Below are 56,586 nucleotides of genomic sequence, written 5' to 3'. Positions count from 1 at the left end.
CGTTACCGGCCGGAGGACACGTTGTGGGAGGGACGCGACCGCTTCCTGCTGTCGATCGGACACTATGCGCTCGCGCTCTACGCGGCTCTGATCGAAGCGGGCGTGCTGCCGGAGGAAGAGCTCGAAACCTATGGCAGCGATGAAAGCCGTATGCCGATGTCCGGCATGGCGCCATACACGCCCGGCATGGAGATCACCGGCGGCTCGCTCGGTCACGGCCTTGGCATTGCCGTTGGCATGTGCATGGGGCTGACGCGCAAGCGAAGCGACAGTTTCGTCTACAATCTTTTGTCCGACGGCGAGCTCGGTGAGGGCTCGACCTGGGAAGCCGCGATGTCGGCCGCCCACCACAAGCTCGACAATCTCATTGCCATTGTCGACTTCAACAATCAGCAGGCCGATGGTCCGTCGACGGCCATGCTCTCCTCCGAACCGGTGACCGACAAGTTCGAGGCGTTCGGCTGGCATGCGCAGCGCGTCGACGGCAACGACATCGAGGCGGTCCGCAAGGCCTTCGACATGGCGCGCGGCCTGAAGGAACCTCGTCCGCGTGTGATCGTTTGCGATACGCGCATGGCCAAGGGTGTGCCATTCCTGGAAACCCGCGACATCACGCATTTCATCCGCGTCGAACCGCACGAATGGACGTTAGCGCTCGAAGCTTTGGAAAAGGGACGTCCGCGTTGAAGTTGTCAAAGTTCGCGCCGCGCCACGCCGCCAATGCCGGTGAGCGCAAGACCACATCGGCGATGATCGCGTCGATCGCGCCCGATGGCGTACCGACACGCAATGCGCCGTTCGGGCACACACTGGCCAGACTGGCGCACCAGCGGCCCGGGATAGTTGGCCTGACGGCGGACCTCGCGAAATACACCGATCTCCATGTCTTCGCACAGGAGCATCCGGACCGCTTCTATCAGATGGGCATGGCGGAGCAGGTGCTGATGAGCGCCGCCGCCGGCTTGGCGCGGGAGGGTTTTACGCCCTTCGCCAGCACCTACGCCGTCTTCGCATCGCGACGTGCCTACGATTTCATCTGCATGGCGATCGCCGAGGAGAAACTCAATGTGAAGATCGTCTGCGCCTTACCGGGGCTGACGACCGGCTACGGCCCCAGCCACCAGGCGACGGAGGACATCGCGATTTTCCGCGGGATGCCGAACCTGACGATCATCGACCCTTGCGACGCGCTCGACATCGAACAGGCCACGGAGGCGATCGCGGACTACAACGGGCCGGTCTACATGCGGCTTTCGCGCGGTAAGGTTCCTGTCGTGCTCGACGAAGACGACTATACATTTGAAATCGGCAAGGCGCGAATGCTGCGCGAGGGCGCGGACGTATTGTTCATTTCCAGCGGCCTGATGACCATGCGCGCGCTGGAGGCCGCGAAGGCGCTTGAAGCCGACAGGATCGGCTGCGCCGTTCTGCACGTTCCGACGATCAAACCTCTGGATACGGAGGCGATACTCGCTGCCGCGCGCCGTTCGGGACGGCTGGTGGTGGCGGCGGAGAACCACACCATCATTGGTGGCCTTGGCGAAGGCGTTGCCGCGCTGCTGATGCGCGAGAGAGTGACCCCAGTCTTTCGCCAGATCGCCCTGCCCGACGAGTTCCTCGACGCTGGCGCGCTGCCGACGCTTCACGATCGCTACGGGATCTCAACTTCCGAGCTCGTGCGCCGCGTCCGCATTTGGAGCGAATGAGAAGTAAGAGCTCTCCCCACACAACAGTTGAGTCATCGACCTTGACCTTGCCCCTCTTATCTAATCCGGTTTGAAGTTCGTTCTGGCCCATCGAGAGGACCAGGACATGAAACGTAGCCGCTTCTCTGAAGAGCAGATCATCGGAATTTTGAAGGAACATGAGGCCGGGTGACCTGCCACTGAATTTTCATCCGGCTGCAGTTAGAGCCTCGGCGGGTTTTACGCCGTATGGCGCGGGTTGAGCAACGGGTGATCGGCGGAGCTGGTCGGGGTTGCGCAGCCGATCGTCCGTTGCGATGAGATTGGCGGCATAAGCCGCAGGCGTGATGTATCCGAGCGCCGAATGTGGGCGCGATCGGTTGTAGTCGTCTGCCCATTCGGCGATGGTTGTTCGGGCATGGTCGAGGCCGAAGAACAGGGTTTCGTTCAGCAACTCGTCCCGCATCCGCCCGTTGAAGCTTTCGCAGAAGCCGTTCTGCATCGGCTTGCCCGGCGCGATGAAGTGCCATTCCACCTGATGATCCTTCGACCAGGCGAGGATCGCGTTCGAGGTGAACTCGGTGCCGTGGTCGGAGACGATCATGCCCGGCTTGCCGCGCCGGGCGATCAGTTCCGTCAGTTCACGCGCCACCCGGCGGCCGGAGATCGAGGTGTCCGGGATCGCAGCCAGGCATTCGCGCGTCACGTCGTCGACGATGTTGAGGACGCGGAAGCGCCGGCCGCAGGCGAACTGATCATGGACGAAATCCAGCGACCAGCGCGCGTTCGGCTTCGCCTGAACCAGGATCGGTGCCCGCGTTCCTACCGCTCGGCGCCTGGAGCGTCGCTTGCGCACGGCCAGTCCTTCTTCGCGGTATAGCCGGTAGATGCGGTTGATACCCGATGCCTCGTCTTCGCGCCTGAGCAGAATGAACAGCCGCCGATAGCCGAAGCGCCGGCGCTCGTTGGCCAGGTCGCGTAGCCGGCCGCGCAGTGCCGCCTCTGGCGCTCGGCGAGACTGGTAGCGGATCATCTTACGATCGGCGTCGACGAAGGAACAGGCCCGACGCTCCGACAGGCCCATCGTGGCCTGCAGATGCGCGACGGCTTCGCGCTTGGCGGCGGGCCCTACCATTTTTTTGACAGAAGCTCGCGCAGTGCCGAGGCTTCCAGCATCTGGTCGGCGAGCAGCTTCTTCAGCTTCGCGTTCTCGTCTTCCAAGGCCTTCAGCCGTTTGGCATCGGAGACGCCCATCCCGCCATACTTCGCCTTCCAGTTATACAGCGTCGCCTCGGAGATCCCATGCTTGCGCGCCACGTCGCCCGCCTTCGCCCCCGCTTCGTGCTCACGCAGAACCGCGATGATCTGCTCTTCCGTACACCGCTTTCTCTTCATCAGTCCGTCCTTCAATCGAGGCCGGACTCTAATCTCAGATGGAGGAAATTACCCGTGGCAGGTCACGGGGTATCGGTTGCCGATCTGTGCCGCAAGCACGGGGTCAGCGACGCCTCGATTTACAACTGGAAGGCCCGCTTCGGCGGGATGGATGTCTGCGGGGCTCGGCGACTGAAGGCTCTGGAGGACGAGAACACGCGGCTGAAGCGGCTTTTGGCCGACGCCATGCTCGACAATGCCGCGTTGAAGGATCTTGTGGGAAAGAAATGGTGACGCCCGCGGCCAAGCGGAAACCTTTCCAGCGACCAGATCGATCAACTTCAACGCCGACTGCAACGGACCAGGCGATCAAGGAAAGGTGCATCATGAAGCATTCGCGGAGCCGACAATAGCCGACGCCATTCTCGACCGGATCATCCACAACGCCCATCGCATCACCCTCGAAGGCGACAGCATGAGAAAGCAAAAAACACCGCCGCCCTTGACCGGCGCCGAAAACGGCGAAATCAATCGCAAATGAGTTCAACCAGGCAACCGGGGGTCGACCCCATCCTGCTGTCCGCGATTTAGTGAAACTGCTGTCCGCGATTTAGCGGAACGACTGTCCCGTTTTTGCGAAATACGCACGTCCGACGCAGCTTGCGTTGACAGAGGCGGTTTTACGCGCAGTTGCAATAGCACTTCCGCCGGCCTATTTTTGTGGAGTTCAATTGTGGTTCGGCCAAGGGCGCTTTGGGCGCCGGACCGGCCCCGTGTAAACCTCATTAAAGAGAGACGAACCCTGCCATGGAAGAATTCTTATCGCGCATCGCCACTGGTGCCGGCATCGGCCCGGCTCTCGCAGAGAAGGCCGTTGGGTTAATGCTGGGTTTCCTGCAACGCCACGCGGCCGACGGTCCCGTTGCGCGCATGATCGCGGCCATTCCCGGAGCTTCGGAATTAGTGGCGAAGTATCATGGCAACGACCCAGAGGGCGGAGGCGGCCTCATGGGGCTCGGCCAGCAATTGATGAGTGAGGGTCTCAGCATTCTAAAGATCGCCGCCATCGCCAACGAGACGATCGCCTTCGCCAAGGAACATGCCGGCGACGAACTCGTGGACGAGGTCCTCAATTCCGTTCCTGGCCTTCCCCAGTTCGTCTGATCAGCGGCAGCCGGGGGCGCATGACCTCGTGCGCCCGTGCTGGCCCGTCTGCGCAGGTAGGCATTCTCCGCCGAGCGCTCCGTACCGATCTCGCCAGACCACCAACCGCCGGGCACGCGAAGCGAGCGTTGGAGTACTTCATTCGTCTGTCCCAAAATCGACCGCAGGCGAACCGATGTGTATAACTTCCGGCGGTAAGGGTTTATCGTGAACGCTTTCGATGAAGCCCGCGAGATAAGCAAACGTATTGTATTTCTCAAGAACCAACCGCTTCGCCTCTTGTATTGCGCCGCGACGCTCCTTCCAGAGGTCCGAGTCGATGATTTCTTGAATTTTTTGGATTACGTTCTTGTCCTCTGGGTCAATCAGAACCATTGAGTCGGAAGGGAAGAACCTCGTGATTGCCGGGCTGCCGTAATAGATCGGCATTGTTTCAGCAACGAAGCAGTCCATAAGCTTCTCTGTAAAATAGTAATCAGCACGAGTATTCTCGAAAGCTATACTGTAACGGTACGGTGCGAGTGCGTCCCATTTATCTCCAATCAGCCGAAAACCTCGGCCGAACAGGTCAAAATCGAGCTCCTCTCTCAGCCGTTCCAGAAACGCCAGCCGATATCGATGCCCTTTAAGCAGGGCGATGTTACTGGTAATCCATGAGAGCCGAAGCGGCTTGTCCACGACTTCGCTGACCAGAAGTTGGTCATATGTCTTTGTTACAGACCAAGACCGAGTGATAGGTGGAGACAAAACGAATCGGCGCTCTGCATTCTGCCGAGCAGCCAGCTCTGCGTCAGACGTCAGGACGATGGTATTTTTCCCTTGCCCTTCATGAAATGCGCGATGAGCTTTCGTCGGCGGTTCGCCGATTGCAAAAATTGTCCTGTTTGGACTCGCCTCGATATCAACAGGGAGCCCAAAAATAGAAGCAGAGTTAAAGACAATATGCCAATCGGGCGCGAAGGATGTCCTGCGTACAAAAGCGACATTGTTCCAGATTCCACTGCCCTTTGGAGTGAGATGGTGGATTGCATCATCCAAAACGCCCCAAGAATCCAGACATGTAGCAACAATGGGCGCCGGACGTTCCGTCAACAATTTGGTCGACAAAGCAGTTCCACCCCATTCACTTCCGTTGGACCGGGAGCAACTCGTGCATCGGGCGCAAGACCTCTCTGCGCCTGAAATAGCTCGCGATCCTGATCGGTATCAAACACACGATTCTGTGCGACTTCGCGATTCTGTGCGACTTCGCGCCATTCGACAACTCATCTCTAAGACCGCGGGAATCCCTTCACTCGTGAAGGTACTCAATCGCCATTTCGGATTGCGGTAAGACTGGGCAGCATAAACCTTCCGGGACCCGCTGTCGAGGCAATTGTCGCTTTGCACCTAACCAGGTTCTTCCTCACTTTGTGTGGTGATCAGGCCGGTTGAGTGGCAGCATGCGTGCCCTCTAAAATATGGAAGTTGACTACATTCTTATTATTAATCGGGATATACGACCAGTTTAGAGGCGGCTCGCCTCTCACAGGCGACGTTTGCAGCGGCGACGGCAGATCGAGATATTGGCGGGTTGATGCCGGGGCTTTGTCCGAAATCTGTGGTCCGATTTCGGACGAAGTGACGGTCAAGATGTCCGAAACATGCTACGAATTTCGGACAAGCTTCACACACAAAGCGCCGCGGCTTTGCCCGACATCATCGATATCGTCATGCAGATGGGCGATGCCGACCTAGCCTCGTCCCCTCCCCTTCCAGCCATTGCCAATCCCAGCCTGCCTGCGCATCTTGAGGCGCTCGCCGGCCGCGCGCGCGATTATATCGAGGCGGCGAGTTCGGCCAACACGCGCCGCGCCTACGCAGCCGACTGGAAGCATTTTTCGAGCTGGTGCCGGCGCCAAGGCATCGAGATGTTCCCGCCCGATCCTGAGGTCGTCGGGCTCTATATCGCCGCCTGCGCGTCAGGTACGGCCACTGGCGACAAAAAGCCCAACACCGTTTCAACCATCGAGCGCCGGCTTTCGTCGCTCTCCTGGAATTTTGCCCAGCGCGGCCAGCCGCTGGACCGCAAGGACCGGCATATCGCCACGGTGATGGCTGGCGTTCGCAACACCCACGCCTCCCCTCCCCGGCAGAAGGAAGCGATCCTGCCCGAGGATCTGATCGCATGTTCGAGACCCTCGACCGCGGCACGCTGCGTGGTCTGCGCGACCGCGCCATGCTGCTTTTGGGTCTCGCCGGCAGCCTTCGCCGATCCGAAATCGTCGGCCTCGACGTCGGCAGGGATCAGACCGAGGACGGGCGCGGCTGGGTCGAGATTTTTGCCGATAAGGGTCTGCTTGTCACATTGCGCGGCAAAACCGGCTGGCGCGAGGTCGAAATCGGCCGCGGCTCCTCCGACGCCACCTGCCCTGTGGTCGCTCTGCAGACCTGGCTAAGACTGGCGCGCATTGCGCACGGACCGCTGTTTCGGCGCGTTGCTGGTCAAGGCAGAGCCGTCGGTGCCGATCGCTTGAACGACCAGGAGGTCGCACGCCTGGTCAAGCGCACGGCGCTCGCCGCCGGCGTGCGCGGCGATCTGTCGGAGGGCGAACGGGCCAAGAAATTCGCCGGCCACTCACTGCGCGCCGGCCTCGCCTCGTCGGCCGAGGTCGACGAACGCTATGTGCAAAAACAGCTCGGCCATGCCTCCGCGGAGATGACGCGAAATTATCAGCGCCGGCGCGATCGTTTCCGCGTAAATCTCACCAAGGCGTCCGGGCTCTGATGCCCCCGTTTTGTCCGCTGGGATGAGGCGGTCAGATCTCAGCCGATAACAATTACCTCATCGAGCACAGCGAGCGCTGTGTCCAGACTATCGGCGGCCGACGCTTCGTAGTCAGGCATGATCATCAACTGCGTTATGGCACGGCCCACAAATTCCGGGTTTAGCTTTTCCAACCGATCCTTGGTCCGGGAGACCTGTTCCGGGAATGCGCGCAGATTGAAGCGAACAAATGACGAGGTCTCTTATCCCCGACACGAATAGCTCGCGATCTCATCGGGATTTCCCTTACCGCCATAGGCAGCTTGAGTGGGATAAGCGCAGATCGGCTGGTGCTTGCCGGGGAATGCCTTGCTGCCAGCCGCGAGAGAATCCGGAGCCTTGTCTTGGTTTATCCAGCCCTCGATGGCGGCCAAAGGATCAAAGTCGTCGAAGGCTTGGCCATCGCCGCAGTGGGTCATCCCCGGGATTATGAACATGCGCACGAAACGGCGAGTCGCTTCCAAATCGCCGCCGCTTGTGACCTCGACGACTTGCTTGTACCAGCGCACCAGATCGTTGGCTGAGAAGACCGGATCGGAAAGTCCCTGAAACAAGAGCAGCTTTCCACCGTGGGCAGCGAAGCTGGCGAGATACGTGCCGGTCGCATCATTGAGCTTGGCCGTATCCGCAACGCGTGCCGGATCCTTGTCGAAGTCGAACTTCAGGGGGTCAAAATTCGGCGCCGGGGGCGTCATGAAGTAGTATTGAAGCGAGCGGGCTCCCAGAACGATGTTATTTGCATCCGACTGGGAAGTGGGGGAATTGCCCAGCTTCCACATTCTCCAGTCCGCGCCCGCAACGCCCGTATCATATGGCCAATCGCTGTAAAGCTTTTCGCCATCGGAGCTTTCCGGACCCGCGAACGCGCGGCTCATGGCCTGCACTTGACCAGCCGTGAGGCAGCTGTCCGTCTTATCGCCTTGGCAGGACAGGACCTTTGGGTCGAACCGGCACTGCTGCCAGGCGTTGATGACGCCATCCTCAATGCCATCGCGGGCATCACAGGCAGCGAGAACCGCCTTGGCGACGATGTTCAGATCCTGCTGGGAGAAGGCGCGGGACAGAATGGGATGGCCGGCCTCATCCTTGGGAGCGATGCTCATGTACTGGCGAGTATCCCAGGCTTCGGCAATGTTGGCGGCACTGAGACGAAAACCCGGGCTACCTGCAACAATGCCGTCGAACTCGAGCGGATATCGCTGAGCCGCTATCAACGCCTCACGACCGCCATTCGAGCATCCCATGAACACCGACTTTTTCGGAGCCGCCCCATAGAACTTTGCAATCACCTGCTTCGAGACCGAAGTGACTTTGCCAATGGAGGCGTACGCAAAATCAATGCGTGCGGCTTGATCGACCCCGAAAGCCGGATCGGGGCTTGGGTGCCCGCCATCCATGCTTACAACAGCGTAGCCGCGCAAGAGCCCGGGAGCCGCGGTCGAGTTCCGGCAAGGAATGGTCCCGACGGCCGGCGCCAGGAAGCCATCAACTGCGCCGCCGCCCTGGAAAAGGAACATGTCGTTCCAGGTCGTCGGAAGACGCACCTCAAACCGGGTGCCATATGATTGACCATCGACCCCCTGGCGTTTCCCGATAACACCTCGGACAAGGCAGTGCCCGCCCACTTTTACCGCCTGAGGCGAGGCGCCGGTGAATGCAGTGAAGGGATCTGCGGGGATCTCCTGCGGCTTTTGAAGGCTAGCCTCGGTAAAGATCACGCTTGGAATTTTGAGCTTGGCGATGGACCGGCACGCCTGATCCGACGCGTTTGCCGCCAGTGCAGGCGCACATACACATATAATCGCCAACATCAGTGCCAGCGTGCACCCGCGGTCCCGCAGCTTGAGCCCGTTAGCCAAGAACATACCCATCCTCCCTGGATGCGCCCGATAGCCCGAAAGCTGATCGCATTGGTAGCTAGTTGTGAGCTTTCAGTAGCTTGTCCATCCGGTCCGAACCGGGAAAGCTGAGATTGTCGAAGCTTCAGTGACTCCAGGGGGACCGGATGAACATCCATAAGAATACCGGTCTGACGCCGCTCGGTCGAGAGCGGATTTTTTGCGCCTGGGCGCGCCGGCAGCACCTCGGAGGTGTTGCCGCCTGATCCGCAGACCGTCGGCCTCTACATCACGGCCTGTGCATCCAGAAAGGTTACAGGAGACAAGAAACCAAACTCTGTGGCGACGATCGAGCGCCGTCTCTCCTCCCTGGCGTGGAATTATACGCAGCGTGGCGAGCCGCTCGATCGAAAGGACCGCCATATCGCCACCGTGCCCGCCGGCATCCGTAACAGCCACGCAAAACCGTCTGTGCAGAATGAGGCCATACTTCCCGAAGACCTGATCGCCATGCTGGAGACGGTGCTCCGCAAGACCCATCAGGTCGCCCCAGGCCAGAGCAACCGGCTCGTCCCCGGGGAGGACGAAACGGTCGACCACTCCGCTTGTTCGACTTGTGTTCGGGCGACTTATCCCGGCTTCTATGCATCGCGCTTCGGCGCGGCGAGCTTTGTCCAACGCGCCAAGCCTTTGAACCGAATCGCTGTAGACGGAAGTCGCGGCGAGCTTCGCGTTGTTGATCGGAGCATCGAACCAGGCGTCGTATCCGCGGTATCCACCCCATCGTCTGTCGCGCAATCTGTTGGCGAGCGCGTCCTCAGCCGTTCGATCGCGGCCGTCTTTGCCGCAAACTATTATATGGCGGCCGCCGATGCCATTCGGGCGCGCAATATCTCAGGGGTTGAAGGATCGTCGATCAGTTTTCCGATGTCTTGGCGGGCCGCGATGATCTGCACATGACCCTACAAAGATTGCGCGTAGTAGGAAATACTGGTGCAACTGGTCACCCCAGGCGTCAGGATAATCGTAGAACCAATCGAACGAATGCACGCATCGCGGTTTGCCTACAGCACTGCTCTCCTGTCCCGATAGCGCAAATTCGCGGTTACTCGGGCCACGAACAGTCGGACCAATTTTATTTGTAGGTTAGACCTTCGTCCTCGGCAAGATTGGCCAAGCGATGACTCGCTGCTGAATTGCCGGCCCGCGCGTGATGAGCGCGAAGGCGTCAGGTGCCCCCGCCGTCAAGACTCAAGCCGCAACGTAATCAGGCGGGAGTGCCTTCCGCTAGGTGGGGATGGACTGGCCGCCGAAGTCAGAAGCAGCAAGCCTGGAGCATAATGGAAGCCCTCGACCATGTGAAGCAGGCCGTGAAGGGCGACCTAGCCTATTTGCAGCCACCTGCTCAAAGCCGCGACATGAAGCCAGCCGCCAGCCTGCTAGTCGACAGCAACCGTTCAGCTTGCTGCCGCCGACCGCTTGAAAACGATGGTCACCTTCGTCCCTTTGTTGGCGCTCGACTCGACAGCTAACTGCGCCTTGGCGTTCTCGGTCAGCGATCGCGCGATCAGCGCTCCGAGCTTGCCTGGCTTGGGCCACATCTCGCCTTCCGGCAGGCCGATTCCGTCGTCCGCCACTATAACCCGGCAGCCGTCGCCATCGACGATGCTGTGCAGCGTTATCGTGCCGCCGTCGCGCCCCCGAAAGGCATGCTTGAGTGAATTGGTCAGCAATTCGTTCACGACCAGCCCCGCTGGCATGGCGACGTTTATTGACACCGGATATGTATCCACCTTCATATCCAGCCGGATCCCCTCGACTGCATGCGAGCTCATCACCGCGGACGCGATCTGGCTGAGATACACACCAAGGTCGACCTCCTCCTTCGGCTCGTCGGCAGTTAGCGTCTGGTAGAGGATCGCCAGAGCGTCGACGCGACCGGCGAGCCGCTCAAACCGTCTCCGGTCGGCCTCGGTCGCGTTGCGGCTTTCCAGCCGGATCAGCGCGGTGATCATCTGCAGGTTGTTCTTCACCCGGTGCTGCAGTTCGCGCAGCAGCGTGTCTTTCTCGCTAACACGCTCCTCCGCCGAGCGCTCATCTCCCGCCTCGCCATGGGCGGATACGTCGACCAGGGCCACCAGTCGGAAGCACACCTTGCCGTTGTCGTCTTCGATCACGTTCGAATAAACGTCGACGATCGCGGGTTTGTCCTCTCCGCGCTCCAGCTTGAAGGTGCCGACCAAATCGGTTCCCTCGACCACGGCCTCGGCTAGCGGCCTGTCCTTTTGCTGATGGAGGCCCGTGCCTAAAAGGGCCACCCAGTTTTCTTGGGTGAGCCTGGCGGCTGTCAGGCCTGACAGTTTCTCGAATTCCGGATTGGCGTAGACCACGCGCTCTTCACCGGCAAGGTCCGAAACGGCTATGGCGATCGGCACCTGGTCGAGGAATTTCTTGAACTGTTCGCTTTCCAGTGCGGTTGCAAGGTCAGGTGTATCAAGCAACTGCTCGACCGCCTCAGCCTTCTCTGAATCCGATGTCATTTGCGCGCCTGTTTTGTGCGGATATTATCAACAATGCGGCGAGCCTGCCATCGCCAAACTGGAGCTGCATCTCACATTTCGCATCACGCATCTGACAACAAGCTCTGCATCGCGTAACGGCCGCACGTCTAGCATTGCGACCGGCCGAAGGAGAGCGGCAAGGATCGGCTACAATCCAGGTGCCTGGAATGTCGAAGCGACCGGTCAAGTGGGTACGCTGCGGAAGATCGATAGAGCAGGCATTCAGGGAGAATGAGTTCGCGTGCTGGCCTCGGCGATACGTGCCGACACTGTCAACCTCATGACCGCATGCGGGCTGAAAGAGCAGCGCTTCGCTCCAGCGGTAATTCAGGCCGCTAGCTGCCTAACTGCGGCAAGCCCATCGATCGTGTATGTTGAGACGCTATTGCCGATGCCTAAATATCGAACCCGTCATGGCAATGGTTGTGACGGGAAGCGCTCGCTTATGGGCTGTGCTGGAATGCGCATGAAGTATGCGCCTGTGCGCCGCTTCGTTGATCTCTTGGCCTTCGAGGAAGTCGTCAATCTCATCGTATGTGAGACCGGGACGAGGTTCTCCAGGTCGGCGGTCGGAATCTTTTCAACAAGATCAGACGGAGCGCCCAGATACACTGCCAAGGCGCGAACTCTGCGCTTGGTCAGCCCGGAAAGAGGAAGAATGTCTGCGGCACCATCGCCGAACTTGGTGAAGAAGCCCATCAAGGCCTCGGCTGCTTCGAAGCGACTTCTGAAAAAGAAGTGTGGGTTTGCTCTCATACCCTTTGCTGAAAAATGTTGTGATAGAGCGCATGGAATGCCACGCGCTTCGAATCGGAGTAGCCATCCGGGAAGCCTGAAGCCCCTTTGAAGCGCATGTCCGGCAGCTATTCATAGCGTGGATGACTTTGATCGAAACAAACGATTTCATAACTCTTCGGAAATCTTGCATGGACAAAAGCACGTCCGCACCGGTCACCCATCCAAAGGAGAAAATCTTCCATGCGCCCTGACGTGCAGTGGAGGTCGTGCCGAGAAGTGAGTTGCAACTGGCCGATCATGCCGGCGGTTCGACGCTAGTCGTCCCCAATGTTCCTGAGCTGCGAAGTCTTGCAGGCGAGCCAGCTGCCCAGCGCGATTCTGCTTGTGGCGGGCTTTTTGCCGCAGGCAGTCCGCTCGTTTGGGCAGCGGATTGGAGACCCGGCCGGCAGCGCTACCATACAACATCAGCGCACTTTACATCTACGCGGTATTGCCGGGCTTCCAGTCGGTGCCATGTTTGGCCGACGAATGACGCGATGCGGCCTCCTGCACAAGCGAAGGCGTTATCGGATGTGCGACCGGGAAGCAGGCGGACAGTGCAGCACATGTCACTCGCCTGTGCGACGGTCTTTCGGGGAATGAAATCGGGCCAGTTCACGGCGCGGCATTATTCGTCAACAGCCGCCCCTTCGCAAGGATATAGGCAGCCCGCGTCACAAGTTCGTGCTGCAGATGAAAACGGCATCGCCGGCATGCAAGTCAGCAGCCGCTCAAGATTCGATGATCCAGCCAAGCTCTCGGCGTCATGGAACGGCAGGCGCCACGATCGAAGCATCTCATGTTGATTCAGGCGGACCCTTATGAGGCGTTCTTTGATGCCGGTGATGCCTGACAGGCGGTTGCAGCTGCAAGCGACAACGCGGCCTATTTAGTTGGAAACGGTCTGAGGCAGGCCAATTTGGCTTGCCCGTCACTATGTGGAGAAAGAAATGCTGTGTCTAGGAATTAGCGGCGGACTTGACCAAGTCCATGAAAACCGATTCGAGCTTCGGAACGCCTTTATGCACGATGGCGCCGCGGTGCTCGTCCGAGACGGACGGGTGATAGCAGCCGTCGAAGAGGAACGCCTCAATCGGATGAAACACTCCAACAAGCTCCCAATTCGTTCGATTCAATACTGTCTGTCAGCGGCGGGGGTTCAGCTCAACGACATTGATCGTGTCGCGCTCTACGCCAGCGAGCCCTATGCCAACGCCATGCTTGAAGGTATGTCCGCATCCCACCCGGACATTCTCTCCATTCCGTTGGATGCTAAAACGTTGGTGCAGGATCTGTTAACGCGTGAGTTCGGCACTAAGTTGGACAGTTCGCGTATTTCATTCGTAAGTCATCATCAGGCGCACGCCGTGAGCGCCTTTGCAATGTCGGGCTTCGAACAAAGTCTCATTCTAGCGATTGATGGCTCTGGTGATTTCCTATCGGGCCTCTTGGCGGTAGGGTCTGGCACAGAAATTACGCAACTCGAGGCTTTCCCCGAGAACAATTCTCTTGGGCTGTTTTATCTCGAGACGATCCGCTATCTCGGCTACGGCTTGTTCGACGAGTATAAGGTAATGGGACTCGCGCCCTACGGCGACCCCGCTCCCTATCGCGAGCTCTTCGAGCAGTTCTACGAGCTCTCCGCCAACGGCGGTGGCTACCGTGTTCACCTCGACCGCATCGGTCCGGCGTTGCTCCGCAATATCGAGGTCAGGCGAAAGGGAATGCCCTTCACCCAGCAGCATCGAGATGTGAGTGCGTCACTGCAGGAAGCGCTTGAGCGGATCGTGTTCCACATTCTCCGGCATCACCGTGAGGCCACCGGCATGAAGCGGTTGTGCCTGGCGGGGGGGGTGGCCCACAACTGCACGATGAACGGTAAGCTGCTGTATTCAGGGCTTTTCGAAGACATTTTCGTGCAACCCGCGTCTCACGACGCTGGCTGCGCATTGGGAGCTGCGCTGATAGTCTCTAACGAGATGGGCCGCCCCGCGCCGTGTGAGCGACTGCAGGAGGTCTATTGGGGTCCTGATCTCGGGAGCGAGCGCGCCGTGCAACAGGAACTGAATGCATGGGCCGGACATCTCGAGGTTGAACGCTCTGATGACGTGGCAAGCAGTGCAGCCGACTGGATCGCCAACGGCGCCGTGATCGGCTGGGTGCAGGGTCGTTCGGAGTTTGGGCCACGTGCGCTGGGCAACCGCAGCATTCTTGCCGACCCTCGGCCCGCCGCAAACAAGGACCGGATCAATGCGATGGTCAAGAAGCGCGAAGGCTATCGGCCCTTCGCGCCATCTGTGCTGGAGGAGGATGCGAGCGAATTTTTCGACCTCCCGGACGGCAAGCGCGAATTTCCATTCATGAATTTCGTCGTTCGCGTGCGTGACTCAAAGCGCGCCTTGCTCGGTGCCATCACGCACGTCGACGGTACCGCTCGCCTGCAAACAGTATCGCGCAACGCCAATCCCGCGTACTGGGAGGTCATCAATGCGTTCAAGAAGCGCACAGGCACTCCAATTCTGCTCAATACGTCCTTTAACAACAATGCCGAACCGATCGTGGATTCGGTTGCAGACGCGATTGCCACCTTTCTGACGACAGAGCTGGATGGACTTGTGGTCGGGCCCTTCCTGGTAAAAAAGCGGGCTGCAACGCTGCAGGATTGGACTGCGCTTGCGGTTTCGTTGCCGCCCTATGTGTCCCTCCATCAAACCCGCGCTTACAAAGCGCCAGATCGTCGGGAGACCCACTGCGAGATCAGCACGACCCACTTCAGCAGTGACAGCGTGCGAATTTCACACGACTTGTTTAATCTGCTGATGCGGATTGAGGGCGAAGCCATGTTGGGAGATCTCCTCAATACAATTGCGCCGGATCAGGCTAAGCGTGACGCTGTGATGGAGGGCCTGCGACGACTGTGGGAGCAGCGCCTCGTTCGGTTGCATCCCTCACAAGCTGCTCGCATGGATCAAGACTGCGATCAAACGCTGGACCAGCATAACAGGCTCTCAGCGTGATAGGGATGCCGCTATCCAAGCTCGGCGAATAAAGGTGTTCATCGACGCCGCATCCACGCTCACCGCTGTCAGGCGGTCGACTTCATCACAGGGTTGATTCGTCCACTTCATGTTGGACGACCCGGACGCGCAGAAAAAAGCGCCTGCGGCGGGTCCTTTGTAACCACCATGATGCGGGACCACAGCGACAGGGCGTGCAGGAGACGGTCAATCCGGCCGGCGATGTCGTCGCCGGCGGCGACGGTCTCATTCAGGATCAGCATCGACCAAAGAGCGAGGCCACTGCCGTTATGCTCGAGATCTGGGGACGGCGGCTTGGCGAACGCTGTCTACTCGGCGTTTCTCGAACTCACTGCATGCAAGACCGTGACGAAGCCCTTCACATTGCGGGTCGGGACATAGCTGGCTTCTTGGCGCGCTACCACCGCTAGAGATGCAGACTTCGCCCGACAGCTCCTGCTGGAGCGCGGCTTGGATCTGATGGCAGAATTCTTGCGGAGACGCGGACAAGTGGGGAGCACTCCAACCCTACACACGCGTCACTGGGCTATCAGTGTTGACCGTATAATCTTCGGAATGGCAATGGCATATTTTACAAAGCACGACCGCAATCAAATTATATACCGCAGCTGGGAAGAGCCGGAACAGTCAAGCGCAAGGATGAGAATTTTGGTCCTCAAGCTTGATCATGTCGGCGACTTTTGGATGTCTCTAGGGCCCCTAAAGGACCTTCGTCAGCGTTTTGCGCATGCCCACATTACGCTGGTGGTGGGAAGCTGGAACATGGCTACTGCAAAACAGTTCGACCTCGCCGACGATCACATTGCTTTTGACTTTTTTCCTCGCAACCCAAAAGTCAAAACGCGCAAAGCAGCCGCCGACATAAGGCCGCTGCTGACCGGCGAGTTTGATCTTGCCATTGATATGCGTGTTCCGGAAGAAACAAGGCCCATCTTGCTTGAAGTCCCCGCCAGGCACCGTGCGGCGATAGTTGATCCGTACAGCATGCATCAGATCGATATTGCGATAGCGCCATTCAATCTGAAACTGCGCAGAACCATTTTCTACAAGCTGGTCCAAAAAATAGGGCTTGCTAACAAAATCCCCCGTAGATGGCTTGATTGGTTCATTGACCGTAAGCAGGTGCGTCTCCAGCATGTGTCAGAAATCCTCCTCTTTCTGGTCGCAAAGGCAGCTGCCTATTTCGAAAGCGGAGCGGGTCACCCACAGAATTCGACTACAGGCAATGCCCCGATTGTCGTGGCTCCGTTCTCCAATTCCAGCCTGCGAGATTGGCCGATTGAAAGTTTTGGCAAAGTTGTCGCTGCTCTTTCGACCCGTGGTGAGGTGGTCCTCGTTGGCCGTGGCGAATGCCTGGAAGCGCTTGAGGAGGTTGCGAAGATAGCTAGGGAACGTGGAGCCGCGAACATTCGGACGGCTGTCGACTTGTCAGAATTGGAATTCAATTGTCTCGTGAATTCGGCAGCGCTCGTCGTTTCGAACAATTCAGGCACCGGCCATGTCGCTGCCCAGCTTGGCCGCCCTACTATCGGCATTTTCACGGCGTCACATCTACCGGAGATTTGGGGGTTTCGAGGTCCCTTGGTCAGCATGCTTATGAGTGTTATTGAATGTCGCGGATGTGGTCTGGACCAAGTGCGGCATTGTCCGGTCAAAGTCCGATGCAAGTTCGACATCACGCCGGATCTCGTGATTGCCGAGGTAAACGCCTTGATGAATCATTGTAAGGGTACGGCACAAGCTTAGTGGCTCGCGGTCACCACAACCGCGATTGCCCAGCCCTTGTCGCTGATTCAATCGCTACAATCATCTAAAGGCCGAAATTCAGAATCGAATCGACTTGTTCGAAGGACCGCAGTGGCGATGTCACATTGGCCGACAGGTGGCATAGAGCGGCGCCTGAGAATGAAAGTGCCGCCGCCCAGCCTTCATAGCCGTTCCTCCTTTGTGGCGTGACGGCCCGAAAGTCGCCATCGCGTCAGATGTTCATCAGGTTCGGGATAGCCGGGGCTCGTCCGGCGACAGTCATGGCAGCGACTTCGCTTCTGGACCCGCTCATCCGGCCGCCAAAAACAAATGCACTTCCTAAAGCCGTAATTGATCCGCCGGAGCTGACCAAAGCCACCTTGCTCTGGATTGCGGCAATGGCGACTGGGGCGAGAAGCCGAGAAGAACCGATCCGGCGAGAAATCCTGAGACCATCCGCCACGAAACGTCGCCAGGGAACGTAGTATTGCGTTCCGCGTTACACTAACGTATATACGTTCGCAGCACAGGAGCGCGCCATGGCCACCAGACCCACCAGGAAGGAAGCACCCGTCTCGATGCGGTTTCGCGACGATGATCTCACCATCATCGACCGCGGCGCGGAGCTGCTCGGCCTGTCGCGCACGGAGTTCATGCGGCGCGCCGCGCTGCACGAGGCGCAGGCGGCCATCCTCAACGAAACCGTCATCCGCGTGTCCCCGGAAGCCTATGACGCCTTCATGCAGGCGATCTCAGCCCCGGCCGCTGCGCCCCCGACGAAGGCGGCCGAGCGGCTGCGTCGGTCCCCGCCCTGGGACAGCTAGGTGGCGCTTTCAGGCATCGAGCTCCTCGACCACGCACACCGCCTCGACAGCTTCGATTGCGGCAAGCCGGCGCTCAATGCTTGGCTGGCCGGCTTCGCGCGAACGAACCAGGCCCGCGGGTTTACCCGCGTCCTGGTCGTTCACGACGAGGGAACAGTCGTCGGGTATTACGGCCTCGCGCCGGGCGTGATCCAGCCAAATAGCGCACCGCGCGCCATCCGCACCGGACGCCCGCCCGATCCGATCCCCTGCCTGCTGATCGGACAACTCGCCGTCGACCACCGCTATGCCGGACAAGGCGTCGGTAGCGGCTTGGTCAAGGACGCGCTGTATCGCTGCGTCGCCGGCGCCGACATCGTCGGCGGCCGCGCGGTGGTGGTGCGGGCGATCGACGCCGAGGCAGAGCGCTACTGGCAGAGCTGGGGCTTCATTCCCGCGCGGGACAATCCGTCGGTGCTCATGCGCTCGATCCAGGACGTGAGCCTCTGGCTGGCCGACAAAGGCCACTAGCTCCGCGCGCGTAGCGCCTCCGGAAGCGGCAGGTCTGCGCGCCGGCCTGCCGCCGACCGGGCTCTAGTTGCGGCGTCCCGCCGCTCCCCGAGCCGGCTTCGCCGTCTCGGCGTTCGGGTGACCCCTCACGCAGGGCCAGAGGGAGACGGCGGTCAGAGCGAGGGAGCCCTGGAGAGAAGGGATAGTCATGATGTCGATGATATTCATAGGGGGTTCACGCGAGATATTTGAGCTGCCGGAACCTGCCATCGCTCGGATCCGCCCAATCGTTGTTGCCGTGCACGGCGTGCTGATTGGCGACGCGTCTGGAGCCGATGCCGAGGCGCAGGGCCTGCTCGCGGGCTACGGCTACAAACATGTCGGGGTCTTCCATGCGGCCAAGGAACCCCGCAATGATCTGGGCGACTGGGCTGCCTACCGGGTCCCGTCTCCTGAAGGCGCTAGAGGATACTGGATCTACGCCGCCAAAGACCGGGAGATGGCGCGCGCCGATTTTGGGATGATAGTCTGGGACGGCGCATCACCCGGCACGGCCGTCAACGTGCTTCGGCTCGCCATGGCGAACAAGCCGAGGTCATCTACGATCTGGCCAGGGGCAGCATGGCGACTACGCACCATGTCGTAGACTGGTGCGCCATTGCTCCGCGATGCCGGTCCAGACATTCGGCGCGCCAAGCCGAAGCCCGCATGACGCCAGGCGAGCGCCTGGCGTTGCCGGGATGATGTACGCGCGGTCCCGGCGGGTCCAACGCGATAGGCTTGATCCGGCCCCGCGCCCCCAACTCCACTTGTATGAACGGCCGGGGCCGGCCCTTTTCGAAACCGGCTCACCGCCGCGTGGCGTTGTGCAGGATGATTGTCTTGACCCGTCTCGCATCTGAAGCGGGTGCAAGCCTGCCGCACATGCCGCTGCTTGGTCATCCAACCTGGCTGCGAGGCATCGCTACCGTGGGGCGTGGCGTTCGCTGCCAGTCGGCTCCGATCTCCAAACCGCTGTGCCGCCATACCGAACACGCAAGGCGGTTTAACCGCCAGGCTGCTGTTCAAGGTATTAACGACGCAGGCGGCATGACCGGAGAGGCTGGCGGGGTAAGCAGCTTCCATCGATCCGGCGGCATCGCGGATGTGGCTGGCGATGGCGGCCTGAGTTCTTGTCCATCTGCCGCATAGCGGGTGGTCAGATGCTGGTCGCGTTTCCGGCGAGCCGAAGCATTTGTCTCTCAAGGTCACCCGTTGGAAATCCAGCACCAGCGGCTTGTCGGGACAAGATAGTTGCTATTGGGATTTGGCCGCCGCAGCCGCGAGCATCGCTTCTGCCATCCCATTGACGCCTCGGGCATTCAGCATTTCACCAGCGTTCTGAATGTCGCGCACCTCTTTGTTCTGGCTGAGTTTTGATTTACCAATCAGGGTGGTGATCTCGATTTCCAGGGCGACGATCGCCTTCACCATCGTGTCAATGAAGTCCTTCGGCGCGTCGCCCATCTTCCACGGGGCAGGCTGCGAGGCTTCATGCATGTGAGTGAGCTTCGCCACGTTACGGCGCACACATAGCGCTCATCATCCCGGACAGTGATGCGTCCGTGGGCGTGGACGACGAGATAGTTCCACGTCGGCACCTGGTTATGGAATTCATGCTTGCTTGGATACCAGTTCGGCGAGATGTAAGCGTCAGACCGTCGAGCTCGTCCCGGACCGCATGGCGCTACGGCGTCACCTCCAGCCCGGCGAGAAAGTCGTCATTGTCCGTGAGGGTGACCGCCGCCTCTATGGTGAGAATATTGATCGCCGGCAACTTATGGCGCCTGCCGACCTCAAATTCGTTGAAGTCGTGCGCCGGCGTGATCTTGACCGCGCCGCTGCCTTTCTCCGGATCAGAATACTCGTCCGCCACCACCGCGATCCTGCGGCCGACGATCGGCAGAGGATGAGGTTCTTGCCGACAAGATGCCGGAAACGCTCGTCGTCGGGATGCACCGCCGACCGCCATATCGCCCAGCATCGTCTCCGGGCGGGTCGTCGCCACGGTGATGAAGGTTTTAGGATTTTCCGGATCCAAAACCTCGCCCTCGACGGGGTAGCGGAAATGCCAGAGGTTGCCGTTGACCTCCTGCTGTTCGACCTCAAGATCGGACTCGCGATCAAGAGCTTCGGGTCCCAGTTGACAAGCGCTTGTCCTTGTAGATCAGGCCTTTCCTTGTAGAGCGTGACGAACACTTCGAGCACCGCCTTGGATAGGCCCTCGTCCATGGTGAAACGTTCTCGGCTCCAGTCGGCCGAGGCCCCCAGCCGCTTCAACTGGTTGAAGATCGCGCCGCCGGATTCGGCTTTCCACTCCCAGACTTTCTCAATGAACTCGTCGCGCGTCAGGTCACGGCGGTGGATCTGCTTCTCCATAAGCTGGCGCTCGACCACCATCTGCGTGGCGATGCCGGCGTGATCCATGCCGGGCTGCCACAGCACGTTCTTGCCGCGCATGCGCTCGAAGCGCACCAGAATGTCCTGCAGCGTGTTGTTGAGCGCATGGCCATGTGCAGCGAGCCGGTGACGTTCGGTGGCGGGATGACGATGCTCAAGGCTTCCGCGCCCTCCTCGGCGCCTGCGCCGACACGAAACGTCTTTTACAAGCGTATTATGTTTTTTTGCGCATAGACCAACGAGTTGAACGGCGGCCCCATGAATCGCCGATGTGTAGGTCGGGCAAAGGCGCCCACCAGCTCGTACTTGTCAAGACGATGCCACCCTTGATCTTGCACCCGCCTCCGATACCAGCGATGCACTGCGTCGTATGCTCATGCCTGTCAGGATGGGATGGGCGCTGCTAGCACCGTGGCAGTTTGACAACCCGGCCATCGGGGCGGTAGCACCGTCCAAGGCCAAGAGTCGCAGGGCAGACCGCACCCCATCGGGCTGCGCGACCCAGACCAGCTGACGCCCAACTGGCACACTCATCGCGCATCAGCACCGTGGATGCGACATCTACTTTGTTGCGAGCGCGATATCGGAACTTGGTTGTGACGCAGCTGTGCGTAAGCGCACCGCTGTCAGCAAGTGAGTGAGTGAAAGAACTACGTGGTGGAGGTGAGAAGTCATGCGGCGTCAAGATTCCCCGCCCTTTGCGGCAAACACACTGATCCCTCTTCAGAATCCGGTCTTTCGTTCGATCTGGACAGCCACGCAGATATCCAGCCTTGGCTGGCTGGTGCAGAGCGTGGCTATAAGCTGGCTTATGGCAACGATTTCAGCCTCCGATCTGATGGTTGCGCTCGTGCAGGCTGCATCGACACTGCCCGCCTTCTTCTTGTCGATCCTTGCTGGAGCGATTGCAGACAGCTTCAGCCGCCGCGGCGTGATGCTTGCCGGACATTGCCTGATCGCACTGGCATCCACGGCGCTGGCTCTCTCTGTTGGACTGGGCTTTGTCAGTCCATGGCTGATCTTGGGACTGAGTTTCTTGGCGGGATGCGGCTTTGCCTTGAATGATCCAGCCTGGCACGCCTCGGTCGGCGACATCCTGGAAAAGCGCGACATACCCGCTGCAGTGACGCTGATGTCGGTGGGGTACAACGTGGTTCGGAGCATAGGACCGGCGCTGGGCGGTGTAATTTTGGCTTTGCTGGGCCCCCTTACGGCTTTCGCCTTCGCTGCGCTGACCGACCTGGTCCCGTTGAGCGCTGTGCTGCGCTCCAAGTGGCAAGTTCGCTCTTCGCCTCTTCCGCGCGAGCGGATGACGACGGCCATTCATGATGGCATGCGCTTCACGGCAATCTCCTCTGAGATCAGAGTGGCGATCGTGCGCGCAACCCTGTTCGGGCTGTCAAGCATCTCGATCCTTGCTCTGCTCCCCCTCGTGGTTCGCGACCAACTGGCGGGGGGGCCAATTGTTTACGGCGTCCTGTTAGCCGGCTTCGGCACAGGCGCCTTCATCGCGGGCATTGGCAATAGCTACTTGCGACGCATCACGTCCCAAAATCGATTGATCACGCTCGCATCCGTTGCTTGCGCAACGTGTTGCCTTTTACTGGCTCTCACATCATCGGTGGCTGTAGCAGCGATCGCGCTTGCAATCGCTGGCGCAGGCTGGGTTGTCACCTGGACCGGAACCGACGTGTGTGTGCAGTTGGCAAGCCCAAGGTGGGTCGTTGGTCGCACCCTGTCGATCTATTACGCCCTGACCTACGGCGGCATGGCAGCGGGCAGCTGGATCTGGGGTGCTGTCGCGCAGTACTATTCCCTGACGTGGGCTTTGGAAGGTGCTGCAGCGGCGCTGTTGCTGGTTGCAGCCGTGGGAAAGCTATTGCCGGTACGGCTATGGGAGGAATCGGATCAAGGGGCCTTCGACTTCAGGCCACCAGAACTGGCCCTCGATTTGAAGCCCAGGAGCGGCCCGATCGTGATCAAGGTGGAGTACTCGATACCCGAGGAGAATATCGAGGAATTTCTGAGCTGCATGCGCGAAAGGCGGCGCGTTCAGAGCCGTGCCGGTGCGCGGGACTGGACCCTCCAGCGCGATCTTCAGAACTCGACTCTTTGGACCGAGACATTCCGCACGCCGACATGGACGGACTATCTTCGTCTAAACCATCGGCTAACGGTGACTGACAGGGAGGTAGGCGAGCGCCTTGCCGCTCTGCAGGTCGGTGATTCTCCTCCTCGTCTCTCACTTTCGATCGAGCGGTCGACAAGCCCCGCCCCCGGCAGCCAAGTCCAGCCCGTGCCCTTTGTATCGCGCCCGTAAGGAAACCAGTAACTTTTCTGGGTTCGGACACGGGAATGGCCGAGACCTACTCCATCTTTCATCGGGACTACCCGGATTGCCATACGTTGCGGCCGGTTAGGCGAGCATGAGGATTTGTGTGGCAGGTACGTCCACCACGGGCCCATGTCCAGCCCCACCGCCTCTGACATCAGATCGGCTTGGGCACGGGTTCAGGTCGCCTGTCCCCCTGCATCGTGGCGAGCAGCGGGGAGCAAGGGGGGCGGAGGGGTCTCCCCGGTCCGCACGGAGCGAAGCGGGCAGACGGAGGAATCCGCCAGCGGCGGCTTGCAGGGAGAGGGCCGCTCCTCTTTCCCCTCCCTCACACAACGTGCCGCCAAGTACGTTCACGTCGGCGCAGCCTTGCCGCAGAGCCGGCCGCAACAAAGAAGCCCTACAAGGCGGAAGCATCGAAATGTCCGCCATCGGGACCAATTCAGTTCGGTGCTGGAGAAAGCGGTTCAACAGGGCGGCCGTAGGAGCACCAGCATAGCGCCGTCGCCAGGCGCGATGCGGACCGACAGCCCCGACGAAGGGCGCTGATTGATCGACTGAAATTGGATCGGGTCATTTTATCAGCTGACATAATCCATGAATTTTTCACGATGCTTCAGCGCGCGCCTGGATTTTCTGCATTTAGCTGCAGCGAAGGTCCCGGTGATGCGGTGGAAGCGCACCCGGGGCATCTTGGACCTATTTGATGCAGCCATCCAGGACTGCTGCATTGCCACAGCAGTGGTCACAAGATGCTAGGCGGGCTTCTGGAGATGAACGCGACGATCGGCCAGACGCTCTTTCATTGGCTGCGGTCGGCGCCAGACGGTCGCGGAGCTTCAAATCTGATCGGGCTCCCGAGCGAATTGCCGTCCTACGAGCATTCGGGACCGATCCCGGCCTACAGGCACGCCTTACTTCGGGCGGCGGATCAAGTGATCCGTGAGGGGAATGCCACGCCGGCATGGCTCGCCAATGACTTCAATGCCAACTGTCGGCAGTGACATCATAAATTAAGCATAGCTCCGCGACACATATCCAAGGTGGCGCACAATCCTGCGAACTGTCATCGCTGTGACAACAATCGCCAAACCAAGCAAAGTGGCGAACTCGATTCTGCTCGCGAGATCCCAAAGCTCTCCGAACGGTATTAGATCCATGAAGCGAAACACGGCACCCTGAAGCAGGTAAAGCAGCAGTGTGCTCTGACCAAGCTCCAGCGCGACAAAGCGAGCTACGCGAGTTGAATAGCCAACTCTCCAGCATAGGAATATAAGCTGCATCGCCACTGCAGAAGTTGCTACCGAGCCAGCGAACATCAGCAACACTTGTTTGGCCGATTGTGCATCGTAGATCAAAACAAGATTGTTGTAGACGTACGTTTCCTTTCCCCAAACAAGAAAGCACATGAACGCAGCCATCGAAAGTAACACCACAAAAATAGCCTTGTGGCGCCTGATGCTAGCTGCCTGCCATCCGATCGGCTGCGCAAACAAGAACCCCAAACAAAAGAATGGGTATGTGTATCGTACCAACGGGGTTATTGACCACGGGACGGGCGCGAATGCGATCGCAATTGCAGATGCGCCTATGATCCACACCGACGAGCCATTGAAAGTCGTGAGCAACTTTATCAGGACGAAGGACGCGAAAGCTGCCCAGATGAACCAGTATGTGCCAATGAACTCCCTAAAAAAATCCAACATTCCACTGGTTAAACTGTTCGCCGAAGACATTACGGCGGCCTTCGATATCCAAATCAACGCACACCAAAAAAGCATGGGCAATACTAGTTGCATTGCTCGATCACTGACGCCTTGAGGGAACGATTTGCGCAGAATCGCTCCCGAAGAAAGATATCCACTTATCGCCATAAACAGAGGCATGTGAAACATGTAGATCGACTTAAAATATGGCGACAGCCAAAAGTCGTCAGTGCCTCGATAGATAACATATTGTAACAATTATCACCAAGATAATGAGGACGCCTTTGGCGAAATCGAAGCTTAGGTCTCTGGCCTTTGTCCCTTCTGGGCACGGGTCGCGCCCCTTCGAACCGACTGTTTTGTGATTAAGCATCAGACCTCCAGCCGATATCCTGCCGTTACTGCTTCCACTTTGGTTCTAGAGTGGTTCACGCACGGCATCTTCGGATCCCATTCTGGATTGTCGCACCCCAATCCAGCCGGTAATGGAGAGATGAGGGCCGCAGCACGACAGAAGCCGAACAGGCCTGTTCTAGGCTAGAAGGCCGAAATATTTCCGTTGAACTTCGTCCTCATCGCCTCAATTGCGGCCGTGCCGCCGCCTGGAATGTAGATCAACCGGAACTCAGGGCTCGCGCCGGCCAACTTCGATTGGTTTCGAATGGTCAAGCGGCGCCGGTCGGTCCATAAGCCTTCCTCAAGAAACGGGCGGTATCCGCTATTCTCTTTGGCCGGTAAAATCGATTGTGTTTATGGAACGCATGCGCACGATGGATACGTGCGCATCAGGCGCACGTGAGTGCCCACGGATGGGACTTTGCTTCGGGGGTCACCGTCCTTTCGTGACTCTTGCAGTGCATGGATGAGGCGGCAATTCCCGCGGTGCAGCACCTTTCGAGCGCGTGCCACAAAATCGCTGGGTTCGACCTGCGCGGCGCTGGGTGGAGATCCGCCTGATCTAAAGCGTCACCATCCGACGGGCAACATCTCACGACGCGCCGGGCAGCTTGGCCAGCATCCGCACTGGCCGATCTTGCGCTGCGTGCGATCGCCTCCTGATCGCATAGAGCAAGACCTTCTTGAAATCGGCCTGTGCCGGCAATTTTGTCGTAAAGCTCATGGTGGCGACTCCCGCACGCGCGCAGGACAGCCGGCAGATCGCGCATCTTGGCGATCCACCCTGCCATTCGGCCCGTCGTTCTTCTTTATTCCAATGGAGATCGTAATTAGGTCCGGACGGTCACGCAGTGAAGTGTTCTCCCTTCGAGCAGCCACGTCGGCGCCGCTCAGAATCTTCGACGAGCGCGCCAGGACAGCATCGATCTGCGCAAATTCTTGCCAGCAGATCGTCCTCACATCATCATGCCCTTGGCTTCAACCGGGCTGGTGCCCTCCCCTTCCCGGCTTTTTGTCCCGACGCTCGGGTCGCGCCGCCCGGCCCGGTCAAGGCCAAAAAAATCGTCGCGGGTGAGCGCCCACTCCGGCTTCTGCCAAATATTCGTCGGCGGGTTCGCAGCACCGCGGGCGCACGGGTGAGCTCGTGGGTAGGAGTGCGGATGGAAGTAGGCGATGCACATCGTCATCAGCACCTCAGATTGTGTGAGGTCCACGGCCCGCTCGTTTCCGCCGACGGCGGCGCGGCGGGCGTCGGTATACGCAGGGCGGGTCCGTCGCCTTGGCCTCAGTTTCGGGGCAATGGCAGGCCCCGGTCAGCGCGGCGCCGAGTTGGGCGGAAAGATCGACGGCGCGCAACGCGGGGCTCCTACGCGACGAGCAGTTTTTCCCCCGGTCTGACCCGGCCTCGACTCCAGATGCCGCAATGACCGTCGCGGCCCGGCGCGGTTGATCGGGTCTCATGCCCAAAGCTGCCTCGGTGCCCAGTAGCGGCACCGCATTGCCCCTCCCAGGCGCTGCGCCAGTAAAGCGTCGGCGAGCCAGCATCTGACGGTGCGTTCGAAGCGATCTCATTCGGCGGCCATGATCGCGCCGGTCACCATGCCGCAGCGGAAAGCTGCCGAGCTCGTCTGGCCAGGTCGCTGACCGCCTCGTCGTCGCGGGCGACGACCGAAATCTTCCCTACCGCAGCGAGGTTTCTCCCGTTAGAAGATCCTCAGCGGGATGGGCAGCCAGTTCACGCCCGGCCAACAGCATCCGGCCCGCGGGGCCGACCTCGTCTCCCGGTCGTGTGAGCAGAAGAACATCGCGAAGTGCGGCTTCATCCTCGACGCCGCGAGCCTGCTCGCCGTACCGCGGCCGCCGAAAGCCCTAGGCGGTGTCACCAGGCGCCAGCCCACCTCTCTAGCTGGCGGACCATCGCATCGAGCGCGCCGATGGCCGCACCTGCAGTGATTGCAAGTCCTCATGCGCCGCAACTGTTCGGGTCGGGGGCAGCCCTGCGCAACCAGGCCGGCACCGCCGCCGTCGGCGGGGCTTCCGTGGCACCGGGAAGAGTGCCGTGGTGGCGCAGGAGGGTTTTGGCTCAGAACCATGGAATACGATGAATGATTGGGGCGCTTTTTGTAGAGCGAACGATAAGTCTTGCACGACCAGCCATTTATCCCTCGCGAGATCAATGCCGCGGGCAATTAGCAGGCGAACTCCGTCCGGACTGAGTACCCGTTTCAACGCGGGCAAAGAAGTTGTGTAGCCATGTCACGAAATGCTTGGTCCGCTTCTCTGCCGGCCGATGGTCCATGAAATCCCCTCCCCACCCATGACACCAGACACCTCCTTGCCAATATGCCGATCAAGCACCGGCCGCCATGGCACCAGCGTGAACTCGCGCGATTTCTCGATGACAGCGTATTTTCCGCCGGCGAGCTCGACGGAGCGGCGGAGCGTGCCTTCTATTCGACCTCCACTCTGGGCTTCAGAATAGGGCAGACCGAGTTCGTCAGACAGTTGACCGGCAACACGGTTCAGCTCACGTTGACGCAGGATCGAAAGCATGTTGGCGCGATAGACGATCCGGTCCTGCTCTTCCCGAGCAAGACCTTGCGCAATCAGCCACTGCCGCCGGCGGCCTTGCGCCTCTCGGACATCGCGGCCGAAACCAGAGCTGTGCAAGGCCTCCGGTGTGTCGGAAACCAGCTCTCGATCGAGCCAGGTGGCGCCGTCGAAGTTGACTTGCTGTTCCAGCAGCATTGATGAGAGCTTGTCAACCGTGACAGGCTCGGCCCCGGCCCGCTGACGCTCGTAGTCAGACACACGGTCGAGATGATCCGGTGCGACGATCCAGGTGCCGTCCGGCTCGCGCTCGACACGACCGGTCGCCCGGCGGATCGCCTCCAGTCGCCGCACGTGCGTTTCGGCAAAGCGTTCGGTGGCCGACGGGTCATGCTTGAGATGGATATCGATGCTGTAGCGCCCGTCATGGGCCGTGGCGATCTCGGCAATTGTGCGGTCGACTTGCCTTGGCCCGGTGTCCCTCGGCGTGACCCGCACTATGCAGCCCTCTGGCGTCGGTTGGGTGGCCTCGCCTTTGCCGATATCAACATAGTGGCTTTTGCCGTCCACGCCGTCGACGACGAGGTAATGGCGGTCAGTGATTTCGTCGGCCAGGCCGCGCGCAATGATGCGGCCGACGACAGGCTGCATCTGCTCTGCAGATCGATCATGGACAACATAGTCGGCGGCACTGCGGGCGAGCCCCTTGCCGGTCAGTTCGCGGTGCATGGTCTTGATGATGTCGCCCCGCTCACCGATGCGGCGCAGCGTCGCTTCAAGCTCGCCATCAAGGCGCCAGCGGCCCGAGCCGACTTCCTCAGCCAGACCCATCCGCTCGAGCTTGCGCAGGCGGCCCTGGTGCAGCGTCTGGCGAAACGTGTCTCGGCTGGCCGGTGAGACATGCCCCTCATGGTCGCGCATGCGGAGCAGCTGCCGATCGATGTTGGTGAAGCGTTCCCGCTCCATTTCCTGGCGCAGGCGTTGCTCGATCTCGCGGTCCGTTCTCGGGCCAAGGTCGAGGCTGACCAGCTCCGCCGCCCGTTCACGGATTCCAGACGAGATGTAGTCCCGCGCGATGACGAGGTTTTCGTCGCGGTCGTCCTTGCCGCGGACGATAATATGGGTATGCGGATGACCAGTGTTGAAATGATCGACGGCCACCCAGTCGAGCCTAGTGCCGAGGTCTTCTTCCATCTGCGCCATGAGGCGCCGCGTGAGCGGCTTCAAGTCATCATACTCGATGCCGTCTTCAGGGGCGACGATGAAGCGGAACTGATGCCGGTCGCCATCGGCACGATCGATGAAGGCCTTGCCATCAACGCGGTCGCTGTCGGCGCTATAGAGCTCGCCAGGCTCGCCTTCGCGGGTGACGCCGTCGCGCTGGAGGTAGCGAAGGTGTGCACGTGCCCCGTCAACACCCTTGCCGGCCAGCTTGACGATACGCGCCTTGACGACGGCGCGCCGCTGCCGAAACGCCGCGTGGGGGTCGCGCGCTCTGAGAACGGCGGCAGCAGCCCCGCCGCGCCCCGCCCGGCTTCCGATGAAGCGGCCACGGCGACCGCTGCCGCCGCCGGCTCGGTTGATCGCGGCGCGGATCTGGCCGGCGAAACGCTTGCCTGCCTTCGAGCCGCGCGATCCGATTTTGCCCAGGCTCGGCTTGAACTCTTCATCCTGCATTGAGCCTCCTAGTAATCTTAAGCAATATCAGAGGTTTGTCGGCAGCAGCTCTCCTGACGCTGAAGGCAGCCTCCGTGGAAAACGATGTGCAGACAAAGACTTCGCCGCCTCCAGGAGGCGATGCCTTTATCTTGCCTTCCGCGGACCTGCCTCCCTGCCTCCCTGCCCCGCCCGACCCACGGTACCCCTGCCCTCACCTGCGATCCGGCCGGCCTGACCTTGCTCGCTCCGATCCGAGCGGCACCACGATTTGGCCATTCGGATCGGTCACGGAAACACCGTTTCGCAGGAAAAACAGCGACTGCCCGGACGGGATTTCCGGCGCTTTTCCGGAACGGGATTTGCCGGTGAACGCGTCCATGTCGGCGGCCGAGATCCCCGCCGCCTTGAGCTCTTCCAGATACGAAACCGTCTCGCTGGGCAGCGGTCGCCCACGCTGCAAATGCTGTTCGTAGCGGTCCGGCCCAGCGTTATAGGCGGCAAACAGGCCGGGAAAGCCGAAGCGGTCATACATGGCGCGCAGATAGGCAGTGCTTGCCAGAATGTTGTCGCGAGGGTCGTGCGGATCGGCTCCCAGGCCAAGCTCTGCGCGCATCTCCTCGTAGGTGCCGGGCATCACCTGCATGAGGCCAATGGCGCCGGCGCTCGATGTGATCGGCCGTCCATTCAGCCTTGTCTGCCCCCGGCTTTCGGCATCCATGACCGCATAAATCCAGGGCTGTGGAATGCTGAAACGCCGGCTTGCTTCGGCTACGTAGTGCTGCCATCTTGCCAGCTGCGGACCACGGGAGATGGCGGCCGGCTGAGCGTCGGTCGCGGCGGAACAGGCGCATGGCGCTATCGCGACCATGCCGAGCATCAGGAGGGTTACTCGGTCCATAGCGGCACGAGCCTCCCGGCAATATTTTCGGCCGGCACCGGCCCGAAATAGCGGCTGTCGAAGGAGTGATTTCTATCGTTGCCGAGCAGGAAAAACTCGTCGGCGGCGAGCTTGCGGCAGGCATTCCACCAAGGCAGCGGACGGTGTTGCGTGTCGGTTGCCAGCCGGCGCGCGACGATCTCGCCGCCGATGATGATGGCGTCGCCGAAGGCGCAGACATGCTCGCCAGGCAGCGCGGCAAGGCGCTTGACCAGCGGCACATTGCTGGGCAGATAGAAGCGTTCGGCGGCGAGATCGGCGACCGGTTTTGGCGGGCGGACGAGCACCAGATCGCCACGAGCCGGTGATCCGGACGCGAGGCGATAGAGGCCGACCGGCGCACTGGCCGAGGCGTTCCAGACCAGCCAGGGCGATGGGTTGTCGAAAGCGGCGAAGCCGATCAGGCCGAGGCCTATTGTGGCCACGGCGATCGTCTTGCGCGCCCGAACGCGCCGCAGATGGCTGCCGATCAGACGGATAGTGGGACGCCGGCTCATGAGCGGCCTCCCGCACCGGCCGAGCCGGAATCGTGGCCGCCATCCTCGGGCCTGGTCTCCTGCGCGCGCCCTTTCGACCAGTCGTCGAGCTCGTCGATGTGATACCGAACATAGCGGCCGTGCTTGCGGAATTGCGGGCCACCGCCTTTGAGCCGCATCTTCTCCAGCGTGCGCTGGGACAGCCCGATATAGAAGGCGGCCTGCGCGGTGTTGAGAAACGGACTGCCCTTCTTGGCGCGGGCCGCGCGTTCGTTTTCGTCGTCCATGATGGTCCTCGTTCGTTACGGACAAGCGAAGGCGAGGATCGGCGAGCGAGATCGTTTTCGGGACGGGCGAAGAGTGGGGGGCGAGTTTTCGCCGCCCCTTCTTGAGAAGAGCCCCGCGCCCGTTGCGGCGCGGGGCTCGAGGCTGGCGGTTCAGTCGACGGGGTTCCAGATGATGGCGTATGTGTCGTCGTCATCCTGGCCGGCGGCGCGGCCGAGATTGGCGTAGAGCTTCCGCGGGCCGAACTCCGGGGCGGCAATCGACAGGCTCACATAGTCCTTGCCGGAGGTCTCGCCGGTGCGGATCCAGCCGGCCCCTACTTCGACCCCTTGCGTCAGCACCCGGAAGTCGGGATGGGTGTCGGCGCTCTTTGCCTGATTGGGCACGATGTCGATGTCGGCGCGCACGCTGAGCGTCCTGAGCTGGCCCTTGTAGCCGCCGTTTTCCTGTTTGGTGACGTATCCGATCGCGGTCATTTTCAGTCTCCTTTGGTGCTCGCCGGGGACCATTCCCCTGCGATGGCGGACCGTGATGGGCGCGTCCGGACCGCCGGAACCGGGACGGCCGCAGCGATAGCGGAGGACCCGAGCGGGCAGCTTTTTTGAAGCGAAGCGGCGCGAGGAAGCCGCCGCAGGCGGCGGGGAAAAAAGCTCGTGGCGAGGGTTTCGGGCGGGCCGGATCCGCCCATAGGTCGTCAAGCCAGCCGCAGGGGAATGGTTCCTGAGACACATGGAGACAGGTAGCGCGATCGGCGGCGCAACGAACAGGCGGCAACGCAGGGCGCCGGCTGCGCGGGCTCTGTCGGCAACCGGATCGGACAATTGGCCCCATGCGCCTGGCGCCTCAGCAAGCAACCCGGCGCGGTGCAGGGCTGCCGAAACGGGCGCGAATTGGCGTCGGGATTTCTCGCGCGCGGCACTGACTCGACAAGACGAGCAATCGGCAGCCGGCGCGGCCCGGAGCGGCGCGCGCGACCTGAGCGGCGGTACTCGAGAGAACCGCCGCTCGGGCCCTGATCGATTATTCGCGGACGAACAGCGGCTGCACTTGTGCCCACTGATCGGCGGTGCGGAAGCCGCCGCGGCTGGTGTAGCTTTCGGCCGGGAATTTCATCCAGCGCGGCAGCCAGGTCTCGACCTTCTGGCGGCCATTCTCGCCCGCCAGGAAGTCGCGGATGATCTTCTTTTGCGTCTTGACCTTCTCGGCGACATTGCCGTCCGCGACCAGCTTGCCGCCGACCTCGGCCAGCATCGAATTGGCGATTTCCTTGTCGCGCAAGAGGTCGAAAAAGGCATCGTCCGGTTGCCACCATGTGCCCATATTCGACGTTCAGATGGTTGCCGAGCGCCTCGATGACGGCGCTGCCGGCTGCAAGCGTCTCGGCCATGACAAGGGTGAGAACGCGCATGACATCGTCGTCGCACAGCGCCAAGAGGCGCGCGAACACGCCGGCGATAGCAAACGCGTCGCCATTGCCGCCGGCGACCACGCCATCCTCATCCAGTGATCCGAGCAGGGCCAACACTTCGCGCCGCTTTTTGCCGAATGCAGCTTCAGCCTTGCAGCCGGCAAGGCTGGCAGTCACCGTCTCGTTGACTGCGCGCTGTGGCTCACGGCGCACCTGCCACAGGCCGGAACCGGTGACGGCGTGCGCCACCACGAGGCGCAGCGCCACGGCGGGATGGTCGAGCATCGCCGCGCGCACGGCAGCATGGCGATGCAGATCGACATAGTTCTGCATCGGGCCGGTGAGTTCGGGGCGCGGCGGCTTGGCGGCTGTTTCTTCTTGCTCACCGCCCTCGCGGGCGTGGCGGGCTTGCTTGTGTGACAGCCAGCCCTCGTGACACTGGACCTCGCCGCGATGCGAGACAGTGATGACGACCTTGCCGCCCTTCTTCTTCGGGGTCTTCTCGTGGTCCCATGCGTGGAAATACTGGCCCGGCTCCAGCAGCACCACCTCGCTCCAGCCGTCGTTGAGATAGGTGTCGCGTCTGGCGGCAATCGCTTCGTTCTGCTTTTGCCAGAACAGGTCGGCATCGGCGAAATAGCTGTCCTCGCCGAACAGGTCCGAGGTGATCAGGCCGGGATATTCGTCGATGGCAAACAGCGCCACCTTGGTGGAAATCGACTGGCCGCCGAACAGCCATTGCTTCAATTGAAAGCCACGCGGCGCGTATTGATCGGGATCGGCACAGAGTGCCAGCCAGTCCTTCTGCTGCGCCTTGGACGCCATGGTGAGATGGCGCACCGTCTCGGCGTCGATCTCCTCGCGGCGATAGGCTTCGCGGATTTTGGGCAAGAGGTCGCCAAGCGCCAGAATGCGTTTGACCTTGAGGTCAGTGATGCCGAAGGTCGCAGCGATGTCGGGAACGGTGCGGCCTTGCCTGGCGAGCCGCGAAAACGTCTCCCATTGCGATACTTCGTCAGGATCGAGGCGGGCGAGGTTTTCGATCAGCGAAGCTTCCAGCGCATCGGCGTCATCACCGTCCTCCATGATGGCGCAGGGCAAGGGATCGCCTTCGCCGCGCTCGTCGGCAAGCGATTTCGCGGCGAAGTAGCGCCGCCTGCCGGCGACGATCTCGAAGGTTTCCGGCTGGCCGTTCGGCCGCACAAGGAGAGGCACCAGCACGCCGCGCGCACGCACGGAGGGCAGGATGTCGGATATGTCGGGCGCGCGTTTTCCATGGCGCATGTTGAGCGCGCAAATGTTGAGCTGATCCAAGGGAATGTGGGCAAGCTGCATGGTTACTCTCCTTTCGCTTTGGTTGAGGTTGTCCCCCGCCGCAGAGGCCGAAGGCCGGCGCGGCGGGACGGTTTTTGCGCCTATCGGCGCTGCTGTTCCGCCGTGTCGGACGGAAGCTCGGAATGGGGCTTTGAAAGGGCGTCTGCTGCCTGCCGCAGAAGTCGCTCGGCCTCGGTGATGTGGCCGCACATGCGGGCGGCTTCGGCATAGACGGAGAGCGTAAAGCGCGCCTGGAAATGCAGGTCGCGCTCGATGCCGAGGCCAAGCGGACCTTTTACGGATGCAAGCTCGGCCAGACTGACGCTGCCGAGTTCGGGGAAGCCGAAGCCGAGATCGCAAAGGCCGAACAGCGTGTCGCCATCGGCGTCGAGTTCGGTCAAAAGCCACGTGGCGGCACCTGAGGGATTAAACAGTTTCACAACGGGAAAATGGTCGATGTCGGCCTCGGCGGCGCCATTGGCGAGCAGTCGTGCGCGCAGTGGATCGGTGATCAGGATCATGGAAAGACTCCTTGTCAGAACAGGTCGAGTTGATTTCTGCTGGCTTCATCGAAGAGGCCGATATCGAGCGGCTTTTGCGCCGCGCGCGGACACATCGGCGCGTTCATCAGGAGGGTGAGCCGATCGCGCGTGGTGATCGGCCGGACACCGGGAATGAGCATCTGCTCGCCTTGCGGCGTCGGCTCGCTCGCGGTCAGTTGAGGATCGCGCATCGTCATGCCGCAATCCCTTCCTGCGCCTCGCCTTCGGCATCGGCCTGAAGGCCAAACAGGAAATCGGCGGCCTTGGAAGCAAGACTGGCGGCACGGAAGATGGCGCGATTGTCCTCGCGCAGCACCTTCAGCCATGAGCCGATGTAATCGGCATGACGCACGGTCGGCTCGATACCGAGATTGCTGCAGACGAAGGCGGCAGTGATTTCGGCGACCAATTCTTCACGCGCGTAAGCCTTGGAGCCGAACGAGCCGGAGAGGTCGCGAGCAAGCCGCGTCGGGTGGCCGGTCCAGTGGCCAAGCTCGTGAAAGCAGGTCCGGTAATAGTCGATCTGGTGATGGAACGCCGGCTGCGGCGGCACCTGAATGTGGTCGCTGCCCGGCATGTAGAAAGCGCGATCGCCGCCGACCCTGAAATCCGCACCGCTGGCGCGAATGAGCGTCTCGGCCTGCGGCACGATCTCGCACTGAGGCAGCGGCTCGGCGGCGGCATAGAGGTCTTCCGGAAGATTATCGCACTGCGCGACATTGAAGACGGTGAAGCGCTTCAAAAAAGGCACGGCCTGTGGTTCATCGCCCTCGTGGCGTGCGCGCTCCTTCTCGTCCTTGGGGACAAAGCGGTCGGCATGCACGATGGTCGTGCCGCGCTCGCCCTTCCTGACGTTGCCGCCAAGGACGAGCGCCTGCCGGAAGGTGAGCCAGTTCTGGCTGGGATAGCTGCGCTCGATGACCGCGCCCCACAGGATGAGGATATTGATGCCGGAATAGGTGCGCCCAGAGGATGCATTCCTCGGCAGGCCAAGGCCTGCCTTTGCGCTGCCCCATGGCTTGACCCATGGCACGGTGCCGCGCTCCAGCTCGGCAATGATGCGGTCGGTGATCTCCTGATAAAGGCTGGCGCCCGGGCGCCCGCCCTTGCCTGCGCCAGCCTCTGTGCTGGCACAACGCTTGCTGTTTGCATGCATCGTTTCATCCTCCGCTCGCCAATCGCCGCGCCTTTCCCCGGAAGCGGGGTGGGCGGCGAGTCACGACCGGAAAGGCCCGCCGTGGGAGGCGGACCGCATCCGAAGGACCGGAACGAAGAGGAGGACCCTGAGCGGGATGCGAAGGGTTGCGGGATGCCGCGGCGGGCCTAGAAGGGAGTGCCGCCCACCCCGCGCCACCGGGAAAGGCCAACAGACAAACCGCGCCGCCCGCAAGGGCGGCGGCCGTCTCAGCCCGAAGGGCTGCCCACGCCAAGGGGCGAAGCCGAATGGCCGAGACCGCCTGAGCTTGCCGAAGAAAAGCGGGCTCGGTTCACGAGCACCTGGTGCGCGTCGTCAGGCGCGCGGGCGCCCGCCAGGACGGCAGGCTGGACAGATTTTTCGAACGGATCGCGATAAATACTTCAAATGAATGCTGCACCGAAAACATGTGCGATGCAGCATTTTCGCAAGCATTTACCACGGACGCTCAGACCCGAGACTTCCGCCACCCAGCCTTGCGCGCGGCTTCCTCCGAACAAAACCAGCGCTCGCCTTTCAACAGGTTGATGCGCGTCTCCCAGTAATATTCCTGTCCGGGAACATGATAGATGCGCTCGCCCGTGTTGTAGCTGATATTGGCTTTGATGTTGCAGCCGAGAGCGGCAGGGCCGATTTCGAAGGCAAGAAAGCCAGCCAGGATTGTTCCACCAGCAACGATCTTTGCCCACAACGGAGCGTCCTTCGAACGATGGCGCTCGCCATACCTGCGACGGTTGTACCGATTGTCTTGATAGCGATGGTTGCCCACGCCCCTTCTCCCCGAAGAGAGAATGCGACGTTTGCAGCCTGGAGTCTATAAGTCTGGTCTAATTCACCGGTCCTGTTCCGAACCATTGAATGAACGGCGCATCCTTACCGGTGATATCCTTCACCGTCTTCAACAGCGCTTCATGGGTGCGTTGGAGAGCCCGGTAATGGTTGCTGGTAGGTGATAGAAGCGGCTGGACGATGCTCTGGTGCAGCCGTTCCGCCTCCGCGAGAAAGCGCTCGATTTCAGCCTGTGAAAGCTGCTTGGAAAGTTTGGTCCTAGCCATTGCGATCTCCGTTGAGGAATCGCCCCACCTAGGATTATTATCCTATATCGGCATGGCTTGGTAAAGACCCACCCGCAGCGGAATGGCAGCTTGCCGAAGAAAAGCGCGCTCGGTTCACGGCACCGGCGCGAGCCGTCAGACGCGCAGGCGCCCGTTAGCCCGCAGGCTGGACAGAATCTCGCACGGATCAGCGTCAAGCGCCGCAGTTAAGTCGAGAAACTCGATGACATCGAGACGCCGCTCTCCACCCTCGTACTTGGCCACGAAGGATTGGGGACGATCAAGCTTCTCGGCCACCTGCGCCTGAGTCAGGCCTTTGGCCTTGCGCAGGGAAACCAGCTGGGCCAGAAACCGCTGGTGGCGGGGCGAGCGAAGAGATTTGGGCATGTAGGCGAACCGGTCGGGTAAAGACCGGATCAGCGACTAATCCCGGTTTCGGATTATCCCATTTTGGGATATGCTGCGTTGCATCCAGCGCTCAACAGCCGAGGCTCGCAACAGGCATGAATCGATCAATGGGAACAGATGAGACTCGAAACTCAACTCTGTGCGACGAAGTCCCCTGGTCGGAGAACCTCACGAGCTACGACAGGCAGCATTTCACGATCTACCTGCGGATCCTGGATGCCTGCGCCGACAATGCCAGCGAAGAGGAGATGGCCGATCTCATTCTAGGCATCGACCCGGCCCTTGAACCGGTCCGCGCCCGCAAGGCTCTTCGCAGCCATATCGACCGGGCGAACTGGATGGTGACGACCGGCTACAAGGAACTGTTCGCCGGCTGACGCACAGCACGGACTGTCATGCTCTTCAAACAAGGAAGTTCAGATACCCGTCACTCATGAGCGCACGGCCGCGAGAGACGGCGCGGCGGGAGCGGTCACAACTGGTTCGCGTGCTGTTTGACTGCCATTTCCAGTGCTTGGCTCAGAGGCACAGCCTTGGAGAACAGGTAGCCTTGAGCGGTTCGGCAGCCAAGCTTGTGCAGGGTTTGCCGATCCGCCTCTGTTTCGACGCCCTCGGCCATGACCTCGATCCCGAGCATGTTACCGAGATCGATGACCGATTTGACAAGCAGTCGGTCCTCTCGGGACTTGGCCAAGCCGCGAATGAAGCCCTGGTCTATTTTGACCTTGCGTATCCGACTGTCCTTGAGCGATGCCAACGTAGAAAAGCCGGTGCCGAAGTCATCGAGCGCGATGGAAATGCCCGCATGTGAAAGCCGTCCGAGCTTTTCATCCACTCTGTCCGGGTCCACCGGGGATTCTTCGGTAATCTCGATTTCGAACATCGTTGCAGGGAGGCCTTTTGCCGCCAGACCATCCAAAACCATGTCGTCGATATCGCCGGCTTCCAGTTCGCGCGGCGAAACATTCATCGCCACACGGAAATCACGACAGTCAGCTTTCACCAAGCCGTCGATAAAAGCACAACAGTCGGCGAATACGGTTTGCGTCAGCAGCTGAAGCATTCCGGTTTCGCGTGCAGCTGTGATGATTTCGGGTGGAGAGATGGCACCATGAGTCGGATGGGACCACCTCAGCAAGGCTTCAAAACCGACCACGGCCTCGGTGTCGAGTTTCACGATCGGCTGGAACCAAGGTTGCAAGCTTCTCGTCTTTATCGCCGAATGAAGGTCCCGTTCGACGGACTGGCGGCGTTGCAGTTCCCTGTCGAGTTCGGCATCGAACAGGCAAAATTCGTTCCTGCCACGACGCTTGGCCGTGTAAAGGGCGATATCCGCCCGCAACAACATTTCGGTCAGGCCCGGGCTTTCCGCCAGGTATATTCCTATTGATGCCCCGACCCGGACGGACGCGACCTCCCGATAGGGGCGGGCAATTTTTGCTATGATATTGGAGGCGAGATCATTGGCAGAAAGCGAAACCCTCGTTGAGGGAAAAAACAGCACGAATTCATCGCCGCCGATACGAGCGAGCGTTGAGCCTTCCGGTGCTTCCTCCTCTATGCGGCGGGCGATCCTGACAAGCAGTTCATCACCGGTCCTGTGACCGTAGGTATCGTTGACGGATTTGAACCCGTCCAGGTCAACCAGCATTGCCACGAAGGGGCCATCCGCGGTCTCGAACCGTCCGATAGCGTCTTCGAGGCCACGCCTGTTGAGAAGGGCCGTCAGGTGGTCCTGCCTGGAACTGGCCTTCATCTCCGCCGCAAGCCGCTCGGCCTCATGCCTCAGGCGGCTCGCTTCGCGGAACCGTGCTTGCCCAACAAACGAAGCTCGAACCAAGCCGCCCATGAAGAGCAGAACGGTAAAAGCCAGAATGTAGTCTTCAAAATTGCCTTTCGCCAAAAGGCAATCCACCGTGATGAGGAGCGGAGGTGTGATGAAGTTGATCGCCGCCGCGGCATACGAACTGCCGTATGTAACCGCACCAGCTGAAATGCCCGCCAGAATGACCAGATGCAGCGGTGCTTGAGGTGTCGTGTATCCAACAGTCAGGACGGCCAGGAAGGACCAGGCAAACCCTGCCAGAAGAGCAAGGATGCCAAACCAGCGAAGCCGCGGCAAAACCCCCACTAATCCGTCATGGCGCCCCGTTTCCTTTAGCTGATAACGCGCGAGTGCAAGGCGGGCGGCATTTATCGCATTGACGACCAGGAACCAGATTGCAGCTGCAAAGCCGCTGCCAGAAAGGGCGTGCACCGCCCAAATCAGGCCTGACAGGATAGCGCTTATCGGCATCGACACGAAGAGGCCGGCCCTCAGGTCAGCAAGCTGATCCTGACGGATTTTGGCCTCCAGCGTGTCTTCATTCTTCGGGGCCATGGACGGACCAGCTTGCTCCCATCGTTGTTCGCGAGGACAAGCCTACGCAGGCCCACTGAAGGACGGGTTAACTATCCAGCGGGGATAACCAGTGTGCTCACCATGTCTTCGGGGCGCACGTCTGCCTCTTGGCCTTGCCGTCTGACCATCGAGCTCTTGCCCGCACGCGTGCCTTGATCCGAATCATCCCAGGATCGGCAACGTCACCATGGAAGCAGCCCTACCAACGGCATCAACGCGCCCGGCGAGACAAAAGGAAGCCGGGCCGAGATAGCGTTCCAGAGCGGCAGCGCTGCCTGCGATTCACCGCCTGAGCATGGCCGAAATGCCATGGCGGATAAAGGGAAGATATTGGGCAAAGCGAAGCCCTGCATGTCTTGCAAGCCGTGCCGCCGGGTGCTCGCCTGAGTAGAGAGCGACAAGTGCATTCGTAGCATGATAGAGCGGTGCCGCCGACAGACGCAGCCGGCTTTCGTATCTGCCGAGCATGTCGGGATCAGCAATGTCGCGGCGCTCGCGACATGCCGCCAGGATTCTATCGGCGAGTTGCTTCTGGCCACTGAGGCCGATGTTGAAGCCATGCGCGGTCACCGGGTGCATGCCGAGGGCAGCATCGCCGATCAGTGCCGCACTCGGAGCCCAGAACTTGTGCGCCCAGGTCGTGACCAGCGGATAGGCATGGCGGGTGCTTGCCAAGGTCATCTCTCCGAAGCGTCCTCGACACCGGCTCGTCGATTCCATGAGGAACAAATCGTCGTCGAGAGCAAGCAGTCTGTCGGCCTCGCTTGAGCGCAACGTGAGAAGCAGCGACGACACGCCTTCCATGAGCGGCAACATCGCTATCGTCTGATGGTGATCGAACCATTCGACCGCGATCTGGTGATGGGCGCGCTCGTGCCTCACTCGGCAAATCAGCATGGAGTTGCCAAGCCGATTGATGTCGGCGCCAATGCCGAGCAGGTCGCGCGTCGCGGACAAACGCGAATCCGCTGCAACGAGCAGCCGAGCGGCCAATTGCCTGCCATCAGAGAGCGTTATGACTGCTTCTTTGTGGCTGGTTGTTGCATTGACGACCGAGCGGCCGCACAGCAGCTGGGCATGATCCTGGAAGTGGACAAGCTTGAACAGGGCGTCGCGGATCCGACAATTTGGGACCAGAATTCCGAGTGGTTCCCCAGATCCGCTGGGAGAATCGAAGCTCAGGGCGAAAGGGCTCGATCCGTTGAGCACGCGCGCGCCTTGTAGCGGTGATTTGTCCGAAGCGGGGATGGCATCCCAGGCGCCGAGCTCGCGAAGGATTCCAACCGATGCGTGGGTCAGCGCGATCTCGCGACCGTCGAAAGCCGGATTCGCCAGGCTTTCGAGCGACTGCCGTTCAACCACTGCCACCTTGAGTCGGCTCTGGGCAAGCGACGCGGCGAAGGAAAGTCCGACCGGCCCGGCTCCGACCACAATAACGTCGAATCTATCGACAGAGCCGGCCATCAGCGTGCCGCCATTGCGTCGGCTATCTGCGACGAAGGGCACTGGAACGCATCGCAATCGATCCACGGTTTGCGGCTCATCTCCCCAAGCGTCTCCACGCGACCTAACCGTCCGTTAGACATCCGTTCTCCGTTCAAAAATGCTCAATGAAACCATGCCTATGAAGAGATAACCCTGATGTGGATCAACCAGGCTCGATAAACGCGGCAACGGCGCGTTCACGGTCGACTGGTCGACCGCCACGCCATGGTCTGGTCAGGTCATCATGGAATGGCCGGCTTCCCGTTCGGTGCGGCCCTTTCCTGGCCGAAAGTTCGGCAACGTATTCTGGCTGATCCGTTCGCACCCGTCGCGCGCCGAAATCGGCATGACGCGAAGCAACCGCGGAAAATATTCGAGCGAGTCCTCGCAGGGCAGGCTGGGTCAACTGCGTTGCTCGTCGCGGTCGATCAGGATCCGCTCGGCGGCGCCATCGAGATCTTCATATTGGCCGCTCCTCAAGGCCCACAGGAACCCCGCCAGCCCAAGCGCTCCGAGGAACAGGGCCACAGGTATGAGGTAGGCGAGCGTCGTCATGAGGATTGTGCCAGTGCGCCAATGTCCGAGCGCCTGTCATGTCGGGCATCTTGCACCGATGCATTTGACACGAAACCTTGCAGACGTAGCGCATTGCCGATGACCAGGAGGGACGAGGCGGACATCGCGACCGCCGCGATCAGTGGCGTAACGTGCCCCAGAATGGCGACCGGCACGGCGATGCCATTGTAAACGATCGCGATGGCGATGTTCTGCCGGATCAGCCGTCCGGCCTTCCGCGAAATGTCTAAAGCAAGTGGGACCGCCAGAAGACTTTTACGCAGGAACACGAAATCCGCGGCGTTGCGACCGATATCCGCCGCCGTGGCCGGAGCGATCGAAACGTGTGCGGCGCCCAATGCAGGCGTGTCGTTGAGCCCATCGCCGACCATCAGCACCTTGTGGCCAGTTCGCGTCAATGCTTCGATGTGTTCGACCTTCCCGGAGGGAAGCAACGAGGGAACGAAGCGCTCGACGCCCAGTGCTTCCGCGACTTCGCCGCAGGCAGCCTCTGTGTCGCCCGACAGCATCTCCACCGACACGCCGGCGCCGTTCAGTTGCTCGATGGCCGCCTTGGCATCGGCACGCAGCTCATCCTCGAAATCGAAAGTCGCGACAATGACCCCGTCCTTCGTCAGAACGGTTCCGCCATAGCCTTGTTTGCCTTCGCCGCCGATCCGAGCTTTCCACTCACGCCATCCGCGGCGACCCAGCCGCCAGGTACTGCCCTCGCCGATGGCTTCGATGCCGAAGCCCGGATGCTCGCTGACGGACGCGAGTTTCGGCTGGCCGGCAAAGGCTGCATTGCCAGCGATTGCCTTCGAAAAGGGATGGCGGGAATGCGCTGCCATCTCGGCCGCCATGGCGAGCATCGTCGGATCGATGGACGGCGCATTGATCAGCCTGGGCAGTCCGAGCGTAAGCGTGCCGGTTTTGTCGAACAATGCCGTGTCGATCCCCGCCAGGCGCTCAATGGCGGAGCCGTCCCTGACCATGACGCCGCTTTCAAACAGCCGCCGCGCAGCGACCACCTGCACGATCGGCACGGCGAGACCGAGCGCACACGGGCATGTAATGATCAAAACGGCGATTGCGATTGTTATTGCCCGGTGCCAGTCGCCGGTCGCCGCCATCCAGCCGAGGAACGTCACAAAGGCGGTGAGGTGGACCACGGGGGCATAGAGCGCGGAGACGCGATCGGCGATCCTGCGATGGCGGGCGCGGCCGCCCTCTGCCGCTTCCATCAGCCGAACGATTTCGGCCAGGAATGAATCCTTCGCGGCGGCCGTCGCCTCGATGGTCAGCGGACCGGTGAGATTGAGTGTACCGGCCTGGACCTGCGCCCCCGGGCCCACCGTTCTGGGCGTGCTTTCCCCGGAAACCAGGGAACAGTCGAGATCCGATGCCCCGCCAATGATCCTGCCGTCGATGGGCACCCTCTCGCCAGCCGCAATCAAGAGCTCCATTCCTGGTTCGATCTCGCCAACCGGCAAGTAGTCGCGCGAACCATCCTCGCGCAGCACCATGGCGCCGCGCGCCGCCAGCCGAGCCAGTCCGTTTACGGCCGTCCGTGCCCGTTCCCGCATCACGTGATCCAGCGTGCGGCCGATCAGCAGAAAGAACAGCAGCGACACCGACGCGTCGAAATAAGCATGGTCGCCATGGTTGATCGTCTCGTAGAGGCTCATGGCGTAAGCGAGCGATACCCCGACCGCGATCGGCACGTCCATGTTCATGCGGCTGTGGCGCAGCGCATTCCAGGCCGAGCGAAAATAGATGCCGCCGGCGAAAGCGAGCGCAGGAATGGCAATCAAGGCCGAGACCCAATGGAACAGGTCGCGGGTCGCGCCTTGCGCGCCGGACCAGACGGAGACTGATAGCAGCATGATGTTGCCCGCCGCAAAGCCGGCGACCGCGACGGCGCGGATCAGTTCCGAGAGCGTCCTGTCCTTCCCGTCAGCCTCGGGATCGAACAGGTGCGCGCCATAGCCCAGCCGTCCAAGTGTGGCGACGAATGGCGGAACCTCGTCGCCGCGCCACCGGACCGAAACACGTTTCGTTGAAAGATTGACACGAGCGCCTTCGACGCGATCCAGCTTACCGATCGCCGTCTCGATCGTCTGGATGCAGGCGGCACAATGCACGGCCGGCACCGAGAGGTCGGTCTGGCGAAGATTTTCGCCGATCGAGCGGCTCGCCAGTCTGATTTCCTGGCCAGAAGGCAGGACCAGTGTGACCTTTTCCAGGTCCAATGCCATTTCGGCGCCTGGCGCGCAGCAGCTCATTGCAGCGCCCCGTGGGAAATCATGATCCGGCGAACGTCGCGATAGGGTTCCGCAAGGCTCGCATCGGCGTCGATTTCGACGATCCAGACGCCATCCGTGGGCATGTGGTGCGCGGCGAATATCTGACCGGAGGCAGCGGCAAGAGTGACGGATTTGTCCTCGGCCTCGTAGGCGGGATGACGAAACAGCACCTTGACGCCATGCAAGGCAACCGGCTTGCCGACAGCATCGGTGAGGCTGTAGCGGACCTCACCGCCTGCGATGGTCAGTTTGCCAGTCCAGCCGAGGGCTGCCTGAGCTCGCCCCTCCTCGGCCTTCTTGTTGAACTGCTGGCTCGCCACATAGGTGTTTTCGACGACAAGGCCGGTCCAGCTCGTGTTGGCGAGCGTCGCCATCGTCAGATTGACCGCTATGACCACGCCGAAGAAGCCAAGGATGGTGAACAGCATATGCCTGCCGGTGAATTCGCGAGATTGTCGCGAGGTGTCGCTCATCTGGCGCTCTCCGGTGCGTTGAAAGTGGCCGTGTATTCGTCCGACTCGAACGGTGCCTTGTTTTCGACCCGGAACTTGAAGCTTTGCGCTGCACCCCGAACCTGATCTGCCGGCTGACGCACGAAAACCTTGAGCATCTTGAGCCGGTCGGGTTCGACCGGGATGGCGAAGGAGCGATCCGCCGGCAGGTCGATGCCGACAACGCTCATTTCGGCTCCATGCAGGCCCTGCATCGTGACAATGATCGTTCTTGGTTCGGGGATCATGTTGAGCAGCTTGACGGTGTAGCCGTTGCGGATCGAACCGTCGGACAGCGTCACGAACTGCGGGTTGCGATCGTGCAGGACATTCAATTCGAGCCGTTCGCGGGTCAGCAGCGAATAGAGCAGCGCGAGACCGACCGCCGACCAGGCGCCCATGTAGATGAAGGTGCGCGGGCGAAAGATCTTGCGGATATGGAAACGGGCCACATTGTCGGAGAACAGGCCGTCAGCGTTCCTGACCAGTGACGGGTTGACTGAACCGGCGCCGCCCGCGGTCGCCAGCATGATATTGGCGTTGTAGTCGGCCAGCGTCGCGTAGGAAATCAGTCCGCGCTCCCTGCCGAGCTTGTCCATGATACCGTCACAGGTATCGATGCAGAGCGCGCAGGTGATGCATTCAAGCTGCTGGCCATCACGAATGTCGATCCCCATCGGGCACACCGCGACACAGGCATTGCAGTCGACGCAGTCGCCGACGGGCTGCCCGGCGGAAAGGACCCTCTTGGCGTGACGCGAGCGCGGTTCGCCGCGCCAGTCATTATAGGTGACGGTGAGGGAATTCTCGTCGAGCATGGCCGCCTGGATGCGCGGCCATGGGCACATGTAGGTGCAGACCTGCTCGCGCATCAGCCCGCCGAACGTATAGGTCGTCGCCGTCAGCACGGACACGGTGATGTAGGCGACGGGGGCGGCGGTGCCGGTGAAGAGTTCCCCAAGCAGCGTCGGCGCATCGGCGAAATAGAAAATCCAGGCGCCGCCGGTCAGCACCCCTATGACCAGCCAAATGGCGTGTTTCGATGTTCGCAGCACGAGTTTGCGCGCAGTCCAGGGACCGGCATCGAGCTTGATGCGCGCGTTGCGGTCGCCCTCGATGGCTCGCTCGACGACCAGAAACAGATCGACCCACACGGTCTGCGGGCAGGTATAGCCGCACCAGGCCCGGCCGACGGTGGATGTGATCAGGAAAAGGCCGACACCGGCCATGACCAGCAGGCCGGCGACGTAGTAGAATTCCTGCGGCCATATCTCGATGAAGAAGAAGTAGAAGCGGCGGTTGGCAAGATCGACCAGCACGGCCTGGTCAGGGGCAAATGGCCCGCGATCCCACCGCAGCCAGGGGGTCAGGTAGTAGATCCCCAGCGTGATTGCCATCACCGACCACTTGAAGCGGCGGAAACTGCCAGAGGCCCGGTTCGGGAAGATCTTCTTGCGTCCGGCATAGAGCGGCTGACGGGTCTTGGCGGAGTTGACCGCATCGGCTTCGAGCCGTTCTATTTGCGTGTTATCGAGCACGAGAAGCTCCAGTCACCAGCGACGATTTCGCCGGAAGCCCGACCCATCGGTTTCTGGATGATGCCGAGGCCCGGCTCGCGCCGGGCCTCGTCGCTTGGCGGTGGGGGGAGGACGAGAATAGGCTGCGTACCTATTCTCCGCCACCAAGCGAATGGACATAGACCGCGAGTTCCTTGGCCTTGATCTCGCCGAGACGCCCGATCCAGGCCGGCATGACGCCGTGCTTCGGCGCGCGGACCTGCGCGGCGATGGCTGTTTCGCCAGACCCGTATAGCCAGATCGCGTCGGTCAGGTCGGGTGCGCCGAGCTCCCTGTTGCCCTTTGCATTCTCACCATGACAGGCCGCACAATTCTCGGCGAAAACATTGGCGCCGAGTTCGATCAGGCTTGTGTCCTGAACAGGGTCGGAGAGGCTTGCGACATAGGCGCCGACCTGCTTGATCTGATCCGTCGTGATGATGTCGCCAAAAGCAGGCATTTCCGACAGGCGCGTATCCGGGTCTGATGCGAAGCGGATGCCGTGCGCAATCGTCTGCTGGATCTGTTCGGCGTTGCCGCCCCACAGCCAATCGTCGTCGTTTAGGTTGGGAAAACCCTTGGACCCTTGAGCGCCCGAGCCATGGCACTGCACGCAATTGACCTTGAACGCGGCGCCACCTGCGGCGACCGCGAATTCGCGTAGTGTATCGTCGGCAGTAATCTCGGAGACGGTCTTCGCCTGAATGGCAGCGACATATTTGTCCTTGGCCACTTCGGCCGCCGCCAGTTCATTCTTGACATCTTTGCGGCTCGAATACCCCAGCACACCCCTGGTCGCGGAAGTCAGCATCGGCCATGCCGGATAGACGACGGTGTAGCCGATCGCCCAGGCAATGGTGATGTAGAAGGTGATGACCCACCAGCGCGGAAGCGGGTTGTTGAGTTCCTTGATGCCGTCCCACTCATGGCCGGTCGTCGAGATGCCCGAAACCTCGTCGATATGCTCGCTGCCCATGATCAGTCGTCCTTGAGAGGAATGTGAGCGGCTCTCTCGGCTTGCCTGCGGCTGCCGGGACGAAATGCAAAGGCAACGCATCCGAGGAAGAAAAGTGCCATGGCAAGCAGGCCCCAGCTGTCGGCAAACTCCCGCATGAAATTGTAGGTCATCGCCATTCTCCTCAGCGGTAACCGGCGGCTTCGTCATAGGTCCTGAAATCGACCAGCGTGCCGAGCATCTGGAGATAGGCGACCAGCGCATCCATTTCGGTGACCTGCTGCGGATCGCCGTCGAAGTCCCCAACCTTGACTTTCGGATAGCGTCTCTCCAGGCCCGATGTGTCGGCATTCGCATCGGCCTGCGCCATGAGATCGGCATTGGCATGAGCGATCATGTCGTCTGAATAGGGCACACCGACACGGCTGTTGGCGATCAGATGCGTCGAGAAATCCTTCACCTCGATTGGCATGTCCTTCAGGAACGCGTAGCTCGGCATGATCGATTCCGGCACCACCGAACGCGGCTCGGTGAGATGCTGGACGTGCCATCCGTTCGAGTAGCGGTCGCCGACCCGGGCGAGATCCGGCCCGGTGCGCTTCGAGCCCCACTGGAACGGGTGGTCGTACATCGACTCGGCCGCCAGGCTATAGTGGCCGTAGCGCTCGACCTCGTCGCGGAACGGCCTTATCATCTGGCTATGGCAGAGGTAACAGCCCTCGCGCGCATAGATGTTGCGCCCGGCGAGCTCGAGCGGCGAATAGGGCCGCATGCCTTCGACCTTCTCGATGGTGTTGTCGAGATAGAAGAGCGGCGCGATCTCGACGATACCGCCGATTGTTACGACCAGCAGGGACCCGAGGAGAAGAAGTGTGGCGTTCTTCTCGATGACCGCGTGTCTGTCCATCAAGCCCATTTTCTGGCTCCTGATCGCACAGGCTGGAGGGCGGGAATGGAGCGCGGCATCGGATCCTCCTCGCGCCGGTAGCCGAGGATGGTCATGGCGATGTTCCAGGCCATGATGAGGGCGCCCGACAGATACATCGCGCCGCCGATGGCACGCATGATGTAGTAGGGATGCATGGCGGCGACGGTTTCGGCGAAGGAGTAGACCAGGAAGCCCTGCTCGTTGTATTCGCGCCACATCAGGCCCTGCATGACGCCGGACACCCACATCACCGCGGCGTAAACGACGATCCCAAGCGTCGCCAGCCAGAAGTGCCAGTTGACGAGCCGCAGCGAATAAAGCCGGTCGCGATTCCATAACTTCGGGACCATGAAATAGATCGCGCCGAACGAGATCATGCCAACCCATCCGAGCGCGCCCGAATGGACGTGACCGATGGTCCAGTCGGTGTAGTGCGAGAGCGAGTTGACGGCCTTGATTGACATCATCGGGCCTTCGAAGGTCGACATGCCGTAGAAGGCGATGGCCATCACCATCATACGGATGATCGGGTCGGTGCGCAGCTTGTCCCAGGCGCCCGAGAGCGTCATCAGGCCGTTTATCATGCCGCCCCATGACGGCATCCAGAGCATGATCGAGAACACCATGCCGAGCGTCTGGGCCCAGTCCGGCAGGGCGGTGTAGTGTAGGTGGTGCGGACCGGCCCAGATGTAGAGAAAGATCAAAGCCCAGAAGTGGATGATCGACAGCCGGTAGGAATAGACCGGCCGGTTCGCCTGCTTGGGCACGAAGTAATACATCATGCCGAGGAAGCCGGCGGTGAGGAAAAATCCGACGGCGTTGTGGCCGTACCACCATTGCGTCAGGGCGTCCTGGACGCCGGAAAAGGCGGAGTAGCTCTTGGAACCCAGGAATGAGGCCGGCATCGACAGGTTGTTGACCACATGCAGCATCGCGATGGTCACGATGAAGGAGAGGTAAAACCAGTTGGCGACGTAGATGTGCGGCTCCTTGCGCTTCAGGATCGTGCCGAGGAACAGGATGAGATAGGCGACCCAGACGATGGTCAGCCAGATGTCCACATACCATTCGGGCTCGGCGTATTCGCGGCTCTCGGTGATGCCGAGCAGGTAGCCCGTCGCGGCCATGACGATGAAGAGCTGGTAGCCCCAGAATACGAACCAGCCGAGATCGCCGCCGAACAGCCGAGCGCGGCAGGTGCGCTGGACGACATACAGGGACGTGCAGAGCAGCGCATTGCCGCCGAAGGCGAAGACGACCCCCGACGTATGCAATGGCCGTAAACGGCCGAAGTTAAACCAGGGCTGAATGTTGAGATCGGGGTAGGCAAGTTGCAGGGCGATGACCACGCCGACCAGCATGCCGACGACGCCCCAGAATACGGTGGCGATCGCACCGTATCGGATCGGCCCATCCATGTAAGCGGCGGGGTCGATCGGAACTGCCGGCTTGAACTCCGTGTTGCGCAACAGAATCGCAGTGAAGCCAGCCACGGCGAAGAACAAAACCCACATATGCCGGCGAAAAGGTTCATCTACGCCGAAGCCGGCAGCCACCAGGGCCGCAAACGCAAACAGGCTTAGAAGGACGATCTCTGTGCCGAATTTCATCGCAAGCCCCGATTTCCAATTCCGGCGGGCGCCAACCGCAGTGCCTTATTGCGCAGCCGTGGCCTGCTCGCCCTGATCCATGTCAGAGCCGCACGATTTTGCTTCGAGCAGCATCGAGTTCGGTGCGATCAGACTGTGGCGATCGAATGTGGAAGCGCGGCACCGGCCGCCACGCTTACGGACAGGCCCCGCGTCCCCGGTCGGGCCGGGTATGGAGGCGATCGCGGGCGTGTGGGGAAGCGCGCCTTCTGTGACGCTGGAAAGTAGGCCGATGCCTTGCCGAACGTCGATCGTTTCAATGCCTTGGGACATCCAGCGCCAGCGTTGCGCTGCCTTCGTGACATTCATGGTTCGGGGAGACGGCGATTTTCCCCTGCGTATGAGGCGTATTGACTTCGGCCGAGTGCAATCCTGCCTGGAACAGCCGGTTGCACGTCGAGCACCTCGAGGATGGATGCTTCGCCGACGAGTTGGCCGAAACACACCTGGCTCAGGCGATCGGATGGAGAGCGGGCTGTCGCTATGCGGCTTCTTCTAAGCCCAACGCGAGCATGCCCTGCCCCGAACGAAATAAGTGACGTAGGCCATGCAGCTTCGGTGTCATTCAAACGGCGGTTGCGCCTCGGCCGCCGCAGCGCCGTTCCAGCCGGCTCATGCTGTCCACGGTGACACGGCGGTTGTTCTCGATCCGAATCACGCCGTCCATTCTCAGGCTGGTCAGCTGACGGCTCACGGTCTCGTTTGTAATTCCAAGGAAATCAGAGATGTCGGCACGCGTCATCGGCAGCTCGAAGCACGCCGACCTAGCCGCCGGGTCAACACTGGAATCGATGTTCCGGGCGATCATGAGGAGAAAGCTCGCCACCTTCTCCGGTGCGGTCTTGCGCCCCAGAGTCACCATCCATTCGCGTGCCTCGTCGAGTTCGTTCAGCGCCTGCTTGAACAGGCGATGCACAAATTCCGGTGATTCCTTCATCAACCGTTCGATCGCCGCTCTCGGAAACGAGCATAGCGAGACAGCTGTTGCCGCTTCCGCATTGATCGCGCTTTTCATCTTGAAGGGCCGTCCCAGAAAATCCGGCGCGAACTGGAGACCGACGATCTGCTGGCGGCCGTCCGAAAGGCTCTTCGTCAGCTTCACCACGCCTGAAAGCACGTTTGAATAACAGTCGACCGCCTCGGCGTCGCCGATCAGTTCGACCCCCGGCTCGATATTGTGCCGCGACGACGTCTTGGCGAGCTGAGCCAAATGGTCTGGTTCGAGCGCACCACAGACACCGCGGTGCCGTGCCTCGCAAGACAGGCAAAGAACGGGAATGCCGGAACTGTGAGTGTCCTGCCGTAATGTCATTCGATCGCTCTACCGGTCCAGTGCGGGCAGGATAGCAATCGACGGTAGAAAAATCCTTGCGGCAGTTTGTCCGTGCTGAACGCTGATCGAAATCAGGGCTTAGGCTCATCCAAGCATCCACAGTTCCGGCGACGCAAACACGGTGGACCACGACATGCGACTGGAGCTAGCTGCCAGACTTGGCGAGAACGTCCCGCGCTATACCAGTTATCCGACAGCGCCGCATTTCCATGCGGGGGTCGATGCCGTCGTTTACCGAGGCTGGTTGGAGGCGCTCAACGACGGCGATGAGATCTCGCTCTATCTGCACATCCCGTATTGCGACAAGCTTTGCTGGTTCTGCGCTTGCCATACCAAGCAGACACGCCACTACGAACCAGTGACCACATATCTGCGCTCACTGGATGCCGAGATCGCCACCGTCTCCAGTCTTGTCGCAGGCAAGGGCCGCGTGCGTGCCGTCCATTTCGGCGGCGGTTCGCCGACGATGCTCAAACCGGAAGATATCGTGGCGCTGGGAACCGTCCTGCGCAACAGCTTCACGTTTCTCCCCGGTGCAAAGATCAGCGTTGAGATCGAACCCAACGATATGGACGATGCCCGCCTCGATGCACTTGCCGAAATCGGCATGACAAGGGCGAGCCTCGGCGTCCAGGATTTCGACCCGAAGGTGCAGAAAGCGATCAACCGCGAGCAGGGCTTTCTGCAGACCAAGACGGTTGTTGATGGCGTTCGTTCGCGCGGCGTCGAATCGGTCAATCTCGATCTGCTCTACGGCCTGCCGCATCAGACCAGGGAGAGCGTCGCCTCCACGGTTGCACAGGCACTGACCCTGGAACCGGATCGGATCGCGCTTTTTGGCTACGCCCATGTGCCGTGGTTCAAGAAACATCAGACGATGATCGACGAGGCCTGGTTGCCGGGTCCGGCGGAGCGGTTTGCCCAATCGCAATTGGCAGCGCGGGCGATCATGGACCAGGGATACGAAGCAATCGGGCTCGATCATTTCGCCAAGCCCGGCGATGCGCTGGCGCTTGCGGCCCGCGCCGGGACTTTGCACCGGAACTTCCAAGGCTACACCGAGGACTGCTACGAGACATTGATCGGCCTCGGCCCATCGTCCATCAGCCAGTTTCGCCAGGGCTATGCACAGAATATGCCTTCGACCGCCGAGTATGGACGCATGGTTGCTGATGGCGGGCTGGCCGCTGTTCGGGGTATCGCGCTTTCCGACGACGACCGTGTTCGCGGCTGGATCATCGAGCGGCTGATGTGTGACTTCGGCTTCTCGGCGATCGTACTGGTGGAGCGCTTTGGCGAAGCCGGCCAAAGACTTCTCGTCCGAGCGAGTTCCACGGCCCTCCAAGATCCTGCGCGGTTGCTTGAACTTGATGGTGACCGCTTCGTCGTGCCTGCGGAAAGCCGGCCCTTTGTCAGGAGCATCGCGGCAAAGTTCGACAAATATTTCGAAAGTGGAACGGCCAGGCACTCAGCGGCAGTCTGAGCACCGCAGAGGAACGGTCATGGTTCTCAGTCGATCGTGAACCGATTGCGCTACATTTTTCACTGTTGATCGGCGACCGTCGTGTCGAGACAGGATTCGGAGCGGACCAGACGCGTCTTGGTATAGCGACGATATCGTCCGGTCGTGCCTTCCGGCGCCGTATTCCATTTCGCAGTCCCTGAAGCGCCACGTCGAGTCCGGCCTCTTTTCTGTATCGGAAGCAGTCGACAATCGTCCTGGCCAGATCATGGTTGTCGGCCGACAGCTCCCTTCGGCCTTGCAACAAGGGTGCGCAAGGACCGTGCCAGCTGCAGCAGGCGCCGCCGCATCGCACCACCACACTATCCACCCGTGGCTCGCGCTAACCTTTGATTGGTTCGCGCCAGGCCGACGCCCGTCGAAACCGAGCCTCGGCAACATTCCGAGTCGTAAGCGGCTGGCCACGCTCTTGGTGCCGGTGGCAGAAAGTCCGCAAGCACCCCGGCAGCGCCGTCAAGCGTGGGACAACCCGTCCACCCGAATATCCGCCGGCGCAGTTTCAGTGAAAAGCGGGCCTAGGCTAGACGGCTCTCTTGTTACCCCAGAGCATAACGTGCAGCTGCGGCAGCACACGGGCTTCGAACCACCTGTCGCGGGTCACGGCATCAACCAGCCACTCCATGCGCTTCAATATTCCGTCAAGGTCGACAGGAGCGTCTTCATTTGCGGGGCGTGGCGGCGTGTGATTGCCGGGTTGCAGATAGATCGGAAGTCGCGGAAATCTCGCAGCGGCGTCTTTCGCGTAGGCGTAGTCCCTTTCGTCGAAAACAATGAGCTTGAGCACGATTTGTGGCCTGCCTTGTGCCGCCTGGAGGCACGCCTCGAAAGCGGCCCAATCGGTCGTCATTTGGCTTGACGGCGGCTTTGGGCTGAGGACTAGCACGTCAAGGTCGGCAAACCAGTCCCTGGCCACCGAACCTTGGGTTTCCAGCGCAAAACGGTAACCTTCACCATGGCCTCGCTCGATGAGCGCGCCGAGCGGCTGGATGGCCGGATTGCCGCCTGACAGCGATACCATCAGCGGGCGGCCACCGGAAAGCGCAAGCACGTTTTGCCACACCGCGGCAATGGACATCATCTCCCATTCATGGCGGAATTGATTGTCCACCGCATGCAGGCTGTCGCACCAGGAACAGCGATAGTCACACCCGCCGGTTCTGACGAAGACCGTCGGCAAACCGATGAGCACGCCCTCGCCCTGGATCGTCGGCCCGAAAATCTCACTCACGCGGATTGCGGGATGCGTATCGGTCATGGCCGGTATTCCGCCCAGGTTTTCGGCGTTTCGCTCACCCGCACGGCCGAGGTTTCGGGCAGGCGTGCCTTGCACCATTCATAAAAATGTCTGGCCAGATATTCCGCCGTGACTTGCTCATGTCCCAGCACGTCGTTGAGATGTCGATGATCGAAGCTCTCGTCGATGTAGCGTTTGAATGGCGCCAAATCGTGATAGTCGCGCACGAAGCCGTTGTCGTTCAGTCCACTCGCTGAAAGCTCCACTTCAACGATGTAGTTATGCCCGTGCAGGCGCGCGCATTGGTGATCGGGTGGCAACGAGGTGAGCTGATGCGAGGCTGAGAAGTGGAATTCCTTGGTGATGCGGAACATTACGCGGTCCTCCTTCGCAGCGCATCGAGCCAGAAGTCGGAGTCCTCGTAGTCGGTGGGGTCCGGCTGCCCAGAGAGATGAAACGCCTCGCGCCGCTCGACGCAGGTCCCGCACCTCCCGCAGTGACGCTCCGCGCCCTTGTAGCAGGACCAGGTCTGCGCAAATGGCGTGCCGTATGCTGCTCCATTCCTAACAATGTCCGCCTTCGTGAGATTCACATAGGGTGCATAAATGCGAATTTTCGCGTAGCCGTCGAGCGCGTGGTCCTGCATCATCTGGAAAGCGTCGATGAAGGCCGGACGGCAGTCGGGATAAATGAAATGATCCCCACCATGCACGGCCGTCGCCACCGCGTCAGCGTCGTGCGCTGCGGCGAAGCCGAAGGCAATGGCCAACATGATGGCGTTCCGGTTCGGCACCACCGTGACCTTCATCGTGTCTTCGGCGTAGTGCCCGTCGGGCACGTCCACATTATCGGTCAGCGCGGAGCCGGAAAGGCCGCCGCCGATCTCGTGGATGTCGATGATGCGGTGCGGGACGCTCAGTCGCTCCGCACAAAGGGCGGCGAAGCCCAATTCCTTCCTATGCCGTTGGCCGTAATCGAAAGATAAGAGGCCGGCGAGTTCGTGCTCCGCTGCCACCTTGTGAGCAAGGGTGACGGAGTCCAATCCGCCGGAGCAGACGACGAGAGTCTTCATTGTTGGGTCCTTGTTTTAACCGGGTAGGCTGCGACCGGAGATTTCTCTGCGCTCCCAGTACTTCAGGAAATCCATTTTGTGAAGTGAACGGGGGACGAGTTTCATGCGCTGACGTGCAGCTGTGTGCAAGGCGCCCTCGCGGTGAGCCTGCAAGGAACACTGACTAGCGAAACGTCACGCTTCAGCGGAATGCTCAAAGGCGAGCGCACCAGAATAAGCTCTGCAGGAGGTCCGGACCTTCGTAAACAAAGTTCTCGACGATCAAGCGCCCGGCGGTCCCGAGCTTCGAGGGACGCTACCGCGAGGGTTTCAGGTACTAGACGGCCCAAGGATGGGCTTGCCGCAAACAACGGACTTACCAGTGGGATGTTCAGCGACGCCGATGCAGATGTCTGGAATGATCACGACATCAATTGTCGCGGCAACTTTGGCTGGCCTGCTCCTCGGGTTCCGTAGATCCAGCGCATTCCGCTTCAGGATCGGTTCGAACCGGAGCACTCCCTCGGTCAATGGACGTCCGGCAACAACCTGAATGATCGGTCGTGAGCCGACATCTGTGAACAAGCGGTGTGGTCGATTGCTATCACCCATGTGTTGCGCGCAGGTACCTTATGGCAGTGGATGAACTGGATTTGATGGTTTTACAGCTGGCGGTCGAAAGCGTCCGCTCGCTCTCCTTAAGCTTCGCTGAAAAGGCCGCCGAGGTAGCCACCAGGAGCCGCGGCATCCTGCTTTTCGACGTGCGGGTCGACGGTGATGCGGGGGTCCAGCGGGTCGCAGCCATCCGATATCAGGGCGACCAGATCGGCGTGCTGGCGTTGGACAGACAGGGCCTTGTTACCCACCATTGCATCGTCAACGGTACGTTCTCACATTTCATTGCGCCCTTGGAGAACTGGCACAGCATGCCCCTGTCGATGCAGGCCAAGATCGATGCCAACGGCCATGCCAGTCTCTTCCTAGGGGCCTTGCGAAATGCCGGACATTTGCTGGGCAGCTAGCATTTGGCCAGAATGCATCTGTGAATTTTTGCATGCGCATCGCTGCCGACAGCGCCGGCATGATTGTCGTGCTCGAAAACGGCTGCGGCGATCGCGGCAAAGCGATCGCCGCGATGATGGCGATCTACGCGTGGGCGTTGCATCGATGCGCGATCGTTTAGACAGAGGTCTCCGCCTGGCATCGAGCAACATGCACGGAGGTACGCAAAGCGCAAATGCATCAAGTATTTGAAGGGACGAGCCCCTCGCGCAAATGGAGCTTGCGCTGCCGTTGTGGTCCCATCGTGCCGCCGAACTCGGGGGCGTGACGATCGACCACGATGGCCTATTTTTTTGCAAAGCCGAATGTCCCGATTCCGAAGCCAAGGAAAAAACTCCGACCACAGCGAAGAATAGTAACAACACGGGCGACGCAAGCCGCCTTGCCCTCTAGCAGGGGAGGTGCTTGCGGTGCTCTCACCGACACAAGATCGCAAATGGCACGTGGGTGAGCACCAGAACTGGCGACACGCATGGTGATCGGCTTGACTCGCTGGAGGAAGCACAAGGCCTCAGTGGGCGGAGGCGCCAGCGACGGTCGAATACTGGCTGGCTGCTCGGGATCTGATCGTTGAAATGACGTAGGATTTGGTTGCTTAAGCCGATCCGAACCATTTCCCGGAGACCACACCCACCATGAACGATCTTGCGCTGCCGCTGAGCGGTTTGTCATCAGTCGGCGGCAAGTCCGTCGTCGCCCGTTTCGACGGCGGCATGCTGTCGTCCAACAGCGGCGTTCTGGCCTTGGCCGAGGTGGAAAAGCGGTTGCGGGTGGCCGAGCGTCTGGCGCGTTGCATCGACGATCCGCGCTGCCCGGACCAGGTCGTCCACAGCCTGGCGGACATGATCGGCTTTCGCATGAAGATGATCGCCGCCGGCTACGAGGACGGCAACGACGCCAACCGGCTGCGCCGCGATCCGGTCTTCAAGATGGCCCAGGATGCGCTGCCGTCGGGTCGGGATCTGGCGTCGCAATCGACGCTGTGCCGGCTGGAGAACCTACCCGGCGTGCGGGAGCTGGTCGCGATGGGACGGGCGATGGTCGATCTCTATTG

The 56,586-nt window shown here is 60.8% G+C and carries 51 protein-coding genes and 10 pseudogenes (1 of these 61 only partly in view); 21 read left to right on the top strand and 40 right to left on the bottom strand.

The window, feature by feature from the left end; translation table 11 throughout:
* Positions 1-687 carry the 3' portion of a transketolase gene (locus NKH78_RS29795; RefSeq protein WP_352884912.1) on the top strand. Its footprint begins 153 nt before the window's first position, so only the last 687 of its 840 coding nucleotides appear in the window; its start codon lies beyond the left edge, outside the window; its stop codon occupies positions 685-687.
* Positions 684-1,706 (top strand): transketolase family protein, encoded by a 1,023-nt coding sequence (locus tag NKH78_RS29790; protein WP_502899471.1) that lies wholly within the window; start codon positions 684-686, stop codon positions 1,704-1,706. Before NKH78_RS29795 ends, NKH78_RS29790 begins: the two co-directional genes overlap by 4 nt.
* A 187-nt stretch (positions 1,707-1,893) precedes the next feature.
* Here NKH78_RS29790 and NKH78_RS29785 read toward each other — a convergent pair.
* Positions 1,894-3,080 (bottom strand): IS3 family transposase gene (locus tag NKH78_RS29785; protein WP_352884911.1). Its coding sequence is split into 2 segments (ribosomal slippage): positions 1,894-2,828 and positions 2,828-3,080, totalling 1,188 coding nucleotides; the frame shifts between segments, so codons are not numbered across the junction.
* Positions 3,081-3,134: 54 nt separating this feature from the next.
* Between NKH78_RS29785 and NKH78_RS29780 the strand changes: the two are divergent.
* From NKH78_RS29780 to NKH78_RS29770, 3 genes and pseudogenes are all read left to right on the top strand, one after another.
* Positions 3,135-3,373, top strand: a pseudogene (locus NKH78_RS29780) (transposase); the annotation flags it as partial.
* Between the two features lie 71 nt (positions 3,374-3,444).
* A pseudogene (locus NKH78_RS29775) lies at positions 3,445-3,600 on the top strand (ATP-binding protein); the annotation flags it as partial.
* Between the two features lie 266 nt (positions 3,601-3,866).
* Complete coding sequence (locus NKH78_RS29770) at positions 3,867-4,223, top strand: hypothetical protein (RefSeq protein WP_352453730.1); 357 nt, start codon at positions 3,867-3,869, stop codon at positions 4,221-4,223.
* Between the two features lie 138 nt (positions 4,224-4,361).
* On the opposite strand, the gene NKH78_RS29765 is transcribed toward NKH78_RS29770, so the two are convergent.
* Positions 4,362-5,330: a glycosyltransferase family 10 domain-containing protein gene (locus tag NKH78_RS29765; protein WP_352453731.1), complete on the bottom strand. Its 969-nt coding sequence runs from the start codon at positions 5,328-5,330 to the stop codon at positions 4,362-4,364.
* A gap of 536 nt (positions 5,331-5,866) precedes the next feature.
* Here NKH78_RS29765 and NKH78_RS29760 point away from each other — a divergent pair.
* A pseudogene (locus NKH78_RS29760) lies at positions 5,867-6,990 on the top strand (site-specific integrase).
* A gap of 242 nt (positions 6,991-7,232) precedes the next feature.
* Here the strand turns inward: NKH78_RS29760 and NKH78_RS29755 are convergent.
* The gene (locus tag NKH78_RS29755) at positions 7,233-8,894 is read right to left on the bottom strand and encodes a tannase/feruloyl esterase family alpha/beta hydrolase (RefSeq protein WP_352493621.1); all 1,662 of its coding nucleotides are present in this window, start codon (positions 8,892-8,894) and stop codon (positions 7,233-7,235) included.
* A 191-nt stretch (positions 8,895-9,085) separates the two neighbouring features.
* Between NKH78_RS29755 and NKH78_RS29750 the strand changes: the two are divergent.
* A pseudogene (locus NKH78_RS29750) lies at positions 9,086-9,404 on the top strand (integrase); the annotation flags it as partial.
* Positions 9,405-9,599: 195 nt separating this feature from the next.
* Here NKH78_RS29750 and NKH78_RS29745 read toward each other — a convergent pair.
* Together NKH78_RS29745 and NKH78_RS29740 are read right to left on the bottom strand one after the other, a co-directional pair.
* A pseudogene (locus tag NKH78_RS29745) lies at positions 9,600-9,665 on the bottom strand (hypothetical protein); the annotation flags it as partial.
* Between the two features lie 659 nt (positions 9,666-10,324).
* A complete protein-coding gene (locus tag NKH78_RS29740) occupies positions 10,325-11,407 on the bottom strand; it encodes a sensor histidine kinase (protein ID WP_352884909.1) in 1,083 nt (360 codons plus the stop codon).
* Between NKH78_RS29740 and NKH78_RS29735 the strand changes: the two genes are divergently transcribed.
* Positions 11,289-11,663 (top strand): hypothetical protein, encoded by a 375-nt coding sequence (locus NKH78_RS29735; protein ID WP_352884920.1) that lies wholly within the window; start codon positions 11,289-11,291, stop codon positions 11,661-11,663. The genes NKH78_RS29740 and NKH78_RS29735 overlap by 119 nt on opposite strands.
* Positions 11,664-11,810: 147 nt before the next feature.
* Here the strand turns inward: NKH78_RS29735 and nadE are convergent.
* Positions 11,811-12,142, bottom strand: a pseudogene (gene nadE, locus NKH78_RS29730) (NAD(+) synthase); the annotation flags it as partial.
* 1,013 nt (positions 12,143-13,155) lie between these two features.
* Between nadE and NKH78_RS29725 the strand changes: the two are divergent.
* Complete coding sequence (locus NKH78_RS29725; RefSeq protein WP_352803912.1) at positions 13,156-15,222, top strand: carbamoyltransferase family protein; 2,067 nt, start codon at positions 13,156-13,158, stop codon at positions 15,220-15,222.
* Between the two features lie 107 nt (positions 15,223-15,329).
* Here the strand turns inward: NKH78_RS29725 and NKH78_RS29720 are convergent, their stop codons facing one another.
* Positions 15,330-15,485, bottom strand: coding sequence for a hypothetical protein (locus NKH78_RS29720; RefSeq protein ID WP_352808486.1), 156 nt, complete (start codon positions 15,483-15,485; stop codon positions 15,330-15,332).
* A 319-nt stretch (positions 15,486-15,804) separates the two neighbouring features.
* On the opposite strand from NKH78_RS29720, the gene NKH78_RS29715 reads away from it, so the two are divergent.
* From NKH78_RS29715 to NKH78_RS29700, 4 genes are all read left to right on the top strand, one after another.
* Entirely contained in the window at positions 15,805-16,989 is a 1,185-nt protein-coding gene (locus NKH78_RS29715; protein WP_352884908.1) for a glycosyltransferase family 9 protein, read from the top strand.
* 539 nt (positions 16,990-17,528) lie between these two features.
* Complete coding sequence (locus tag NKH78_RS29710; protein WP_352884906.1) at positions 17,529-17,813, top strand: type II toxin-antitoxin system TacA family antitoxin; 285 nt, start codon at positions 17,529-17,531, stop codon at positions 17,811-17,813.
* A complete protein-coding gene (locus tag NKH78_RS29705) occupies positions 17,814-18,323 on the top strand; it encodes a GNAT family N-acetyltransferase (RefSeq protein WP_352453588.1) in 510 nt (169 codons plus the stop codon). It abuts the gene before it with no gap.
* Positions 18,324-18,513: 190 nt separating this feature from the next.
* On the top strand, positions 18,514-18,948 hold the full coding sequence (locus NKH78_RS29700; RefSeq protein WP_352671311.1) for a hypothetical protein: 435 nt from the start codon (positions 18,514-18,516) through the stop codon (positions 18,946-18,948).
* A 650-nt stretch (positions 18,949-19,598) separates the two neighbouring features.
* Here NKH78_RS29700 and NKH78_RS29695 read toward each other — a convergent pair.
* From NKH78_RS29695 to NKH78_RS29685, 3 genes and pseudogenes are all read right to left on the bottom strand, one after another.
* Entirely contained in the window at positions 19,599-19,841 is a 243-nt protein-coding gene (locus NKH78_RS29695; protein ID WP_352884904.1) for an FMN-binding negative transcriptional regulator, read from the bottom strand.
* Positions 19,769-19,942, bottom strand: coding sequence for an FMN-binding negative transcriptional regulator (locus NKH78_RS29690; protein ID WP_352468507.1), 174 nt, complete (start codon positions 19,940-19,942; stop codon positions 19,769-19,771). Before NKH78_RS29690 ends, NKH78_RS29695 begins: the two co-directional genes overlap by 73 nt.
* A gap of 92 nt (positions 19,943-20,034) precedes the next feature.
* A pseudogene (locus tag NKH78_RS29685) lies at positions 20,035-20,938 on the bottom strand (class I tRNA ligase family protein); the annotation flags it as partial.
* A gap of 476 nt (positions 20,939-21,414) precedes the next feature.
* On the opposite strand from NKH78_RS29685, the gene NKH78_RS29680 reads away from it, so the two are divergent.
* Positions 21,415-23,061, top strand: a complete 1,647-nt coding sequence (locus NKH78_RS29680) for an MFS transporter (protein WP_352508099.1) — start codon at positions 21,415-21,417, stop codon at positions 23,059-23,061.
* Positions 23,062-23,828: 767 nt separating this feature from the next.
* Positions 23,829-24,074 (top strand): annotated as a pseudogene (locus NKH78_RS29675) (hypothetical protein); the annotation flags it as partial.
* A gap of 12 nt (positions 24,075-24,086) precedes the next feature.
* Here NKH78_RS29675 and nolL read toward each other — a convergent pair.
* The 16 genes and pseudogenes from nolL to NKH78_RS29595 all read right to left on the bottom strand — a co-directional run bounded on the left by nolL (position 24,087) and on the right by NKH78_RS29595 (position 36,983).
* A pseudogene (gene nolL, locus NKH78_RS29670) lies at positions 24,087-25,152 on the bottom strand (nodulation factor fucose acetyltransferase NolL).
* 615 nt (positions 25,153-25,767) lie between these two features.
* Positions 25,768-25,899 carry a hypothetical protein gene (locus NKH78_RS29665; protein ID WP_352508098.1) on the bottom strand — a complete coding sequence of 44 codons (132 nt, stop codon included), beginning with the start codon at positions 25,897-25,899 and terminating at the stop codon, positions 25,768-25,770.
* Between the two features lie 433 nt (positions 25,900-26,332).
* Positions 26,333-26,446 (bottom strand): annotated as a pseudogene (locus NKH78_RS29660) (SMC-Scp complex subunit ScpB); the annotation flags it as partial.
* 409 nt (positions 26,447-26,855) lie between these two features.
* Positions 26,856-26,972 (bottom strand): hypothetical protein, encoded by a 117-nt coding sequence (locus NKH78_RS29655; RefSeq protein WP_352567124.1) that lies wholly within the window; start codon positions 26,970-26,972, stop codon positions 26,856-26,858.
* A 459-nt stretch (positions 26,973-27,431) separates the two neighbouring features.
* The gene (rlxS, locus tag NKH78_RS29650; RefSeq protein WP_352884901.1) at positions 27,432-29,402 is read right to left on the bottom strand and encodes a relaxase/mobilization nuclease RlxS; all 1,971 of its coding nucleotides are present in this window, start codon (positions 29,400-29,402) and stop codon (positions 27,432-27,434) included.
* Positions 29,403-29,595: 193 nt separating this feature from the next.
* A complete protein-coding gene (locus NKH78_RS29645; protein ID WP_352884899.1) occupies positions 29,596-30,282 on the bottom strand; it encodes a lytic transglycosylase domain-containing protein in 687 nt (228 codons plus the stop codon).
* Positions 30,270-30,818: a signal peptidase I gene (gene lepB / locus NKH78_RS29640; protein ID WP_352541533.1), complete on the bottom strand. Its 549-nt coding sequence runs from the start codon at positions 30,816-30,818 to the stop codon at positions 30,270-30,272. Before lepB ends, NKH78_RS29645 begins: the two co-directional genes overlap by 13 nt.
* Positions 30,815-31,084, bottom strand: a complete 270-nt coding sequence (locus NKH78_RS29635; protein WP_352468501.1) for a helix-turn-helix transcriptional regulator — start codon at positions 31,082-31,084, stop codon at positions 30,815-30,817. Before NKH78_RS29635 ends, lepB begins: the two co-directional genes overlap by 4 nt.
* 150 nt (positions 31,085-31,234) lie before the next feature.
* On the bottom strand, positions 31,235-31,558 hold the full coding sequence (locus NKH78_RS29630) for a DUF736 domain-containing protein (protein WP_352474126.1): 324 nt from the start codon (positions 31,556-31,558) through the stop codon (positions 31,235-31,237).
* Between the two features lie 218 nt (positions 31,559-31,776).
* The gene (locus NKH78_RS29625) at positions 31,777-33,825 is read right to left on the bottom strand and encodes a ParB/RepB/Spo0J family partition protein (RefSeq protein WP_352884897.1); all 2,049 of its coding nucleotides are present in this window, start codon (positions 33,823-33,825) and stop codon (positions 31,777-31,779) included.
* Positions 33,826-33,905: 80 nt separating this feature from the next.
* Complete coding sequence (locus NKH78_RS29620) at positions 33,906-34,325, bottom strand: DUF2958 domain-containing protein (RefSeq protein WP_352884895.1); 420 nt, start codon at positions 34,323-34,325, stop codon at positions 33,906-33,908.
* A gap of 14 nt (positions 34,326-34,339) precedes the next feature.
* Positions 34,340-34,543 carry a hypothetical protein gene (locus NKH78_RS29615; protein ID WP_352842612.1) on the bottom strand — a complete coding sequence of 68 codons (204 nt, stop codon included), beginning with the start codon at positions 34,541-34,543 and terminating at the stop codon, positions 34,340-34,342.
* Positions 34,540-35,502 (bottom strand): ArdC family protein, encoded by a 963-nt coding sequence (locus NKH78_RS29610; RefSeq protein ID WP_352884894.1) that lies wholly within the window; start codon positions 35,500-35,502, stop codon positions 34,540-34,542. The genes NKH78_RS29615 and NKH78_RS29610 overlap by 4 nt, the downstream gene beginning before the upstream one ends.
* Positions 35,503-35,989: 487 nt before the next feature.
* Positions 35,990-36,310: a sunset domain-containing protein gene (locus NKH78_RS29605; protein WP_352707152.1), complete on the bottom strand. Its 321-nt coding sequence runs from the start codon at positions 36,308-36,310 to the stop codon at positions 35,990-35,992.
* Positions 36,311-36,368: 58 nt separating this feature from the next.
* Complete coding sequence (locus NKH78_RS29600; RefSeq protein ID WP_352453620.1) at positions 36,369-36,596, bottom strand: hypothetical protein; 228 nt, start codon at positions 36,594-36,596, stop codon at positions 36,369-36,371.
* Positions 36,597-36,731: 135 nt separating this feature from the next.
* Positions 36,732-36,983 (bottom strand): helix-turn-helix domain-containing protein, encoded by a 252-nt coding sequence (locus NKH78_RS29595; RefSeq protein ID WP_023722035.1) that lies wholly within the window; start codon positions 36,981-36,983, stop codon positions 36,732-36,734.
* Between the two features lie 128 nt (positions 36,984-37,111).
* Between NKH78_RS29595 and NKH78_RS29590 the strand changes: the two genes are divergently transcribed.
* Positions 37,112-37,381 carry a DNA -binding domain-containing protein gene (locus NKH78_RS29590; RefSeq protein WP_352756854.1) on the top strand — a complete coding sequence of 90 codons (270 nt, stop codon included), beginning with the start codon at positions 37,112-37,114 and terminating at the stop codon, positions 37,379-37,381.
* A 95-nt stretch (positions 37,382-37,476) separates the two neighbouring features.
* On the opposite strand, the gene NKH78_RS29585 is transcribed toward NKH78_RS29590, so the two are convergent.
* The 11 genes from NKH78_RS29585 to NKH78_RS29535 all read right to left on the bottom strand — a co-directional run bounded on the left by NKH78_RS29585 (position 37,477) and on the right by NKH78_RS29535 (position 50,642).
* Positions 37,477-39,384, bottom strand: coding sequence for a putative bifunctional diguanylate cyclase/phosphodiesterase (locus NKH78_RS29585; protein WP_352884892.1), 1,908 nt, complete (start codon positions 39,382-39,384; stop codon positions 37,477-37,479).
* 303 nt (positions 39,385-39,687) lie between these two features.
* Entirely contained in the window at positions 39,688-40,869 is a 1,182-nt protein-coding gene (ubiM, locus tag NKH78_RS29580; RefSeq protein WP_352711153.1) for a 5-demethoxyubiquinol-8 5-hydroxylase UbiM, read from the bottom strand.
* Between the two features lie 423 nt (positions 40,870-41,292).
* Entirely contained in the window at positions 41,293-41,445 is a 153-nt protein-coding gene (gene ccoS / locus NKH78_RS29575; protein ID WP_352453617.1) for a cbb3-type cytochrome oxidase assembly protein CcoS, read from the bottom strand.
* On the bottom strand, positions 41,442-43,730 hold the full coding sequence (locus NKH78_RS29570) for a cation-translocating P-type ATPase (RefSeq protein ID WP_352668540.1): 2,289 nt from the start codon (positions 43,728-43,730) through the stop codon (positions 41,442-41,444). The genes ccoS and NKH78_RS29570 overlap by 4 nt, the downstream gene beginning before the upstream one ends.
* Positions 43,727-44,224, bottom strand: a complete 498-nt coding sequence (locus NKH78_RS29565; protein ID WP_352517892.1) for a FixH family protein — start codon at positions 44,222-44,224, stop codon at positions 43,727-43,729. The genes NKH78_RS29570 and NKH78_RS29565 overlap by 4 nt, the downstream gene beginning before the upstream one ends.
* Positions 44,221-45,780 (bottom strand): cytochrome c oxidase accessory protein CcoG, encoded by a 1,560-nt coding sequence (gene ccoG / locus NKH78_RS29560; protein WP_352884891.1) that lies wholly within the window; start codon positions 45,778-45,780, stop codon positions 44,221-44,223. Before ccoG ends, NKH78_RS29565 begins: the two co-directional genes overlap by 4 nt.
* A 130-nt stretch (positions 45,781-45,910) precedes the next feature.
* Positions 45,911-46,774 (bottom strand): cytochrome-c oxidase, cbb3-type subunit III, encoded by an 864-nt coding sequence (gene ccoP / locus NKH78_RS29555; protein WP_352884890.1) that lies wholly within the window; start codon positions 46,772-46,774, stop codon positions 45,911-45,913.
* Positions 46,775-46,776: 2 nt separating this feature from the next.
* Entirely contained in the window at positions 46,777-46,926 is a 150-nt protein-coding gene (locus tag NKH78_RS29550; RefSeq protein ID WP_352457387.1) for a cbb3-type cytochrome c oxidase subunit 3, read from the bottom strand.
* Between the two features lie 11 nt (positions 46,927-46,937).
* Positions 46,938-47,669, bottom strand: a complete 732-nt coding sequence (gene ccoO / locus NKH78_RS29545) for a cytochrome-c oxidase, cbb3-type subunit II (RefSeq protein WP_352721684.1) — start codon at positions 47,667-47,669, stop codon at positions 46,938-46,940.
* Positions 47,660-49,291 (bottom strand): cytochrome-c oxidase, cbb3-type subunit I, encoded by a 1,632-nt coding sequence (gene ccoN / locus NKH78_RS29540; protein ID WP_352884889.1) that lies wholly within the window; start codon positions 49,289-49,291, stop codon positions 47,660-47,662. The genes ccoO and ccoN overlap by 10 nt, the downstream gene beginning before the upstream one ends.
* A gap of 604 nt (positions 49,292-49,895) precedes the next feature.
* Positions 49,896-50,642 carry a Crp/Fnr family transcriptional regulator gene (locus tag NKH78_RS29535; protein WP_352516160.1) on the bottom strand — a complete coding sequence of 249 codons (747 nt, stop codon included), beginning with the start codon at positions 50,640-50,642 and terminating at the stop codon, positions 49,896-49,898.
* A gap of 154 nt (positions 50,643-50,796) precedes the next feature.
* Between NKH78_RS29535 and hemN the strand changes: the two genes are divergently transcribed.
* Entirely contained in the window at positions 50,797-52,146 is a 1,350-nt protein-coding gene (hemN, locus tag NKH78_RS29530; RefSeq protein WP_352884888.1) for an oxygen-independent coproporphyrinogen III oxidase, read from the top strand.
* Between the two features lie 559 nt (positions 52,147-52,705).
* Here the strand turns inward: hemN and queE are convergent.
* Genes queE through queC form a run of 3 tightly spaced genes read right to left on the bottom strand, consistent with a single transcriptional unit; the run spans position 52,706 to position 54,491 of the window.
* Positions 52,706-53,440 carry a 7-carboxy-7-deazaguanine synthase QueE gene (gene queE / locus NKH78_RS29525; protein ID WP_352884887.1) on the bottom strand — a complete coding sequence of 245 codons (735 nt, stop codon included), beginning with the start codon at positions 53,438-53,440 and terminating at the stop codon, positions 52,706-52,708.
* Positions 53,437-53,793, bottom strand: coding sequence for a 6-carboxytetrahydropterin synthase QueD (gene queD / locus NKH78_RS29520; protein ID WP_352884886.1), 357 nt, complete (start codon positions 53,791-53,793; stop codon positions 53,437-53,439). The genes queE and queD overlap by 4 nt, the downstream gene beginning before the upstream one ends.
* Positions 53,793-54,491, bottom strand: coding sequence for a 7-cyano-7-deazaguanine synthase QueC (gene queC / locus NKH78_RS29515; protein ID WP_023679622.1), 699 nt, complete (start codon positions 54,489-54,491; stop codon positions 53,793-53,795). Before queC ends, queD begins: the two co-directional genes overlap by 1 nt.
* Before the next feature lie 611 nt (positions 54,492-55,102).
* On the opposite strand from queC, the gene NKH78_RS29510 reads away from it, so the two are divergent.
* From NKH78_RS29510 to NKH78_RS29495, 4 genes are all read left to right on the top strand, one after another.
* The gene (locus NKH78_RS29510; RefSeq protein WP_023722055.1) at positions 55,103-55,492 is read left to right on the top strand and encodes a hypothetical protein; all 390 of its coding nucleotides are present in this window, start codon (positions 55,103-55,105) and stop codon (positions 55,490-55,492) included.
* A gap of 32 nt (positions 55,493-55,524) precedes the next feature.
* Positions 55,525-55,653 carry a hypothetical protein gene (locus NKH78_RS29505; RefSeq protein ID WP_023722056.1) on the top strand — a complete coding sequence of 43 codons (129 nt, stop codon included), beginning with the start codon at positions 55,525-55,527 and terminating at the stop codon, positions 55,651-55,653.
* Between the two features lie 92 nt (positions 55,654-55,745).
* On the top strand, positions 55,746-55,925 hold the full coding sequence (locus tag NKH78_RS29500; protein WP_352884885.1) for a hypothetical protein: 180 nt from the start codon (positions 55,746-55,748) through the stop codon (positions 55,923-55,925).
* 242 nt (positions 55,926-56,167) lie between these two features.
* Positions 56,168-56,586, top strand: a 419-nt coding sequence (locus NKH78_RS29495) for a transposase (protein ID WP_352741139.1), incomplete at its 3' end; no start/stop codon positions are given.

The organism is Mesorhizobium sp. M0910 (assembly GCF_040319465.1).
GTDB lineage: Bacteria > Pseudomonadota > Alphaproteobacteria > Rhizobiales > Rhizobiaceae > Mesorhizobium.
Note: the sequence above shows the minus strand (reverse complement) of the source record. Positions and strands in the feature narration are given on the sequence as shown.

Coding starts and splice junctions, on each gene's coding strand:
- NKH78_RS29770 (WP_352453730.1), top strand. CDS start 3,867: ATGGAAGAATTCTTATCGCGCATCGCCACTGGTGCCGGCATCGGCCCG.
- NKH78_RS29755 (WP_352493621.1), bottom strand. CDS start 8,894: ATGTTCTTGGCTAACGGGCTCAAGCTGCGGGACCGCGGGTGCACGCTG.
- NKH78_RS29735 (WP_352884920.1), top strand. CDS start 11,289: ATGGCGATCGGCACCTGGTCGAGGAATTTCTTGAACTGTTCGCTTTCC.
- NKH78_RS29740 (WP_352884909.1), bottom strand. CDS start 11,407: ATGACATCGGATTCAGAGAAGGCTGAGGCGGTCGAGCAGTTGCTTGAT.
- NKH78_RS29725 (WP_352803912.1), top strand. CDS start 13,156: ATGCTGTGTCTAGGAATTAGCGGCGGACTTGACCAAGTCCATGAAAAC.
- NKH78_RS29720 (WP_352808486.1), bottom strand. CDS start 15,485: ATGCTGATCCTGAATGAGACCGTCGCCGCCGGCGACGACATCGCCGGC.
- NKH78_RS29715 (WP_352884908.1), top strand. CDS start 15,805: ATGGCATATTTTACAAAGCACGACCGCAATCAAATTATATACCGCAGC.
- NKH78_RS29710 (WP_352884906.1), top strand. CDS start 17,529: ATGGCCACCAGACCCACCAGGAAGGAAGCACCCGTCTCGATGCGGTTT.
- NKH78_RS29700 (WP_352671311.1), top strand. CDS start 18,514: ATGTCGATGATATTCATAGGGGGTTCACGCGAGATATTTGAGCTGCCG.
- NKH78_RS29695 (WP_352884904.1), bottom strand. CDS start 19,841: ATGCATGAAGCCTCGCAGCCTGCCCCGTGGAAGATGGGCGACGCGCCG.
- NKH78_RS29680 (WP_352508099.1), top strand. CDS start 21,415: ATGCGGCGTCAAGATTCCCCGCCCTTTGCGGCAAACACACTGATCCCT.
- NKH78_RS29665 (WP_352508098.1), bottom strand. CDS start 25,899: ATGAGCTTTACGACAAAATTGCCGGCACAGGCCGATTTCAAGAAGGTC.
- rlxS (WP_352884901.1), bottom strand. CDS start 29,402: ATGCAGGATGAAGAGTTCAAGCCGAGCCTGGGCAAAATCGGATCGCGC.
- NKH78_RS29645 (WP_352884899.1), bottom strand. CDS start 30,282: ATGGACCGAGTAACCCTCCTGATGCTCGGCATGGTCGCGATAGCGCCA.
- lepB (WP_352541533.1), bottom strand. CDS start 30,818: ATGAGCCGGCGTCCCACTATCCGTCTGATCGGCAGCCATCTGCGGCGC.
- NKH78_RS29635 (WP_352468501.1), bottom strand. CDS start 31,084: ATGGACGACGAAAACGAACGCGCGGCCCGCGCCAAGAAGGGCAGTCCG.
- NKH78_RS29630 (WP_352474126.1), bottom strand. CDS start 31,558: ATGACCGCGATCGGATACGTCACCAAACAGGAAAACGGCGGCTACAAG.
- NKH78_RS29625 (WP_352884897.1), bottom strand. CDS start 33,825: ATGCAGCTTGCCCACATTCCCTTGGATCAGCTCAACATTTGCGCGCTC.
- NKH78_RS29620 (WP_352884895.1), bottom strand. CDS start 34,325: ATGATCCTGATCACCGATCCACTGCGCGCACGACTGCTCGCCAATGGC.
- NKH78_RS29615 (WP_352842612.1), bottom strand. CDS start 34,543: ATGACGATGCGCGATCCTCAACTGACCGCGAGCGAGCCGACGCCGCAA.
- NKH78_RS29610 (WP_352884894.1), bottom strand. CDS start 35,502: ATGCATGCAAACAGCAAGCGTTGTGCCAGCACAGAGGCTGGCGCAGGC.
- NKH78_RS29600 (WP_352453620.1), bottom strand. CDS start 36,596: ATGGCTAGGACCAAACTTTCCAAGCAGCTTTCACAGGCTGAAATCGAG.
- NKH78_RS29595 (WP_023722035.1), bottom strand. CDS start 36,983: ATGCCCAAATCTCTTCGCTCGCCCCGCCACCAGCGGTTTCTGGCCCAG.
- NKH78_RS29590 (WP_352756854.1), top strand. CDS start 37,112: ATGGGAACAGATGAGACTCGAAACTCAACTCTGTGCGACGAAGTCCCC.
- NKH78_RS29585 (WP_352884892.1), bottom strand. CDS start 39,384: ATGGCCCCGAAGAATGAAGACACGCTGGAGGCCAAAATCCGTCAGGAT.
- ubiM (WP_352711153.1), bottom strand. CDS start 40,869: ATGGCCGGCTCTGTCGATAGATTCGACGTTATTGTGGTCGGAGCCGGG.
- ccoS (WP_352453617.1), bottom strand. CDS start 41,445: ATGACGACGCTCGCCTACCTCATACCTGTGGCCCTGTTCCTCGGAGCG.
- NKH78_RS29570 (WP_352668540.1), bottom strand. CDS start 43,730: ATGAGCTGCTGCGCGCCAGGCGCCGAAATGGCATTGGACCTGGAAAAG.
- NKH78_RS29565 (WP_352517892.1), bottom strand. CDS start 44,224: ATGAGCGACACCTCGCGACAATCTCGCGAATTCACCGGCAGGCATATG.
- ccoP (WP_352884890.1), bottom strand. CDS start 46,774: ATGGGCAGCGAGCATATCGACGAGGTTTCGGGCATCTCGACGACCGGC.
- NKH78_RS29550 (WP_352457387.1), bottom strand. CDS start 46,926: ATGACCTACAATTTCATGCGGGAGTTTGCCGACAGCTGGGGCCTGCTT.
- ccoO (WP_352721684.1), bottom strand. CDS start 47,669: ATGGGCTTGATGGACAGACACGCGGTCATCGAGAAGAACGCCACACTT.
- ccoN (WP_352884889.1), bottom strand. CDS start 49,291: ATGAAATTCGGCACAGAGATCGTCCTTCTAAGCCTGTTTGCGTTTGCG.
- NKH78_RS29535 (WP_352516160.1), bottom strand. CDS start 50,642: ATGACATTACGGCAGGACACTCACAGTTCCGGCATTCCCGTTCTTTGC.
- hemN (WP_352884888.1), top strand. CDS start 50,797: ATGCGACTGGAGCTAGCTGCCAGACTTGGCGAGAACGTCCCGCGCTAT.
- queE (WP_352884887.1), bottom strand. CDS start 53,440: ATGACCGATACGCATCCCGCAATCCGCGTGAGTGAGATTTTCGGGCCG.
- queD (WP_352884886.1), bottom strand. CDS start 53,793: ATGTTCCGCATCACCAAGGAATTCCACTTCTCAGCCTCGCATCAGCTC.
- queC (WP_023679622.1), bottom strand. CDS start 54,491: ATGAAGACTCTCGTCGTCTGCTCCGGCGGATTGGACTCCGTCACCCTT.
- NKH78_RS29510 (WP_023722055.1), top strand. CDS start 55,103: ATGGCAGTGGATGAACTGGATTTGATGGTTTTACAGCTGGCGGTCGAA.
- NKH78_RS29505 (WP_023722056.1), top strand. CDS start 55,525: ATGCGCATCGCTGCCGACAGCGCCGGCATGATTGTCGTGCTCGAAAAC.
- NKH78_RS29500 (WP_352884885.1), top strand. CDS start 55,746: ATGGAGCTTGCGCTGCCGTTGTGGTCCCATCGTGCCGCCGAACTCGGG.